Origin of the sequence: Kitasatospora misakiensis (assembly GCF_042656005.1) — a bacterium.
Lineage (GTDB): Bacteria > Actinomycetota > Actinomycetes > Streptomycetales > Streptomycetaceae > Kitasatospora > Kitasatospora misakiensis.
Genome location: NZ_JBHSOF010000052.1, coordinates 1 through 54,197 on the forward strand (window position 1 = coordinate 1; position 54,197 = coordinate 54,197).

General features: G+C 73.7%; 57 protein-coding genes and 1 pseudogene (1 of these 58 running past the window's edge). 32 read left to right on the top strand and 26 right to left on the bottom strand.

Annotated features, from left to right (window positions below):
* Positions 1-115 precede the first annotated feature (115 nt).
* The gene (locus ACFP3U_RS29850; RefSeq protein WP_380228836.1) at positions 116-1,462 is read right to left on the bottom strand and encodes a hypothetical protein; all 1,347 of its coding nucleotides are present in this window, start codon (positions 1,460-1,462) and stop codon (positions 116-118) included.
* A 309-nt stretch (positions 1,463-1,771) separates the two neighbouring features.
* Here ACFP3U_RS29850 and ACFP3U_RS29855 point away from each other — a divergent pair, with 309 nt between their 5' ends.
* The 4 genes from ACFP3U_RS29855 to ACFP3U_RS29870 are packed head-to-tail and all read left to right on the top strand — an operon-like array spanning position 1,772 to position 5,284.
* Complete coding sequence (locus ACFP3U_RS29855) at positions 1,772-2,878, top strand: thioester reductase domain-containing protein (protein ID WP_380228837.1); 1,107 nt, start codon at positions 1,772-1,774, stop codon at positions 2,876-2,878.
* On the top strand, positions 2,875-3,117 hold the full coding sequence (locus ACFP3U_RS29860) for an acyl carrier protein (RefSeq protein WP_380228838.1): 243 nt from the start codon (positions 2,875-2,877) through the stop codon (positions 3,115-3,117). Before ACFP3U_RS29855 ends, ACFP3U_RS29860 begins: the two co-directional genes overlap by 4 nt.
* A complete protein-coding gene (locus ACFP3U_RS29865) occupies positions 3,114-4,343 on the top strand; it encodes a beta-ketoacyl-[acyl-carrier-protein] synthase family protein (RefSeq protein WP_380228839.1) in 1,230 nt (409 codons plus the stop codon). The genes ACFP3U_RS29860 and ACFP3U_RS29865 overlap by 4 nt, the downstream gene beginning before the upstream one ends.
* Positions 4,344-4,402: 59 nt before the next feature.
* Entirely contained in the window at positions 4,403-5,284 is an 882-nt protein-coding gene (locus ACFP3U_RS29870) for an LnmK family bifunctional acyltransferase/decarboxylase (protein ID WP_380228840.1), read from the top strand.
* Between the two features lie 23 nt (positions 5,285-5,307).
* On the opposite strand, the gene ACFP3U_RS29875 is transcribed toward ACFP3U_RS29870, so the two are convergent.
* The 3 genes from ACFP3U_RS29875 to ACFP3U_RS29885 all read right to left on the bottom strand — a co-directional run bounded on the left by ACFP3U_RS29875 (position 5,308) and on the right by ACFP3U_RS29885 (position 7,968).
* A complete protein-coding gene (locus ACFP3U_RS29875) occupies positions 5,308-6,588 on the bottom strand; it encodes a salicylate synthase (RefSeq protein WP_380228841.1) in 1,281 nt (426 codons plus the stop codon).
* Positions 6,585-7,382, bottom strand: coding sequence for a methyltransferase (locus ACFP3U_RS29880; protein WP_380228842.1), 798 nt, complete (start codon positions 7,380-7,382; stop codon positions 6,585-6,587). Before ACFP3U_RS29880 ends, ACFP3U_RS29875 begins: the two co-directional genes overlap by 4 nt.
* A 277-nt stretch (positions 7,383-7,659) precedes the next feature.
* Entirely contained in the window at positions 7,660-7,968 is a 309-nt protein-coding gene (locus tag ACFP3U_RS29885) for a putative quinol monooxygenase (protein ID WP_380228843.1), read from the bottom strand.
* A gap of 95 nt (positions 7,969-8,063) precedes the next feature.
* On the opposite strand from ACFP3U_RS29885, the gene pdxR reads away from it, so the two are divergent.
* On the top strand, positions 8,064-9,692 hold the full coding sequence (gene pdxR / locus ACFP3U_RS29890; RefSeq protein ID WP_380228844.1) for a MocR-like pyridoxine biosynthesis transcription factor PdxR: 1,629 nt from the start codon (positions 8,064-8,066) through the stop codon (positions 9,690-9,692).
* Here pdxR and ACFP3U_RS29895 read toward each other — a convergent pair.
* The gene (locus ACFP3U_RS29895) at positions 9,631-10,509 is read right to left on the bottom strand and encodes an alpha/beta fold hydrolase (protein ID WP_380228845.1); all 879 of its coding nucleotides are present in this window, start codon (positions 10,507-10,509) and stop codon (positions 9,631-9,633) included. The genes pdxR and ACFP3U_RS29895 overlap by 62 nt on opposite strands.
* 485 nt (positions 10,510-10,994) lie before the next feature.
* On the opposite strand from ACFP3U_RS29895, the gene ACFP3U_RS29900 reads away from it, so the two are divergent.
* Both ACFP3U_RS29900 and ACFP3U_RS29905 read left to right on the top strand, forming a co-directional pair.
* The gene (locus ACFP3U_RS29900) at positions 10,995-11,921 is read left to right on the top strand and encodes a DMT family transporter (RefSeq protein WP_380228846.1); all 927 of its coding nucleotides are present in this window, start codon (positions 10,995-10,997) and stop codon (positions 11,919-11,921) included.
* 184 nt (positions 11,922-12,105) lie between these two features.
* Positions 12,106-13,134 carry a homoserine dehydrogenase gene (locus tag ACFP3U_RS29905; RefSeq protein ID WP_380228847.1) on the top strand — a complete coding sequence of 343 codons (1,029 nt, stop codon included), beginning with the start codon at positions 12,106-12,108 and terminating at the stop codon, positions 13,132-13,134.
* A 42-nt stretch (positions 13,135-13,176) separates the two neighbouring features.
* Here ACFP3U_RS29905 and ACFP3U_RS29910 read toward each other — a convergent pair whose 3' ends face one another.
* Positions 13,177-14,094, bottom strand: a complete 918-nt coding sequence (locus ACFP3U_RS29910) for an aminoglycoside phosphotransferase family protein (protein WP_380228848.1) — start codon at positions 14,092-14,094, stop codon at positions 13,177-13,179.
* Positions 14,095-14,269: 175 nt separating this feature from the next.
* Positions 14,270-14,659: pseudogene (locus ACFP3U_RS29915) on the bottom strand (HAD family hydrolase); the annotation flags it as partial.
* A gap of 345 nt (positions 14,660-15,004) precedes the next feature.
* Between ACFP3U_RS29915 and ACFP3U_RS29920 the strand changes: the two are divergent.
* The 4 genes from ACFP3U_RS29920 to ACFP3U_RS29935 all read left to right on the top strand — a co-directional run bounded on the left by ACFP3U_RS29920 (position 15,005) and on the right by ACFP3U_RS29935 (position 18,326).
* On the top strand, positions 15,005-15,739 hold the full coding sequence (locus tag ACFP3U_RS29920) for a dienelactone hydrolase family protein (RefSeq protein ID WP_380228849.1): 735 nt from the start codon (positions 15,005-15,007) through the stop codon (positions 15,737-15,739).
* A 251-nt stretch (positions 15,740-15,990) separates the two neighbouring features.
* Positions 15,991-16,551: a DUF6328 family protein gene (locus ACFP3U_RS29925; protein ID WP_380228850.1), complete on the top strand. Its 561-nt coding sequence runs from the start codon at positions 15,991-15,993 to the stop codon at positions 16,549-16,551.
* A 161-nt stretch (positions 16,552-16,712) separates the two neighbouring features.
* Positions 16,713-17,675: a quinone oxidoreductase family protein gene (locus tag ACFP3U_RS29930; protein ID WP_380228851.1), complete on the top strand. Its 963-nt coding sequence runs from the start codon at positions 16,713-16,715 to the stop codon at positions 17,673-17,675.
* 57 nt (positions 17,676-17,732) lie between these two features.
* Positions 17,733-18,326 (top strand): TetR/AcrR family transcriptional regulator, encoded by a 594-nt coding sequence (locus tag ACFP3U_RS29935; protein WP_380228852.1) that lies wholly within the window; start codon positions 17,733-17,735, stop codon positions 18,324-18,326.
* A gap of 135 nt (positions 18,327-18,461) precedes the next feature.
* On the opposite strand, the gene ACFP3U_RS29940 is transcribed toward ACFP3U_RS29935, so the two are convergent.
* Complete coding sequence (locus tag ACFP3U_RS29940; RefSeq protein WP_380228853.1) at positions 18,462-18,623, bottom strand: hypothetical protein; 162 nt, start codon at positions 18,621-18,623, stop codon at positions 18,462-18,464.
* Positions 18,624-18,968: 345 nt separating this feature from the next.
* On the opposite strand from ACFP3U_RS29940, the gene ACFP3U_RS29945 reads away from it, so the two are divergent.
* Positions 18,969-20,498, top strand: a complete 1,530-nt coding sequence (locus ACFP3U_RS29945) for a glycosyl hydrolase family 18 protein (protein ID WP_380228854.1) — start codon at positions 18,969-18,971, stop codon at positions 20,496-20,498.
* A gap of 74 nt (positions 20,499-20,572) precedes the next feature.
* Here the strand turns inward: ACFP3U_RS29945 and ACFP3U_RS29950 are convergent, their stop codons facing one another.
* Positions 20,573-21,754 (bottom strand): FAD-dependent monooxygenase, encoded by a 1,182-nt coding sequence (locus ACFP3U_RS29950; protein WP_380228855.1) that lies wholly within the window; start codon positions 21,752-21,754, stop codon positions 20,573-20,575.
* Positions 21,755-21,900: 146 nt separating this feature from the next.
* Between ACFP3U_RS29950 and ACFP3U_RS29955 the strand changes: the two genes are divergently transcribed.
* A complete protein-coding gene (locus ACFP3U_RS29955) occupies positions 21,901-22,485 on the top strand; it encodes a TetR/AcrR family transcriptional regulator (RefSeq protein ID WP_380228856.1) in 585 nt (194 codons plus the stop codon).
* Positions 22,486-22,577: 92 nt separating this feature from the next.
* On the opposite strand, the gene ACFP3U_RS29960 is transcribed toward ACFP3U_RS29955, so the two are convergent.
* The 3 genes from ACFP3U_RS29960 to ACFP3U_RS29970 form a co-directional block, all read right to left on the bottom strand.
* Positions 22,578-24,251, bottom strand: coding sequence for an FAD-binding dehydrogenase (locus ACFP3U_RS29960; RefSeq protein WP_380228857.1), 1,674 nt, complete (start codon positions 24,249-24,251; stop codon positions 22,578-22,580).
* Positions 24,241-24,366 (bottom strand): hypothetical protein, encoded by a 126-nt coding sequence (locus tag ACFP3U_RS29965; RefSeq protein WP_380228858.1) that lies wholly within the window; start codon positions 24,364-24,366, stop codon positions 24,241-24,243. Before ACFP3U_RS29965 ends, ACFP3U_RS29960 begins: the two co-directional genes overlap by 11 nt.
* 197 nt (positions 24,367-24,563) lie before the next feature.
* On the bottom strand, positions 24,564-27,386 hold the full coding sequence (locus ACFP3U_RS29970; protein ID WP_380228859.1) for a SpoIIE family protein phosphatase: 2,823 nt from the start codon (positions 27,384-27,386) through the stop codon (positions 24,564-24,566).
* Positions 27,387-27,851: 465 nt separating this feature from the next.
* On the opposite strand from ACFP3U_RS29970, the gene ACFP3U_RS29975 reads away from it, so the two are divergent.
* The 4 genes from ACFP3U_RS29975 (at position 27,852) to ACFP3U_RS29990 (ending at position 30,617) form a co-directional block, all read left to right on the top strand.
* Entirely contained in the window at positions 27,852-28,469 is a 618-nt protein-coding gene (locus tag ACFP3U_RS29975) for an HAD family acid phosphatase (RefSeq protein WP_380228860.1), read from the top strand.
* 223 nt (positions 28,470-28,692) lie between these two features.
* Positions 28,693-29,253 carry a dihydrofolate reductase family protein gene (locus tag ACFP3U_RS29980; RefSeq protein WP_380228861.1) on the top strand — a complete coding sequence of 187 codons (561 nt, stop codon included), beginning with the start codon at positions 28,693-28,695 and terminating at the stop codon, positions 29,251-29,253.
* 228 nt (positions 29,254-29,481) lie between these two features.
* Entirely contained in the window at positions 29,482-29,832 is a 351-nt protein-coding gene (locus ACFP3U_RS29985; protein ID WP_380228862.1) for a 5-carboxymethyl-2-hydroxymuconate Delta-isomerase, read from the top strand.
* Positions 29,833-29,984: 152 nt separating this feature from the next.
* Positions 29,985-30,617, top strand: a complete 633-nt coding sequence (locus ACFP3U_RS29990) for an AAA family ATPase (protein ID WP_380228863.1) — start codon at positions 29,985-29,987, stop codon at positions 30,615-30,617.
* Between the two features lie 58 nt (positions 30,618-30,675).
* On the opposite strand, the gene ACFP3U_RS29995 is transcribed toward ACFP3U_RS29990, so the two are convergent.
* Positions 30,676-31,494: a DUF4344 domain-containing metallopeptidase gene (locus tag ACFP3U_RS29995; RefSeq protein WP_380228864.1), complete on the bottom strand. Its 819-nt coding sequence runs from the start codon at positions 31,492-31,494 to the stop codon at positions 30,676-30,678.
* A 313-nt stretch (positions 31,495-31,807) separates the two neighbouring features.
* Here ACFP3U_RS29995 and ACFP3U_RS30000 point away from each other — a divergent pair, with 313 nt between their 5' ends.
* Complete coding sequence (locus tag ACFP3U_RS30000) at positions 31,808-32,329, top strand: GNAT family N-acetyltransferase (protein ID WP_380228865.1); 522 nt, start codon at positions 31,808-31,810, stop codon at positions 32,327-32,329.
* Here the strand turns inward: ACFP3U_RS30000 and ACFP3U_RS30005 are convergent.
* Positions 32,309-32,764, bottom strand: a complete 456-nt coding sequence (locus ACFP3U_RS30005; protein WP_380228866.1) for a winged helix-turn-helix transcriptional regulator — start codon at positions 32,762-32,764, stop codon at positions 32,309-32,311. The two genes, ACFP3U_RS30000 and ACFP3U_RS30005, sit on opposite strands and share 21 nt — an antisense overlap.
* 136 nt (positions 32,765-32,900) lie before the next feature.
* Here ACFP3U_RS30005 and ACFP3U_RS30010 point away from each other — a divergent pair, with 136 nt between their 5' ends.
* From ACFP3U_RS30010 to ACFP3U_RS30030, 5 genes are all read left to right on the top strand, one after another.
* Positions 32,901-33,773, top strand: coding sequence for an aldo/keto reductase family oxidoreductase (locus tag ACFP3U_RS30010; protein WP_380228867.1), 873 nt, complete (start codon positions 32,901-32,903; stop codon positions 33,771-33,773).
* Positions 33,774-34,196: 423 nt separating this feature from the next.
* Positions 34,197-34,949: a hypothetical protein gene (locus tag ACFP3U_RS30015; RefSeq protein WP_380228868.1), complete on the top strand. Its 753-nt coding sequence runs from the start codon at positions 34,197-34,199 to the stop codon at positions 34,947-34,949.
* Positions 34,950-34,989: 40 nt separating this feature from the next.
* Positions 34,990-35,790 carry a hypothetical protein gene (locus tag ACFP3U_RS30020; protein ID WP_380228869.1) on the top strand — a complete coding sequence of 267 codons (801 nt, stop codon included), beginning with the start codon at positions 34,990-34,992 and terminating at the stop codon, positions 35,788-35,790.
* Positions 35,787-36,656 carry a hypothetical protein gene (locus ACFP3U_RS30025; protein WP_380228870.1) on the top strand — a complete coding sequence of 290 codons (870 nt, stop codon included), beginning with the start codon at positions 35,787-35,789 and terminating at the stop codon, positions 36,654-36,656. The genes ACFP3U_RS30020 and ACFP3U_RS30025 overlap by 4 nt, the downstream gene beginning before the upstream one ends.
* On the top strand, positions 36,653-37,675 hold the full coding sequence (locus ACFP3U_RS30030; protein ID WP_380228871.1) for a hypothetical protein: 1,023 nt from the start codon (positions 36,653-36,655) through the stop codon (positions 37,673-37,675). The genes ACFP3U_RS30025 and ACFP3U_RS30030 overlap by 4 nt, the downstream gene beginning before the upstream one ends.
* Positions 37,676-37,718: 43 nt before the next feature.
* Here the strand turns inward: ACFP3U_RS30030 and ACFP3U_RS30035 are convergent, their stop codons facing one another.
* Entirely contained in the window at positions 37,719-38,669 is a 951-nt protein-coding gene (locus ACFP3U_RS30035; protein ID WP_380228872.1) for an SDR family NAD(P)-dependent oxidoreductase, read from the bottom strand.
* 52 nt (positions 38,670-38,721) lie between these two features.
* Positions 38,722-39,936: a saccharopine dehydrogenase family protein gene (locus ACFP3U_RS30040; RefSeq protein WP_380228873.1), complete on the bottom strand. Its 1,215-nt coding sequence runs from the start codon at positions 39,934-39,936 to the stop codon at positions 38,722-38,724.
* Between the two features lie 173 nt (positions 39,937-40,109).
* Here ACFP3U_RS30040 and ACFP3U_RS30045 point away from each other — a divergent pair, with 173 nt between their 5' ends.
* Entirely contained in the window at positions 40,110-41,306 is a 1,197-nt protein-coding gene (locus tag ACFP3U_RS30045) for a CYTH and CHAD domain-containing protein (RefSeq protein ID WP_380228874.1), read from the top strand.
* Positions 41,296-41,706: a CHAD domain-containing protein gene (locus tag ACFP3U_RS30050; RefSeq protein ID WP_380228899.1), complete on the top strand. Its 411-nt coding sequence runs from the start codon at positions 41,296-41,298 to the stop codon at positions 41,704-41,706. Before ACFP3U_RS30045 ends, ACFP3U_RS30050 begins: the two co-directional genes overlap by 11 nt.
* A 114-nt stretch (positions 41,707-41,820) precedes the next feature.
* Here the strand turns inward: ACFP3U_RS30050 and ACFP3U_RS30055 are convergent, their stop codons facing one another.
* Positions 41,821-42,114 carry a helix-turn-helix transcriptional regulator gene (locus tag ACFP3U_RS30055; RefSeq protein ID WP_380228875.1) on the bottom strand — a complete coding sequence of 98 codons (294 nt, stop codon included), beginning with the start codon at positions 42,112-42,114 and terminating at the stop codon, positions 41,821-41,823.
* A 286-nt stretch (positions 42,115-42,400) separates the two neighbouring features.
* On the opposite strand from ACFP3U_RS30055, the gene ACFP3U_RS30060 reads away from it, so the two are divergent.
* Positions 42,401-42,760, top strand: a complete 360-nt coding sequence (locus ACFP3U_RS30060) for an STAS domain-containing protein (protein WP_380228876.1) — start codon at positions 42,401-42,403, stop codon at positions 42,758-42,760.
* 91 nt (positions 42,761-42,851) lie between these two features.
* Here ACFP3U_RS30060 and ACFP3U_RS30065 read toward each other — a convergent pair whose 3' ends face one another.
* The gene (locus ACFP3U_RS30065) at positions 42,852-43,433 is read right to left on the bottom strand and encodes a TetR/AcrR family transcriptional regulator (RefSeq protein WP_380228877.1); all 582 of its coding nucleotides are present in this window, start codon (positions 43,431-43,433) and stop codon (positions 42,852-42,854) included.
* A gap of 76 nt (positions 43,434-43,509) precedes the next feature.
* Between ACFP3U_RS30065 and ACFP3U_RS30070 the strand changes: the two genes are divergently transcribed.
* Positions 43,510-43,836, top strand: coding sequence for a rhodanese-like domain-containing protein (locus ACFP3U_RS30070; RefSeq protein ID WP_380228878.1), 327 nt, complete (start codon positions 43,510-43,512; stop codon positions 43,834-43,836).
* A 97-nt stretch (positions 43,837-43,933) separates the two neighbouring features.
* Here ACFP3U_RS30070 and ACFP3U_RS30075 read toward each other — a convergent pair whose 3' ends face one another.
* Positions 43,934-44,290: a zinc ribbon domain-containing protein YjdM gene (locus ACFP3U_RS30075; RefSeq protein WP_380228879.1), complete on the bottom strand. Its 357-nt coding sequence runs from the start codon at positions 44,288-44,290 to the stop codon at positions 43,934-43,936.
* A 295-nt stretch (positions 44,291-44,585) separates the two neighbouring features.
* Here ACFP3U_RS30075 and ACFP3U_RS30080 point away from each other — a divergent pair, with 295 nt between their 5' ends.
* Positions 44,586-44,885: a DUF4193 domain-containing protein gene (locus ACFP3U_RS30080; RefSeq protein WP_380228880.1), complete on the top strand. Its 300-nt coding sequence runs from the start codon at positions 44,586-44,588 to the stop codon at positions 44,883-44,885.
* Between the two features lie 241 nt (positions 44,886-45,126).
* Positions 45,127-45,279, top strand: coding sequence for a hypothetical protein (locus tag ACFP3U_RS30085; RefSeq protein WP_380228881.1), 153 nt, complete (start codon positions 45,127-45,129; stop codon positions 45,277-45,279).
* 397 nt (positions 45,280-45,676) lie between these two features.
* Here ACFP3U_RS30085 and ACFP3U_RS30090 read toward each other — a convergent pair whose 3' ends face one another.
* Both ACFP3U_RS30090 and ACFP3U_RS30095 read right to left on the bottom strand, forming a co-directional pair.
* Positions 45,677-45,814: a hypothetical protein gene (locus ACFP3U_RS30090; protein WP_380228882.1), complete on the bottom strand. Its 138-nt coding sequence runs from the start codon at positions 45,812-45,814 to the stop codon at positions 45,677-45,679.
* A gap of 59 nt (positions 45,815-45,873) precedes the next feature.
* Positions 45,874-46,422, bottom strand: coding sequence for a P-loop NTPase family protein (locus ACFP3U_RS30095; protein WP_380228884.1), 549 nt, complete (start codon positions 46,420-46,422; stop codon positions 45,874-45,876).
* Positions 46,423-46,635: 213 nt separating this feature from the next.
* Between ACFP3U_RS30095 and ACFP3U_RS30100 the strand changes: the two genes are divergently transcribed.
* The gene (locus ACFP3U_RS30100) at positions 46,636-48,162 is read left to right on the top strand and encodes a dihydrofolate reductase family protein (RefSeq protein WP_380228885.1); all 1,527 of its coding nucleotides are present in this window, start codon (positions 46,636-46,638) and stop codon (positions 48,160-48,162) included.
* A 29-nt stretch (positions 48,163-48,191) separates the two neighbouring features.
* Here ACFP3U_RS30100 and ACFP3U_RS30105 read toward each other — a convergent pair whose 3' ends face one another.
* The 5 genes from ACFP3U_RS30105 to ACFP3U_RS30125 form a co-directional block, all read right to left on the bottom strand.
* Positions 48,192-50,237, bottom strand: a complete 2,046-nt coding sequence (locus ACFP3U_RS30105) for a helix-turn-helix transcriptional regulator (RefSeq protein ID WP_380228886.1) — start codon at positions 50,235-50,237, stop codon at positions 48,192-48,194.
* Positions 50,234-50,743 carry an AAA family ATPase gene (locus ACFP3U_RS30110; RefSeq protein ID WP_380228887.1) on the bottom strand — a complete coding sequence of 170 codons (510 nt, stop codon included), beginning with the start codon at positions 50,741-50,743 and terminating at the stop codon, positions 50,234-50,236. The genes ACFP3U_RS30105 and ACFP3U_RS30110 overlap by 4 nt, the downstream gene beginning before the upstream one ends.
* A gap of 266 nt (positions 50,744-51,009) precedes the next feature.
* Positions 51,010-51,528, bottom strand: a complete 519-nt coding sequence (locus ACFP3U_RS30115; protein WP_380228888.1) for a dihydrofolate reductase — start codon at positions 51,526-51,528, stop codon at positions 51,010-51,012.
* The gene (locus ACFP3U_RS30120; protein WP_380228889.1) at positions 51,525-52,322 is read right to left on the bottom strand and encodes a thymidylate synthase; all 798 of its coding nucleotides are present in this window, start codon (positions 52,320-52,322) and stop codon (positions 51,525-51,527) included. The genes ACFP3U_RS30115 and ACFP3U_RS30120 overlap by 4 nt, the downstream gene beginning before the upstream one ends.
* An 83-nt stretch (positions 52,323-52,405) precedes the next feature.
* On the bottom strand, positions 52,406-52,663 hold the full coding sequence (locus ACFP3U_RS30125) for a hypothetical protein (RefSeq protein WP_380228890.1): 258 nt from the start codon (positions 52,661-52,663) through the stop codon (positions 52,406-52,408).
* Positions 52,664-52,889: 226 nt separating this feature from the next.
* Here ACFP3U_RS30125 and ACFP3U_RS30130 point away from each other — a divergent pair, with 226 nt between their 5' ends.
* Both ACFP3U_RS30130 and ACFP3U_RS30135 read left to right on the top strand, forming a co-directional pair.
* Positions 52,890-53,534, top strand: a complete 645-nt coding sequence (locus ACFP3U_RS30130; RefSeq protein ID WP_380228891.1) for a SigE family RNA polymerase sigma factor — start codon at positions 52,890-52,892, stop codon at positions 53,532-53,534.
* Positions 53,534-54,197, top strand: partial view of a hypothetical protein gene (locus tag ACFP3U_RS30135; protein ID WP_380228892.1) — the 5' portion only. 38 nt of this gene lie beyond the right edge of the window; the window shows 664 of its 702 coding nt (coding positions 1-664); the start codon lies at positions 53,534-53,536; its stop codon lies beyond the right edge, outside the window. Before ACFP3U_RS30130 ends, ACFP3U_RS30135 begins: the two co-directional genes overlap by 1 nt.

The window sequence follows — 54,197 nt, forward strand, 5'->3', positions numbered from 1 at the left end:
CACAAACCCGCTGGCCACAGACCTGAAACGGTCACCCGCGAAGTACGGGTCTAGAGGAGCCCCCCGGACCGCCCACGGCCTGCCCATGATCGAAGTAGGACGGTCGGTTTCCGACTCAACGGGGCGGGGACGCGGTGCGCTGCAGCAGGGCGTCGACCTGTGGCAGGCGCCGGTAGGGGCGGGTCTGGTTGCGCAGCTCGGTCACGGCTCGGTCGATCCGCCGGGACCGCAGGGTGGTGCGGGCGTCGAGGAAGCGGTGCCAGGTGGCGACGGCCTCGTCGAGGCGCCCGTCCTGGGCCTGGAGCCGGGCGAGGCGGGCCAGGGTGACGGCGAGCGAGCGCCGCTCCTCCGCGGGCCGCAGGTGCACCGAATCGGTGAGGGCGGCGACCGCGCCGCGCCGGTCCCCGAGGAACGCGGACATCTCGGCCTGCTGGTGGCGCAGGGCGGCCAGGTGGTAGGCGCCGACCGGCGCCGAGGCGGGCGATCCGGCCCGTTCCAGGAAGCGCTCCGCCGCGGACAGGGTCTGCGGCGCGCGCCTGCGGTCCTGTTCCACGGCGCGGGAGACGGCGAGCTGTCCGTGCAGGAAGGCCCGGCGGAGCGGATCCACACCCGTGCCCGCCGCCACGGCGCCCTCGGAGAGGTGTACGGCCTGCCGGCGGTGGCCGAGCATGAGGGCCTGCACCGACATGCCGCGCAGGGCGATCGCGTAGTCGGTGCTGCTCCCGCCCTCCGCGGCAAGGCTCAGCGCGAGTCGGTAGTAGTGCTGCGCCGCTCCGTGCAGGAGATCGTCCCAGCACATGAAGGCACAGAGGTAGGCGAGCTGCGAGGCGGCGACCAGCAGCCGCTGGTGCTGAACCGGTCGCAGGACCGATCCGAGCAGGGGTTCCACGCTGTGGGCGAGGTAGGAGGCGAGTGCCCGCCGGGCCAGGCCGCCGCCGGCCCGGGCGTCGACGGCGGAGAACAGCGCCGGCATCTCCTCCACCGCGCGGATGTCGGCGATGCCCGGCCGGTACGGTCCGGTCGGCCGGGCGGGCGGGGTGAAGGGCGGCGGCCAGCCCGGTACGGAGAGCGCGGCGATGCTGTAGACGGAGCCTACGAGCGCACGGCCGTGCGGGGGCTGCGGAGCGAGCTGCCGCAGGAGGGTCAACTCCTCACGGGTGTCGACGGGTTCGGGGACCCAGGTGGCCGGCCCGCGCTGGCGGGGCAGCGGCCGGTCCAGGCCGAGGTCCGCGGTGCTCACGGTCCGGCCGAACCGTCGGGAGAACACCTCGGCGAGCAGATCGGGACCGGGTGGTCGGGGGCGGCGGCCCGCGAGCCAGTGGGAGACGGAGGTGCGGTCGTAGGTCGTGCGGATGCCGCACTCGGCGGCGGCCAGGTTGACCGCTCGGGCCAGTTCGCCGCCCGTCCAGCGGGCCTCCACGAGCAGGAGCCGCAGCAAGTGGTTGGGAAGGGGCTGGGACACGGAATCCTCCCTCGCCCACCAGGCGAGGCATGACGTCAACTCTCGCTGGCAGTACGGCCTTCAGGATAAGCGCCAAGCGGACGATTTCCGCCTCGCGCCTTTACCAATCCTCACCCGTGCGGGTGAGGTCGCCGACGATCCGCCCCGCGGCCGAGTGGATCGGTCGGAATGCGCAACACCACGGCGAACGCAACACACCGGCGCCCCGGACCCCCTTCCGCCCGCCCGGCCCGATGTCCCTCACTGGACACCACAGGGAACATCCGGCACGACGGCCCAAGCCGTCGAGACTGCTCTGCGAGGACTCGCATGCTGCTACTGACGGGAGCCACCGGCTTTCTGGGCTCGCGCCTGTGCGCGGAACTGCTGCGACAGACGGAGCAGGAGCTCGTCTGCGTGGTCCGTGCGTCCAGCGCGTCGGAGGCCGAGGAGCGGGTGCGGCGGCGTCTGGCCCGGCAGGACCCCGAGGTGGCCGGCTCCCGCCGGCTGCGCTTCGTCGCGGGCGACCTCACCCGGGAACGGCTCGGACTGCCCGGCGACGTCTACCGCGGCCTGGCCGAGGCGGTGACGGAAGTCCACCACTGCGGCGCGTCGGTGAACATGGCGGCCCCGTACGCGGCGCTGGCCCCGGTCAACGTGGCGGGGACAGCCCGGGTGCTGGAGTTCTGCCGGGCCGCCGGCGACAGCCCGCTGCACCACGTCTCCACGCTGGGCGTGTTCTTCGACGCCCGCCGGGCCGGCCTCGACGTGGTCGGCGAGCACGACCGCCCCACCCAGGAGACCTGCGGGTCGATCGGCTATCCCCGCTCGAAGTACCAGGCCGAGGCCCTGGTCGACGCGGCGGCCGCCGAAGGGCTGCCGGTGGCCGTCTACCGGCCGGGCCTCGTCCTCGCCGACTCCCGCGACGGGGCCTGCCCGCACGACGACTTCACCGCGAACCTGTACGCGGCCTGCGCGCTGTCCGGGCTCTTCCCGCAGACGCACGGCACGATCCCGGTCGTCGCCGCGGACCACGCCGCGCAGATCATCGCCGCGCTGTCGCAGCAGGACGGCTCCCTCGGCGCGGCCCACCCGGTGATGCACCAGGACCCCTTCCCCGCACACCGCTTCCTCGAACAGGCCAGGGCCTACGGCTACGACCTGGCGCCGGCTCCCGCGGACCAGTGGCTCGCGGGGCTGAAGGCCCTCGGCCGGACACCGCAGGCCATGGCGATCCGGGCGCTCGCCATCTCCCGCCACATCCTGGGCCTGGCCCCGGACACCGTCCTGCCCCGGTTCCGGAACCCCCGGACCGTCAAACGGACCGCCGACGCCGGAGTGCCGTCACCCGCCATGGACACGGCCTACTTCGCCCGCATGTTCGACCACCTGATCGACCAGCAGGTCATCCCGCACCCCGCAAGGAGACAACCGTGACCACCGTGCCGTCCCCCCGCCAGAGCCTGGAGCGCGCCCTCACCGGCGGATTCCAGGTGGACACCGCCCAGCTCTCCGACAGCGCCACCCTGGACGACCTCGGCCTGGACTCGCTCGCCGTGGTGGAGCTGATCGACATCCTCGCCGCCGAACTGGGGCGGACCCTCGCGGACGACGCCCTGAACCGCGCGATGACCCTCGGCGAGATCGTCACCGCGTTGCACGAGAGTGCCCCGTGACCGCCGGCCGACAGCCCGCCGGGGTCGTGGTCACCGGACTCGGGCTGGTCACCGCCGCCGGCCAGGGCGCCGACGCCACCTGGAAGGCTGTCACCGCCGGCCGGCCCACCGCCCGTACCTGCTCCGAACTGGACGGGCTCGGCGTGGACTTCGCCTGCCGGCTGGCCGACTTCGAGCCGGCCGCCCGACTGGGCGCCGCCCTGGTGCGCCGCACCGACCGGTACGCCCAACTCGCGCTCGTGGCCGCGGACGAGGCCCTGCGCACGGCCGGCCTGGAGCCGGCCGGCTGGGACGGAGCCAGGGTCGGCGTGGTGATGGGCACCGCCTTCGGCGGCATCACCACCCTGGAGGAACAGACGTACCGGCTCGCCCGCGAGGAGCGCGTCTCGGCCGTCACCATCCCCATGTTCCTGCCCAACGTGCTGGCCGGACAGATCTCCCTTCGCTGGCAGGCCCGCGGCCCGAGCATGACCGTCGGCACCGCCTGCGCCTCCGGGGCCACCGCCATCGGCGTCGGCGCGGACCTGCTCCGTACGGGCGCCTGCGACATCGTGCTGGCCGGCGGCGCCGAGGCACCCGTCAGCCGGCTGCTGGCCGCGGCCTTCGCACGCATGGGCGCCCTGTCCTCCCGACGGTCCGAGCCCGCCCGGGCGTCGCGGCCCTTCGACGCCGACCGCGACGGCTTCGTCCTCGGGGAGGGCGCCGCCGTGCTGGTGCTCGAACGCGAGGCGGACGCCCGCGCGCGGGGCGCGACCGCGCTCGCCCGGATCGCCGGATACGGTGCCTCGGCCGACGCCCACCACCTCACCTCCCCCCACCCGCAGGGAGCCGGACTGGAGGCCGCCGTACGGGCCGCCCTGCGGCAGGCCGGGGCCTCGCCCGCGGACGTCGACCACGTCAACGCCCATGCCACCAGCACCCCGCAGGGCGACCTCGCCGAGGCCGGCCTGCTCGCCCGGCTCTTCGCAGGCGGGGTCAGCGTCACCTCGGCCAAGGGCGCGCTCGGGCACACCCTGGGCGCGGCCGGCGCGATCGAGGCCGCGCTGACCGTCCTCGCCATCGTCGAGCAGACCGTCCCGCCGACCGCGAACCTGGACCGGCCGGACCCGCGCGTCGACCTGGACCTCGTCACCGGAACCCCGCGGCCCCAGCGCATCCGCCTCGCGCTGTCGGCCTCCAGCGGGTTCGGCGGCCAGAACGCCGTGCTCGCCCTCGCCCCCGCCTGACCTCGTACCGCCCCCGCCTGGCCTCGTACCTGACCTCGTACCGCCTCTCCAGGAGACCGATGCCCGACCACCCGACCACCGCCCCGCACACGACACGAACCCTCACCGTCGAACTGTCGATGTGCGGCCAGAGCGCCTTGTTCGCGGCCCGGATCGGCGACTGGACCTGGGACGTGGTGTCCCGACAGTGCGGACTCGACATCCACCGGGCCCGTACCCCCGACGGCGACCCGACCTACCTCGCCTACACCTACTTCCGCATCCGCGGCAGCCGCGCCCTGCCCGTGCTGGGCCTGCGCCTCGGGGACGAGGTACGCGTCGACTCGCAGGCCTACAGCTGCGGCAGCCAATCGGTCGCCGTACTGCACCGCGTCACACCCACCGCCGGATCCGACTGCCTGTACGTCGAGAACCTCAACCGCTGGATCACCCGCGCCCGCTCCGACGGCGGCTCCGGTCTGGCCGGCGCCGCCCCACTCGGCTTCACCCACGACCACCTGCCCCGACTGCCCGCCGACCGCTCCCTGCGCGCCGTCCCCTCCGCCGCCCGCCGGGCCGGCACCCTCCTGAGCCCCGCCCCGGCAGCCTCCCACCTCGCCGCACCCCCGTTCACCACCACCTACCGCATCGACCCCGCCCGCGACCTGAACGCCGTGGGCATCGTCTACTTCGCCTCCTACTTCGCCATCATCGACTCCGCCGTCCTGGCGTTCTGGCGGCACCTGGGACGCCCCGACCACGCGTTCCTGCGACGACGCGTCCTGGACCAGAAACTCTGCTACCTCGAGAACGCCGCGCCGCACGCGGAACTCGACCTGACCCTCCGCCTGTACACCCTCCCCGACGAGGACGTACTCGACATCACCCTGCGGGACCGCACCAGCGGACGCCTGCTCGCGCTGAGCACCCTCGACATCGCTCACGACGACCCCGACTGGTAGCCGGTAGCCGAACGCGGACCCGGTCAGTCGCCGTCTGCGGCGGGGACGAGGTGCTCGGCGACGCTGCGGAGCTTCTCGCAGGTCTCCTCGTGCTCCCGTTCGGACCGGGACTGGCGGACGATGCCGGCGCCGGCCTGGAGCCAGCAGCGCCCGTCCTGTCGGAAGACGCTGCGCAGGACCAGGGCGGCGTCCAGGGTGCCGTCCGCGTCGCAGGTCAGGACCGCTCCGCCGTACAGGCCGCGGGGCCGTCCCTCCAGCGCGCGGATGACGGGGTAGGCGGGGGCTTTGGGGATGCCGGTGGCGGTGACCGCGGGGAACAGGGCCGCGAAGGCGTCCCAGGGGCCGAGGCCGGGGCGCAGACGGCCGGTCACGACGGAGGCCAGATGCTGGACGCTGCCACGGTCCAGGACGTTCAGGTACTCGCTGACGCCGGTGGTGTGGCAGACCGCGGCCAACTCCTCCAGCGCGAGCTTGACCGAGATCGCGTGCTCGTGGATCTCCTTGGGGTCCCGCAGCAGTTCGGCCCGCAGCCGGGCGTCCTCGGCCTGCGATCCGGTACGCGCCCGGGTACCGGCCAGCGGACGGCTGATCACCAGACCCTCGCGGGTGACCTCGGCCACCGTCTCCGGGCTGAACCCGGCGGCCTGCACCCCGCCGAGGTCCAGCAGGAAGGAGCGGGCGGGCGTGTTGGCCCGGCGTCCGGCCAGGTAGGTGGCGACCAGGTCGACGGGGGCGGGGACGTCCAGGCGCCGGGAGAGGATCACCTTGTCCAGGGGGCCGCCGCCGTGCAGTTCGGCCACGGCGGCGGCCACCGCCGCGCGGAAGTTGCCGGTGTCCTCCAGCGCCAGGGCGATCCGGTCGCCGCGCTCGGTCGGGGCCGCCTGGGGGTCCTGGCCCGCGCTCACCAGGGCGGCCAGCCGGTCCAGGTGCTCGGGGCTGGTGGAGCGGATCAGGACGCTGCCGCCGTCGGCGCGGATCTCGTCCCCGGGGACGATCAGGTGCAGGAGGGGGCCCGTGGGCCGGCCCGCTCCCGCCAGCGCGGCGGCGAGTTCGAATGCGGCCCAGCCGTAGGCACGCCAGTCGCTGACCGGCACCCGGGCGAGCCGCTCGGCCACGGTGCGCAGCGGTGCGGGCTCGGGGCCGGACAGGCGCACCGTGGCCAGGGGCCGGCCGGCCAGCGACCATTCGGCGGGGCCCTCGTAGACCACGTACTGGTCGTAGCCGGTGCCGCGGACCAGCCGGGCCATCAGCCGCAGCGGGTCCTCGGCGACCGGCAGCCGTACCTCCAGGTACCGGGTGGTCACGGCGTCTCCTCGGGTCTCAGGGGGCGGCGTCCGCGCACGCTGACCAGCGGATAGGAGTTGACGACGAACTCCGGGTCGCGCAGCAGCCGGTGGAAGTCGGCCAGTTCGGCCGCGCCGATGCCGGCCACGGCCAGGTCGGCGGCGACCTGTTCGGTGTTGTGGCGGTGCAGGTCGATGCCCCGGCTCCCGCCCGGCCATGCCTCGGCGTACGTGGTCGCGGACAGCTCCCGCAGCCCGGCGCGGGCCATCGCTCCGAGCACCCGCCGCCCCCACAGCGGATCCGCCCCGGCCCCCTCCAGCAGGCCGAGCAGCGCCTGGTGGACCCTTTCGAACAGGGCCGTCGACGCGCTGTCGGGGGCGGCCAGCACCGGTGTCCAGCCGCAGTCGAACTCCTCCAGCAGCAGCCGGCCGCCCGGCCGCAGCGCGGCCACGAGCCGGTCCAGCACCGCCAGCCGCTCCGGCAGGTGCAGCAGCACCAGCCGGGCATGGATCAGGTCGAAGTCCCCGTCCGGCAGCGGGTCCCGGACCACGTCGTGGCGCACCAGCCGCACCTGCGCGGGGCGCTCCCGGGAGGCGGCCCAGCGCGGCTCGATCTCGGTGACGATCACCCGCCCACCGGCTCCGACCCGGGCGCCCATCCAGTGACCGAGCGATCCGCTGCCGCCGCCGACCTCCAGGCAGCTCCAGCCGGCACCGAGCCCTGTTCGGATCAACTGCTGCTGCGAGACGGGGTCGTAACACGCCTCCAGGGCGGCGAACCGACCGGCCGCCTCTCCCCGGGCACTGTCGAACAAATACCGTGACACCACGCCTCCAGGCGTCCGACGGGATCGGGCGCCCCATGGTCACGCCTGTCCGCCACCTCCTGGTAGGGCACGCGGGAGCACGCTCCGGCGCGCAAACGCACCGAGCGCCCTCCCCACGAACGGCCCGGCAAGTACCGAACCGTCCACCACCCGGGCAAGGGACGGCCCCGCCCGGGTGGTTCGGTGTGCCCTGGAGCCCTGGAGCCCTGGAGCCCTGGAGCCCGGGCTGCCGCGTACGGCAGCGGGCCTGTCGGGCCCGCGGACCTCAGGCGATGCGGCGCAGCAGACTGACGCGAAGCTCGCCGTCGAGCAGATCGTCGAGCTGGGCCGCGAAGTCCCGCAGGTGGGAGGTCTGGAGGTTGGCGGCGTGCTCGGCGGGGCTGCGCCAGATCTCGTAGAAGCAGAACGAGGCGGGGTCGTCCACGTCCACGTGCAGGTCGTAGGCGACGCAGCCCGGCTCGCGCGAGGTGGGCGCCACGAGCGCGGTGAGCGCCTGGCGCAGAGCCTGCTCCTTGCCGGGCTTGGCGCGCAACTGGGCGACGACTGTCAAGGCGGGGGATTCGATGTTCGTCATCAGGGGGTTGTTCCTGTTCATGGCGCGGTGGCCTGCTGCCACCAGCTACGGGGACGACGCTAGAGCCAAGTGGTCCGGCTATACAGTCCTCTTCCATGAGAGATGACCGAACCAATCGAGCAACCGGCCTGCTCATCGAAGTGTCCGAGGACGGTGGGTCGTTGTACGAGCGCCTGACGAGTGGGATCAGGGCCGCGATCGCGGAGGGCCGCCTGGCGCCGGGCCACCTGCTACCCCCGAGCCGCGCGCTGGCCGCCGAACTCGGCTGCTCCCGGTGGGTCGTCAACGAGGCGTACACCCAGCTCGCCGCCGAGGGGAGCCTGCAGACCCGGCAGGGCTCCGGCACGCGCGTCACGGCCCAACCCGTCACGGCCCAACCCGTCATGGCCCCACCCGTCACGGCCCCACCCGTCACGGCCCAACCCGTCATGCGCAACCCGGACCGGGCACCGGCGACCCGGCCAGCCCCTTCCACACCGCCGGTGGTGGCCGACCTCCGGCCGGGCGCACCGGACGTGGCCGCCTTCCCCGCACCCGGATGGACCCGGTCCCTGCAGCACGTCCTCGCCACCGCCGACTGGGAACGGTCGGTGTTCCCGCCGGCGGAGGGAGCGTGGCGGTTGCGGGAGGTCGTCGCCGCCTATCTGAGCCGGGTACGCGGACTGACCGTCGAGCCTGACGAGGTACTCATCACCTGCGGTACCTCCCACGGAGTGTCGCTCGTGGCGCGGGTCCTGGCCGCACGCGGGGTGCCGAGCCTGGCGGTCGAGGATCCCGGCTGGTCCCGGCTGCACCGGGTCGCGGCCGCCGCCGGTCTGCTCACCGAGCCGGTCGCCGTGGATGCCGAGGGCCTCGACGTCGAGGCGTTGCGGCGGACGGACGCCCGGGCGGTGCTGTGCGCGCCGGCCCATCAGTTCCCCACCGGCACGGCCCTGTCGCCCACCCGCCGAAGGGCTCTGCTCGCCTGGGCCGCGGAGCGCTCCTCCGTGATCATCGAGGACGACTACGACGCCGAGTTCCGCTACGACCGCAGACCCGTCGGTGCGCTGGCCGGCCTCGACCGCAGCCACGTGGTCTACCTGGGCTCGGTCAGCAAGACCCTGCATCCCGGACTGCGTCTGGGATGGCTGGTCCCACCACCGGAACTGCGCCAACCGCTGAGTGACGCCCTCGACGCCACGGCCGCCGGTCCGAGCACCCTGGACCAGCTCACCTTCGCCAGACTCGCCGACACCGGCGGCTACGACCGGCACCTGCGGCGCGTGCGCAAGGCTTACCGAGCGCGCCGCGACGCTCTCGTGACCGCCTTGGGCAGCCACGCCGTCATCCGTGACTGCGGCCCGGTCGACGGCATCGCCGCAGGCCTGCATCTGCTGGTTCCGTTGCCTCGCGGACTGAAGGACGACGTGATCGCCGAACACCTCGCGGGCCGCGGCATCGCCACCATCGCCCTCTCCGACTACGCCACCCGGCGCCACCCGCCGGCCCTGGTCATCGGCTACGGCCGGCTCGCCCCGAGCCGCGCGCAGTGGGCGGCCGAGCAGATCGCGGAGGTCCTCCTCGACGAACTGAACGCCTCGTCGACGGGGGAGCTCCGCCCCCTGCCCGACCCCGAACGCACCGGACACGGGCGCACCACCCCGCCGAGCCTGGTCCGGCATGTCACCGCTGGCCCCGCCGGTACGGGCGGCAGAACGGCAGGTCGGTCACCCGGCGGCCGTTGAAGTGCGCCATGAGCAACTCGCAGTACTCCGCGTCGCGTTGCACGTGGACGAGATGGTCCGCCTCGGCGACGGCGACGCAGACGCTCGACGGGTAGGTCGACGCGACCCGGCTCGCGTTCTCCAGAGGCGCGAGCGTGTCGTGCTCTCCGGTGAACAGTACGACCGGCACCGGTGGTGACGGATCGGGGTGGATCACCCGAGTGCCCCAGAGCCGCCGGGAGTTGCTGATGAACTTGTCCCGGAACCCCTCCGGCGCACCCAGCAACTGGGACGCCAGAACACGCCGCACGGCCTCGCCCCTGCGGACGGGACGCGCGGGGTCCGAGGGACTCATGCTGTCCACCACGCTGGCCACGAACTGCCGGATCTCGCCCGCCGACAGCAGGGCCGCGGTCCGCTGGAGGCGCGTCACCTCCTCCGGGGTCGGAGTGTCGATGAGGCCCTGGAGGGCGAGGCTCCGCACCAGCGTCGGGTGGCGCTGGGCGAAGCGGTGTGCCACGAGCGCGCCGTACGAGCAGCCGAGCAGGTTCACCCGCGCCGTGCCCAGAGCGCCCAGCGCCCGCGCCGTGGCCTCCGCGAGGAAGTCGATGTCGTAGTCGTGCGGCAGGTGGTCGGCGCCGCCCCAACCCGGTAGGTCGAGCGTGATCACGGTCGTGGACCGGGTGAGGACCGCCTCGTGGCGACGCCAGGCGAACATGTCCTGGAAAGCACCACCGAGGATGAGTACCGGGTCCATCGCCGGACGGTCGGCGGCCATGACGCGGCAGTGGTAGGTGAAGCCCGCGTACCGCAGTGTGTGGATGGATTCCTGGGGCATGCCGTTCCCCACTCATGTGAAGGGCAGAGGTGTCCGGGAAACGACCACCCGCAGGTCGAGGACACGGCTGGTGGCGGTCGCTCGTCCCAACAGCTGCGACACGGGTGCGAATCGGCTGCGGACCGTTCCCGCCACGGGGTGGCGGTGGGGGCGCGGGTCGGTCCGCCGCTCCGCCCGGTCGGCTGACCTGTGTGGCCGGCGGACCTGCGTGGCAGGCCGAACGACCCGGCGGCCGAGCGGTGTGCCGGGAAGGGCCCGGAAAGGAGGCCCTTCCCCGGGGTGCCGTAGGGTGAAGGACATGCCTTCCGCAGCAGTGCTCCCGCCGCCCGCCCTCTGAGGCGGGTCGCCAACGACACCGGCGCGTAGCCCGGCCAACGGCCGCGGCGCGCTGATTGGTTGTGCCCGCAGACGCGAGACCACGACCATCTGCTCCGTCGGGAGATCCCTTCGTGTCGAATACTGCTGCTGTCCTGACCCCTGCCCCCGTGCGGGCGCACCGATCCGTGCGCCGGGGCCTCGCCTGCCTGGCGTTCGCCGGCCTCGCCTGGGGCACGACCGGTGCCGCCGTGGACTTCGTCCAACGGTCCAGCGACCTCGGGCCCATGGCCGTCTCGTTCTGGCGCTTCCTGACCGGCGTGGCCCTGCTGCTCGCCGCCCGGGTCCTCCGGCCCGCCCGCGCGGTGCCCGGGACGCCCCGGCCGATCGGTCGGCGTGTGCTGCTGTTCACGGGCACCGGCATCGGTCTGGCGGTCCTCCAGACCGCCTACTTCGCGGCCGTGCAGGACACCGGTCTGGCGGTGGGCACCATCGTCGCGCTGGGGGCGGCGCCGGTCCTCACGGCCGCCGGCGGGCGCGTGTTCCTCGGCGAACACATCGGCCGCGCGGGGCTGCTCGCGGTCGCCGGGGCGCTGACCGGCCTGGCGATCCTGGTGCTGGGCAACCGGGCCGGAGCCGTCCACCCGGCCGGCGTGGGCCTGGCCCTGCTGTCCGCCGCCGGTTTCGCCGTCACCAACCTCCTGGGCCGGTGGACCGGACGACACGGCGCGGGTGAGGAGCCCTTCACCCTCACCGTCGGGTCGTTCGCCGTCGGCGCGGCCGTCATGCTGCCGTTCGCCCAGGCCGAGGGCCTTCTGCCGCACACCGCCCACCTGGGCCGGATCGTGCTGCTGATGCTCTACGTCGCCGCCGTCACCACGGCACTCGCCTACCCGCTCTACTTCGCCGGAGCGGCCGTCCTCCGCGCGGCCACGGCGTCGGTGGTGATGCTCGTCGAGCCGGTCGGCGCGGCTGTGCTCGCCGTCCTCCTCCTCGGTGAACGGCTCACCTTGGCCACGGTCGTCGGGACGACGCTGATGCTCGCGGCCATCGGCGGCCTGGCGCTCACCGAGTCACGCCCGGCCGCGGAGAGCTGACGGGTCACCGGGGAGTGTGGTGCGCCGGGCTCCTGGCCTGGCGCACCACCGCCCGGAGCGTCCGCGCACGGGGGCGGTACGATCCTCCGTCGACAAACCGTCATCCCGTTCGCTCCACCGCGAGTCGGCCGACGGCGGTTCGCTGGTCGCTGCCGCACACAGCCGAGGAAGGAGACGCCCCGCCATGACACCCGCCGTTGCGCCGCGTTCACCGGAGGACGCCGTCGTGGTGCTCTCGGGCTACGGCCCGGTCGGCCGCGCCTACGCCGACCTGATCCGGACCCGGGGCGACGAACTCGCCCTCCGGTACGGCGTCCGGCTGCGGCTCGGCGCCGTTCGCACCGGCTCCGCGCACTGCCTGCCGCAGCCGGGCGGCCCGGTGCCGCCACGCCCGGCCTGGGGCCCGCCGGTGGCGTTGGAGGAGAGCCTCGACCTGACCGGGGCACGCGTGCTGGTGCAGGCGCTGCCCTCCTCTCCGGCGGTGCGGCGACAGGCCGCCGAGGAGGCCGTCCTGGCCCTGCGCCGCGGGGTCCACGTGGTCACGGCGGCCAAGGGCCACCTGCTCACCCACTGGTCCGAACTCGGCGAGGCCGCGCAGGCCGGCCGCAGCCTGATCAGGATCTCCGGGGCCACCGGCGCCGCGCTGCCGACGGCCGACCTGGCGCGCGCGGGCGTCCGCGGCCTCGGGTGCGGATCGGTCCGGGCGTGCCCCAACGGGACGGCCACCTTCGTCCTCGACCGGCTGGCGGCGGGGGAGTCCCTGGCGGAGGCGGTCGGCGAGGCACAGCGGCGGGGCATCGCCGAGGCCGACCCCTCGGCCGACCTCTCCGGGGAGGACGCGGCCACCAAGGTGCGGCTGCTGGCGGCCCTGCTGTGGGGGTGGGAACCGTCGGCCGTACGGGTGCGGACGGAGCCGGTGGACGGGCACACCGCGCCGGCCGCCGTGGCCGCGGCCGGCCGGGGGAACAGGCTGCGGGCGGTGGCGGTCGCTAGCCTCGACGAGCCCCTGGTGGTCCGCGTCCGGCTGGAGGAGACCGCTCCGGGGGATCCGCTCCACGCGCTGACCGGGCCGGAGAAGGCCGTCGTCTACGGTTGCCCGGACGCCGGGGACATCACCGTGAGCGGCGGCCGTTCGAGCCCGGTCGGTGCGGCTCTCGCGATGCTCAAGGACACCCTCGACGTGACGACGGCCGGCCGTTTCGGCTTCGGCTGAGGGCCTCCCGGCGGATGCGGCCGACGGGAGGCCCTCACCGATTCACCGATGGTCCGCCGCGACGAGGCGTCGCAGCGCGGCGTGGCCGGGTGGGCCCCAGGTGGCCTTGCCGCCGGGGCGCCCATGGACGCCGGCCTCGCCGATGAGGATGCAGACGAGGGCTTTCAGCACCGCCCAGCCGCGGGCGCGGCGCAGGGTCGCGGCGTCCGGGGCGGGCCGGTAGGCCTCGTGGAAGCGGTCGACGGCGCCGTCCGGCAGCAGGATCCAAGCGGCGGCGAGGTCGACGGCCGGATCGCCGGCGAAGAGGTCACCGAAGTCGATCACGCCGCAGAAGGTGCCGTCCGCGGTGAGCACGTTGGCCGGATGCAGGTCGCCGTGGAGCCACAGGGCCGGGCCCGCCCAGTCGGGGGCGGCCACGGCGTCCTCCCAGACCGCGCGGACGGCGTCCGGCTCGGGGACCAGCCCCATCGCGGTGGCCTCTTCGAGCTGCCGGGCGAAGCCTTCGGCATAATCGGCCAGCGGCCCCCCGCGGCCACGGCCCGCCGGAGCCCCGGTGGGCGCGGGTCGGTGAAGGGCCGTCAGGAAGGCGGCCAGGCTGTCGGCGGCCTCCACGGCGCGCGTGGCGGGGGCGCGGTCGGCGGGCTCGCCCGGCACCCAGGTGGTGACGATCCAGGGCCTCGGAAACCGCTCGGAGGGCTCACCGAGGCGCTGCGGCACGGGAACCGGCAACGGAAGGCGCGGCGCCAGCGAGGGCAGCCAGGCGTGCTCCTTGCGCAGCAGCGCGTCGGCGGACTGCGTCGCCCAGGGCAACCGGACGGCGAGGTCGTCGCCGAGCCGCCACAGCTGGTTGTCCCAACCACGCGCGCCGAGCCGCACCGGGCGATCGGCCAGGTCAGGATGCTGGTCGCGCAGCAGATCCCGGATCAGGTCGGCGGTGATTCCGATCTCGGTGTGAGTCATGCGGACCAACCCTAGCCGGGCGGTTGGCCGGCTCGTCAACGGCTGACCGGCGACGCCCGGCCGCCCCCACGCCGGCCCGCCGGGCCCTCGAACCACCCGCAGCTGACCAGCGGCTCGCCAGCGACACAATCGCCCCCGCTGCGGGCAGACCGCCGGCGCACCACGCCCGCCCGTGTCAGAAGAGGTCCAGCAATTCCGCCAGGGAGGCGATGGAAGGCACCTCCGTGGTGACCGGTCCCCGGCAGACCGCGCGCCCCGCGTACCCGAGCCGGATCGCGGCGGCGACCAGGGCCGGATCGTCGTCGACGAACAGGCACTGCGCCGGCGCGAGCTCCAGCGCGGTGCTGGCATGGTGGTACATGCGCGGGTCCGGCTTGTTGCAGCCGAGCACCGCGGAGATCGCGTGCGCCTCGAAGAGCCGCCGGATCCCCAGTCCCGCGTGAAGGTCGGGCAGATTGGGCCAGGCATCCGACACCACCGCCATCCGCACGCCCCGTCGGCTGAGCTCTTCGAGGGTTCCCACGACCTCCGGGTAGGTCTCCAGGAGCGCGGCCGGCGGGACCTCGCGGCGCCAGTCTGGCCAACGGAGGCCCGCTCGTAGACCCTTGACGCCATCGCCGGCGGCGCGCGGGTGCCGTCCAGCCGGATCATGGGCCGGAGCGGGGGCGACGAAACCGGAAGGCGGCGGGTCGCACTCGAACGAGTGAGTGGGCTCCGGGTCGGTGCCAAGCTCGCGAAAACCTGTTGGCGGACCGCGGCGGCCACTGCTACCTTGCCGGAGGCCGTGCGAGAGAACGAGGAGGTGGTACCCGTGAACGCGATATCGACATGGGTGCTCCCCTCCGGGGTCACGGTCGGGCGATAGGTCGTCCGGGAGCGCCGTTCACGTGCACTCCCGAAAGGCACGACCATGCGTTTCACTTCCGAGCAGCGCCTCGACGACGGCGTCCTCGAACGCGAATTCACCCTCGGCCAGGGCCTCGGCGAGATCCCCGGCACCCTCTGGACGCCCGGATCCGCACCGGCTCCGCTGATCCTGATGGCCCACAACAACGGCTTGCCCAAGTCGGACCCCCGGCTGGTGGCCCGGGCCCGGTACACCGCGGCGCGCGGCTACGCGGTGGCCACCATCGACGCCGCCGGGTGCGGTGACCGGCCCCGCTCCGCCGCCGAGGAGCAGGCCCGCGCCGAGCTCCGCCGGGCGATGCAGGCCGGCGAGCCGGTCGACGAGATCTTCGAGTCCTTCATCGGCCCGATGGTCGAGAAGGCCGTCCCGGACTGGCAGGCGACGCTGGACGCCGTCCTGTCGCTGCCCGGGATCGGTGGCCCGGTCGGGTACTCGGGGGGCTGGACCGCCCTCGGCATCCGACTGGCGGTGGTCGAGCCGCGCATCGTGGCCGCCGGCTTCTTCGCCGGGGGCTTCGTGCCCCGCGCCCAGCGCGAGGAGGCCCGGCAGGTCACCATCCCGCTGCTGTTCCTGCTGCAGTGGGACGACGAGGGCAACCCCCGGCAGCGGGCCCTGGACCTGTTCGACGCCTTCGGCAGCAAGGAGAAGACACTGCACGCCAACCTGGGCGGGCACACCGGCACGCCGTGGTTCGAGCTGGAGGACGGGTGCCGGTTCCTGGACCGACACCTGAAGTGAGTCCGGGCCGTCAGGCCGGCGCCGGACGGTAGGCAGCGCCGGCCGGGCCACCGCTTGTCGGGGAGGGCCAGGGCCTGTCCTCGATGAGCGGTGTCCGGCCGCCGCCGGCGGCACCGGACGGCAGTCCCGCGGTGGCACACGCCTGCCCACCGGGCCACGCTGGAAGCCGGTACCCGACGACCAGCCCCGACCATCCGACGTGCTCCCGACGTCCTCGACCGCAGATCCTCGACCACGGCAGGAGCCGGTGCATGCCCCCGCAGCAGGACCGCCCGGCCGCCGGGCGTGACGAAACCCCCGAGGAACGCGCCGACCGGCTGTGGAGCGAGATGCTCCAGGAGGTTCGGGTCTGCCAGACCGGCGCCCAGATCCTCTTCGGATTCCTGCTCAGCGTCGTCTTCACGCCCCGCTACGCCGACCTGCCCGCGTTCGACCAGCACCTCTACGTCTCCGCCGTCTTCGTCGGGGCCCTCGCCACCGGCACCCTCATCGCCCCCGTCGCCTTCCACCGCTTCCTGGCCGGCCACGGCATGAAGCCCGAGCTCATCCGCGTCGCCGGCCGGCTCATCTCCGTCGGCCTGGTCCTGCTGGCCGTCACCATCACCGCCGCCCTGCTCCTCCTGCTCCGCACGGCCACCGACCGTTCGCCCGTCGCCTGGATCCTGACGGGGGCGGCCCTCCTCTGGTTCTGCGCCGGTTGGCTGGCGCTGCCCCGGTACGTGGTGCGACACGGCTCCCCGGGGCGAACGGGGCGAACGGGGCGAACGGGGCGCGGCGCGAACGGACGGCGCACCGGCGGCGAAGGCGGGTGACCCGGCGCGGGCCGCGTGTCCCGGCGTTTGGAGCGTTCCGCCGGGCCGAGGGCCCAACTCGGCCGCCGGGAGCCGATTGTGGACTTGCCGGTCCATTTTCGGATACCTAACGTACTCCACGTCCCCTCACCAACGACCCGCTCAGAGAGAGGCGTTGCCCCATGCGCGCGATCCGTATCGAGGAGCACGGCGGTCCCGAGGTCATGCGCTGGACCGAGCTGCCCGACCCCGTGCCCGGCCCCGGCGAGGCGCTGGTGCGCCTGGGCGTGGCGGGCGTGAACTACATGGACGTCGGCGCCCGCGCCCTGGGCGGAGCCGGCTGGGCGGCCCCGGTGATCCTCGGCGCCGAGGGCATGGGCCGCGTCACCGCCCTCGGCGAAGGCGTCACCGACCTGGCCGTCGGCGACCGGGTGGCCTGGTTCTACCACCCCGGCAGCTACGCCGAGCTGCTCGCCGTCCGGGCGGACTCCCTGGTCAAGGTGCCCGACGAGGTACCGGACGAGATCGCGGGCGGCGTGTTGATGCAGGGCCTCACCGCCAACCACCTGACCACCGAGACCTACCCCGTCGGCCCGGGTGACACGGCCCTCGTCCATGCCGCGGCCGGCGGAGTGGGCCAGCTGCTCACCCAGCTGGTCAAGGCCCGGGGCGGCCGCGTGATCGGCCTGCTCTCCCGGGAGGAGAAGGCCCCCGTCGCGCAGGAGGCCGGAGCTGACCATGTGCTGGTCCACTCCGGCGGCGGCTTCGAGGAGCGGGTCAGGGAACTGACAGGCGGACGGGGCGCCGATGTCGCCTACGACGGCGGCGGTACGGACACCTTCCTCTCGTCCCAGGCGTCGCTGCGCCCGCACGGGGTGCACGCCTATTACGGCCCCTTCATGGGCGTCCCCACGCTGCGCCCCACCGACCTGCCCAACAGCATCCTGCTCACCTACCCGGTCGTGCACCACCACGTCGCCACCCGCGAGGCGCTCCTCCGGCGCGCCGGCGAGGTGTTCGACCTCGTGCGCCACGGCAGGCTCACCCTGCGGATCACCGGCCGCTACCCCCTCGCCGAGGCGGCCCGCGCCCACGCCGACATCGAATCCCGCCGCACCACCGGCAAGCTCGTCCTCCTCCCCTGACCGTGAACCTCCGTCCGCCGGCCCGGAGGCCCGACCCGGCCCGCCCAGGGAGAAGCCATGCCGTTGACCCGCAAAGGCGCCGCGACCAGGCAGCGCATCGTCGAGGGCGCCGCCGAACAGATCCGCGAACAGGGCGTCTTCGCCGTCCGCCTCGAGGACGTCATGGCCCGCACCGGGACCAGCAAGAGCCAGGTCTTCCACTACTTCCCCGACGGGAAGGACGAACTGCTGCTGGCCGTCGCCCGCCGCGAGGCGGACCGGGTGATCGAGGACCAGCAGCCGGAACTCGGCTCGCTCACCACCTGGGCCGCCTGGGAGCGGTGGCGCGACAAGGTCCTCGCCCGCTACCGGGCCCAGGGCAGCGACTGCCCCCTCCACACCGCCCTCGCCCAGATCGGCGGGGCCACCGACGCCACCCGGGCGGTGGCGGCCGAACTGCTCGACCGCTGGCAGCGGCAACTCGCCGACGGCATCCGCCAACTGCAGGCCACCGGCGGGATCGGCCCCGCCCTGGACGCCGACCGGGAGGCCGCGGCCCTGCTCGCCGGCATCCAGGGCGGTGTGCTGATCCTCCTGACCACCGGCTCCGCCGCCCACCTGGAAGCCGCGCTGGACGTGGGCATCGCCCGGCTGCGCGCCTCCGCCCGGTAGGGGCCGCCGGCGCCCCGGTGATCCGTACGGCGGAGTGGACCTCCCTCGCCGGCCACGGTCCCCGCCCGCCACTCACGCCCTGTCCGGAGTCGGTTGCCGTCCGTTGGGCCGTGGACCGCCCCGCCGGGGAGCCGGTCAGCGAACGGGCGGGCCCTTGCGCAGGCGTACGACACCGAGTGCGAGGGCGACGAGGAAGACGGCGATACCGATGACGAGAAGGTAGAGCAGGCCGTGCGCGACCGCGCCGATGATCCCGAGGACGATCGCCACCAGGATCAGGAAGAGTATCCAGGCCATGGCGGGCCTCCTTCGCGTTCGTTCGCCGGTGGGCCGTCGGCGCAGTGCATCCGTATCGAAGCCGAAACGAGTGGACCATCTGGTCCGGGCGTACCCAAAACATCCGGAAAATCACCTGTTCGAGTGAAGATCGAGACTGCCCCTGCCGAACGGCCCGAGCGTCACCGACGATGCATCAGGAACAGGTCGCTCGACGCTCCGACGGTTCGGCGCGGGCAGGGGTCGGCTGGAACCGGCGTCCGGGCGAACCGCTCAGGTCCCGGACGCGCCCCTCCGCCCGCGCCGCTGTCCGCCCGGGCGACCGGCCAGTTATATGTATCGTGCACAGCTGAGGGGATTCACGTCATGAGTGAGCTGGTCAACGCCTCCGACCCGGGCGTCGAGGTCAACGGCAAGGCCTGGGGCAAGGGCGCCGCCGAGAAGACCTACCAGGCCAACGGCTTCGACCCGGCGACGGAGGACACCAAGCTGTCCTACACCCCGCGCCGCGCGGCGAAGACGGTCTTCAACACCTACCAGGGCGGCAACGGCCTGACCCTGTCCGGCTACGTCGCGGCCGACGCCGCCCACGACTCCCGCTACGGCACCTCCGCCGGCGACACCGGCGTCGACCACCACCGGGGCGGGCCGGGCGCGGACATCGCGCGCATCCCCGCCGACGCCTTCGACGAGATCGTCATCGGCGGCGTCGGCATCATCGGCGACGCGGGTGAGCGGAAGGACGCCATCGACCGCGCCGCCCGCGACTTCAAGATAGCCGGCCAGCGCGGCCGGGCCGTGTTCACCGACAGCGTGGGCGACGTCCTCGCCTTCATCGGCTACGGCTTCGACGGCGCTCCCAGCGGCGACGCCGCCGCCAACTTCACCCAGGACAAGGCCCGCGGCCTGCTCGGCGCCGTCGCCGCCCTGGCGAAGAAGAACCCGAAGCTCAAGGTCGGACTCGACGTCGGCGGCTGGGAGATGAGCGAGGCCTTCCACCACATCGCCAAGGAGGCCAAGTCCAGGGAGGCGTTCGTCGACTCCCTCGCCCGGATCTTCCAGGCCTTCCCCATGTTCACCGCCCTCCACCTCGACTGGCAGTTCCCGAACGCCGCGGGCGACCCCGCCAACGCCTACGGCCCCGAGGACCCCGAGAACTTCGCCCAGCTCATCCGCGCGGTCAAGCAGAAGCTCCCGAAGGCCACCGTCGCCATCAGCGCCCCCGCGGACACTCGCAAGATCCAGGACATGAACATCCCGCTGCTCCTCGCCGCCGGCGCGCAGCGCGTCAACCTCCTCGCCTTCGACCTCTTCGGCTCCCCGTGGGCCGAAGGCCTCGGGCACCACGCTCCGCTGCGCCACGACTTCAACGCCTACGAGCCGCGCAGCGCGGACGCCGCGGTGACGTACCTGGTCGACGAGCTGAAGGTCGCGCCGGGTGTCATCCACCTCGCCTACGCCACCCACACCCGCAACGCCCAGCGGGCGAGCGTCAGCGGGATGTCGCCGCTGAGGGGCAGCTACACCCCGCACGACGAGAGCACCACGGTCGGCTCGTTCGAGTCGGGCAGGAGCGAGCAGGCGGACATCCTGCGCAACTACCTCGACCTGGAGAGCGGCAAGGGCCGCAACGGCTTCACCCTGTACACCGACGCCCTCGCCAACGCCGACTTCCTCTACAACCAGGACAGCAGGGTCTTCATCTCCCTCGACACCCCGCGCAGCGTGAAGGCCAAGGCCGAGTACGCCCGCGCGAAGAAGCTCGGAGGCCTGTACGCCTACCGGGCCGACGGCGACACCGGCCTGCTCGCCAACGCCGCCCGCGAGGGCCTCGGCCACACCGTGACCACCACGGTCGTCGACATGAAGCCGCTCTACGGCGCCAGCACGAGCTGACCTGCGCACCGCGCGCCGAGGAACGAGGGCCCGGCCGCAACCAGCGGTTGGGCCCTCGTCCCGTCTCGTGGGTCTCAGGCCGTCGCGTCGAGGGCCGGGGGCTGCCAGTTGTAGGTGGCGGCGGAGCGCCCGAGGAGCGTCCGGGCGGGGAGGAGGCCGGCGAGGGTGAGGGCGGTGGTGCGCAGGAAGGTGGTGGCGGGGGTGTGGAGGGCGACGAGGTCGCCGACGCGGCGGGAGCCGGTGACGATGGCGGTGGTGCGGGGCAGCCGGGCGGCGGTGTAGGCGGGGAGGGTGGCGGCCGGGTCCGTGTCCGGGGTCAGCGGGGAGGCGAGGACGACGGCGTCCTCGATGGCCTGGCAGGCGCCCTGGCCCTGGAAGGGGCACATCGCGTGGGCGGCGTCGCCGAGGAGGGCGACCCGGCCGCGGTGGTAGGCGGGCAGCGGGTCGGCGAGGTCCCAGACGTCGTGGCGCAGGACGCGCTCGGGTTCGGCGAGCGCGAGGAGCTGGGGCACCGGCGCGCACCAGGTGCCGTACCGGCGCAGGAGTTCGGCCTTCTCGTCGCCGTCGGCGGCCCGCTCGCGGGCCGGGGTGAGGGCGGCGCCGTAGACGTAGACCCGGCCGTCGGCGAGCAGGAAGGCGCCGACGAGCCGTCCGCGCCCCCAGATCTCGCCGACGGCCTCCGGCCGGCGGGCGGGGGTCACGATGGTGCGCCAGGTGGTGAAGCCGCTGTAGCGGGGGCCGGGGTGCCGGGGGAAGAGCAGGCCGCGGGTGGCGGACCGGATGCCGTCGGCGGCGACCACCAGGGTGGCGGAGCGCTCACCGTCGGGGGTGCGGACGACGGCCGGTTCGGTGGTGGATCCGGGGGTGACCAGGGCGGCGGGCGAGTCGGTGCGGACGGCGCCGGCGGGGAGGGCGTCGACCAGGGCGGCGATGACCTCGGCGCGGGCGACGGCGGCGATGGTGTCACCGAAGAAGGCCTCGAAGCTCGCCGTGTCGGTGCGGGCGAGCCAGCGGCCGGAGGGGTGGCGCAGGCCGATGGCGGGGTGCGGGGTGGCGAGGCCGCGCAGGCGTTCGCCGACGCCGAGCCGGTCGAGGGAGCGCAGGGCGTTGGGGGCGAGGGCGAGTCCGGCCCCGACGGGTTCGAGCGAGGAGGCGCGCTCGTGGACGGTCACGGGGATGCCCTGCCGGTGGAGCGCGAGCGCGGCAGCCAGCCCGCCGATGCCGCCGCCGATGACGATCGCCTCGTGCGCGTCCATGCGTGAGCTCCTCCCCTGACACTACGGGTGTAGTGGCCGATACCCGGTACCGTACTACACATGTAGTCGATGCGGACTACTGTTGTAGTGAGGGATTCGGACTCGCCCCGAGTCGGGACCCGAAGAGGAAGGCCGTTTCCGGATCCATGACATCGCCGCGCCCGTCCCTGATCGCCGACGCCGCCATCGCCCTGATCGCCGAACGCGGCCTGCGCGGGCTGACCCACCGCGCCGTCGACCAGGAAGCCGGACTGCCCGCCGGCTCGACCTCCAACCTCGCCCGGACCAGGGCCGCGCTGCTCGACCTCGCCCTCAACCGCATCGTCGAACGGGAGACCCGGGACCACCCCGTCCTCACCGGCGCGCCCCCGGCCGACGCCTCACCGCGGGACCTGCTCGTCCAGGCCGGTGCCGGCCTGCTCCACCAGGCGCTCACCACCGGGCGCACGCTCACCCTGGCCCGACTCGAACTCGCCCTGGAGGCCACCCGCCGACCCGAACTGCGCACCGGCTACGACCGGTTGGGCGCCCGCTTCACCGACATCGCCGCAGCCCTGCTGGCGCAGTGCGGCTCCACGGACGCGGTGGCCGACGCCCGGCGGCTGATCCGCTGGTGCGACGGGGTGCTGTTCAACTCGACGGCAGGCAGCGGGCACACCCACTTGCCGACGCTGGAGGAGCTGTACGAGGAAACGGCGCGCTACCTGGCCGCACTCCTCGACCGGGCCTGAGTGGCGGTGGGGCCTGAGCGGATGCGGTCGGTTGCGGCCTCGACTCAGGCCTCGACTCAGGCCTCGGCGTCGACTCAGGCCTCGGCGTCGAGTCAGGCCGTGGCCTCGGCCGCCGCGCGCCCGGCCGCGCGGCCGGAGAAGAGGCAGCCGCCGAGGAAGGTCCCCTCCAGCGCGTTGTAGCCGTGCACGCCGCCGCCGCCGAATCCGGCGACCTCGCCGGCGGCGTAGAGCCCGGGGACCGGAGCGGCGTCGTGGCCGAGGGCCCGCGAGGCGAGGTCGGTCTGGATGCCGCCCAGCGTCTTGCGGGTCAGCACATGGAGCTTCACACCGATCAGCGGGCCCGCGGCCGGGTCGAGCAGGCGGTGCGGGGTGGCGGTGCGCCCGAGGCGGTCGCCCAGGTAGCGGCGGGAGTTGCGGATGCCCTGGATCTGCGCGTCCTTGCTGTACGGATTGGCCAGCTGTCCGTCCCGGGCCTCGATCTGGCGGCGCATCAGGGCCGGGTCGAGCAGCGGCTTGCCGGTCAGCCCGTTCATCTTCGCGACCAGTTCCTCCAGCGTGGCGGCGACCACGAAGTCCTCACCGTGACGCTTGAAGGCCTCGACGGGCGCGGGCGCGCCCTTGCCGAGCAGGCGGTCGCGGAGGAAGGCGCGGCGGTCCTTGGCGGTGATGTCGGGGTTCTGCTCGGAGCCGGAGAGCGCGAACTCCTTCTCGATGATCTTCTGGGTGAGGACGAACCAGGAGTGGTCGTGCTCGGCCAGGTCGGGGGTGGTGCGCAGGTGGCGGAGGGTGCCGAGGGTGTCGTAGCCGGGCAGGTACGGCTGGGGCAGGCGGCGGCCCAGGGCGTCGAACCACATCGAGGAGGGGCCGGGCAGGATCCGGATGCCGTGGCCGGGCCAGACCGGGGCCCAGTTGTGCAGGCCCTCGGTGTAGTGCCACATGCGGTCGCCGTTGACGAGGCGGGCGCCGGCCTCGGCGCTGATGGCGAGCATCCGGCCGTCGACGTACGCGGGCACGCCGGTGACCATGTGCCGGGGCGCGGTGCCGAGCCGGGCGGGCCAGTGCGCGCGGACCAGGTCGTGGTTGGCGCCGAGGCCGCCGGAGGCCACCACCACGGCCTGGGCGGCCAGTTCGAAGTCGCGGACCTCCTCGCGGGTGGAGGCGGCGCCGCGCGGCGCGTCGTCCTCGGCGAGCACCCGGCCGCGTACGCCGGTGACGGTGCCGTCGGTGAGGACGAGCCCGTCGACCCGGTGGCGGTGGTGGAAGGTGAGCAGCCCGCGCGCGGCGGCCCGGTGGGCGGACCGGGCGAACGGTTCGACGACGCCGGTGCCGGTGCCCCAGGTGACGTGGAAGCGGGGGACGGAGTTGCCGTGCCCGTCGGCGCGCAGGTCACCGCGTTCGGCCCAGCCGACGGTGGGCAGGAAGGAGAGGCCGTGGCCGGTGAGCCAGGAGCGCTTCTCGCCGGCGGCGAACTCGACGTAGGCGCGGGCCCAGCGCACCGCCCAGGAGTCCTGGTCGTCCACGCGGTCGAACCGGGCGCTGCCCTGCCAGTCGCTCCAGGCCAGCTCGAAGGAGTCCTTGACGCCCAGCCGGCGCTGCTCCGGGGAGTCGACCAGGAAGAGACCGCCGAACGACCACCAGGCCTGCCCGCCGAGGTTGGCGGCGCTCTCCTGGTCGATCAGCGCCACCTTCCGTCCGCGGGAGGTGAGTTCGTGCGCGGCGGTGAGTCCGGCCAGGCCGGCACCGACGACGATGACGTCAGCGTCCATGGGGGTCCTCGGTGGTGAGCAGGGTGGTGAGCGGCCGGTGGAGCGCGGTGCGGGCGCCGGCGGTGTCGCCGTCGAGGAGCGGTTGGGCGGTGACACCGTCGTGGACGGCGACCACGGCCTGGGCGGCGGTGTCGGGATCGGCCGGCAGCGGCGGCAGTTGCCGGCGCCTGGCCGGTTCGCGGAGCCGCGTCCTCGGTTCGGTACAGCGATTTGATGCAGCGGTTCGATGCAGCGGTTCGAATACAGCGGTGTATCCGATGCGCGAATGTATCAACGCGCGGTGATCCGGTCCAGAGACCAGGCGCGGGTCGGCTACAGCAGCATGGCCTCGAACTGGTGCGCCGGTGCGATCAGCGGCTGTTCGGACCAGATGACCTTGCCTCGGGCCGTGTACCTGGTTCCCCAGCGCTCGGCCATCTGGGCCACCAGGAACAGGCCCCGCCCGCCCTCGTCCGTGGTGGCGGCGTAGCGCAGGTGCGGGGAGGTGCTGCTGCCGTCGGAGACCTCGCAGACCAGGCTGGTGTCGCACAGCAGGCGGACGCGGATCGGCTGGGTGCCGTAGCGGAGGGCGTTGGTGATCAGTTCGCTGAGGATCAGCTCGCTGGTGAAGGTCAGTTCGTCCAGGCCCCACGCGGTCAGTTGGTCGGCGCACTCGGAGCGGATCCGGGAGACGGCGGCGAAGTCGTCGGGCACGTCCCAGACGGCGACCTTGTCGGGCTCGAACAGGCGGGTGCTGGCGACGAGGAGCGCGATGTCGTCGCTCGGGCGCGGCGGGACCAGCGCGTCGAACACCGCTCGGCAGGTCTCCTCGGGGGAGCCGCCGGCTCGGGTGCCGGTCAGGGCGGCGTGCAGTGCGGCGAGCCCGGTGTCCAGGTCGCGGTCGCGGGTCCCGATCAGCCCGTTGGTGTAGAGGACCAGTGAGGTGCCGGGTGCCAGCTGGAGTTCGACGGTTTCGAAGGGCAGGCCGCCCACGCCGAGGGGCGGGCCGGCGGGCAGGTCGACGAGTTCCACGGAGCCGTCGGTGTGGACCAGGGCGGGCGGTGGGTGGCCGGCCCGTGCCATGGTGCAGCGTCCGGAGACCGGGTCGTAGATCGCGTACAGGCAGGTGGCGCCCGTGACAGCCGCCCGCTCGTCCTCGTGGTCGCCTTCTCCGACGGCCGTTCCTCCTCCCGCCGTTCCTCCGGCGGCCCCTCCTCCCACGGCCGCTCCTCCGGTGGCCGCCCCGCTCTGGTCGAGGTGGGCGACCAGGTCGTCGAGGCGGGCGATCAGTTCGTCCGGAGGCAGGTCGAGGGCGGCGAAGTTGAGCACGGCCGTGCGCAGTCGGCCCATGGTGGCGGCGGCGTGCAGGCCGTGGCCGACGACGTCGCCGACGACGAGCGCCACGCGGAAGCCGGGCAGCGGGACGACGTCGAACCAGTCCCCGCCGACTCCGCGCCGCGCCGGAAGGTAGCGGTAGGCGACGTCGAGGGCGCTCTGCCGGGGCAGGCCGCGGGGCAGCAGGCTGCGCTGCAGTGTCTCGGCCATCCGGTGCTCGCGGGTGTAACGGCGGGCGTTGTCGACGGTGATCGCCGCGCGGGCGACCAACTCCTCGGCGAAGGAGACGTCGTCCTCCCCGAACGGCGCGGACGCTCCCGCGCGCCAGAAGTTGACCGCGCCCAGGATCAGGCCGCGCGCCCGCAACGGCGCGGAGATCAGCGAGTGGATCCCGTAGGCGAGCACCTGGTCGGTGCTCGCCGGGTCGCGCGCCCGCCAGGCGTGCGCCTGGTGCAGGTCGGCGGCGAGCGCGGCGTGCCCGCTCTCCAGCGCGGCGCCCTCCGCGGTGGCGGGGATGAAGCTGATCAGCGAGCCGACGGGGTAGAGCGGCCAGTCGTCCCTGATGCCGCTGACGGCGGTCCGGCGGATCTCCGGGCCGCCGGCCGTGCCCGTGCCCGGCGGCGGCTCGTCACCGCGCAGCACCGGGTCGGCCAGCTCGACCGTGGCGAAGTCCGCGAACCGGGGAACCGCCACGTCGGCCAGCTCCTGCGCGGTTCGCACGATGTCCAGGGTGGTGCCGACCCGCAGTCCGGCGTCGTAGAGCAACTGCAGCCGGGCCCGCGCGGCCTCGGCCTGCCCGGCCAGCGCCCGCAGCTCGGTGGTGTCCCGGATGGTCGCGACGCTGCCGGGCTCTCCGCCGAAGGGTGAGGTGGGGCGGTTGTTGACGGCGAGCAGCCGGTCCTTGGCCAGGTGCACCTCGTCGGTCGCGGCCCGCCCGGATGCCAGCAGCTCGGCCAGGCGGGGGCTCAGCCCGAGCTCGGCGACGGGCCGCCCCTCCGCCTCGGGCGGCAGCTCCAGCAACCGCCGGGCCTCGTCGTTCGCCAGCAGCACCCGGGCGTCCGCGCCCATGATCAGTACGCCCTCGCGGACGGCGTGCAGCACCGCGTCGTGGTGCTCGTACATCCGCGTCATCTCGGACGGGCCCAGGCCGTGCGTCTGGCGGCGCAACCGCCGCCGCCCCAGCACCGCACCGGCCGTGCCCGCGGCGAGCGCGGCCGCCGCGCCGGCGAGCAGGACCGGCAGCTGCCGGCCCACCTCGCCGCCCGTGTGCGCGACGGTGTAGCCCACCGACACCAGCCCGGCGACCGAACCGTCCGGCCTGGTGGCCGGCGCGGTGGTGTCCACGACCCGTCCGACGGGGGTGCCGAAGATGCTGGTGAACGGCCCCTTGAACGCCTCCTCGTACGCGCCCGCGACGTGCGACCCGATCTCCTCCGGGTCGGGCGCCGTGTGGGCGATGCCCTCGCGGCTGAAGATCACGACGTAGTCGAAGCCGCCGCTCTTCCGGACGTCCTCGGCCAGCGGCTGCAGCATCGCCGGCGGGTCGGCGCCGTCGAGCGCGGTCACCACCATCGGGACCTGCGCCAGGGTGACCGCCGCGGCACGCGTACGCTGCTCGGCCCCGTTCGTGCTGTTGGTGCGGGCCTGGAGGATGAGCGCCGTCAGCGCGGCGCCGATCAGCAGCACCACGACGATCAGCATCCACAGGAACACCTGCCCGGCGAGGCTGCGCACCCGCAGCCGGGAGGGCAGCCGCCGCCATGGCGACCGCCGCTTCGCCGCTTCGGCCGTGTCCTCGTCGCCAAGGGCCCGGCCGGCCATTCGCTGCACTGACTGGCCTCTCGCCGCGTCCGGGCTGTCCCCGCACATCCGAGACTCACTCCCACGCTGCCACTCGGCCCGCCGACGCGCACGTCCGAGCAGATGCGTGTCGCCGTTGTGCGGGGCCCGGAGGTCGTTCCTCGTCGACCAGGGCGAGAGCGGCCCGCATGATTCCGTCTCGGGTCGGCAGCGGCCGTGACGGCCTGCCCATCTGTTGGTCCTCTCGTCGCCTGGTTGTTACCCCCGGGTAGCGGTCCTTGTCGTGGACTCGTGTACGTTCGCGTCCGGGCGGGCCAGGGCCGCGAAGGGCAACTCGCCTTCGTACGTGTCTGCGGTGGACCTTGCTGCGCCGCGCCATGGCATGCCCTTGACATCTTGTCGCGATCCGACGAGCCCGATCCCGAGTGCCACGCCGACCGCCAGACCGACCATCCGTCCATCACCGTGAAAGCCGAGTTCCCAGACATGAGCATCAAGGCAAAGCTCGCCGCCACCGCGACCCTGACGGCCGCGATCACCGCCGGTCTCGCCACCCCCGCCGTCGCCGCTCCCGCTCCCGCCGCCCCGGCTCCCGTGGCCGCCGCGGCCGGCAGTACGGTGACCGAGCAGCAGTGGCTGGCCGACGTCACCGCCGCGATCGCGCCCGCCCGCGTCTACGTCGAGCAGCGCACGGCCGAGTCGACGGACGAGCGGCCCGCGATCGTCTTCGACATCGACAACACCACCCTCGCGACGCACTTCCACCCGTTCACGATGCCGGGCATCCCGCCGGTGGTGGAGCTGGCGCAGTACGCCCACGCGCGCGGGGTCGCGGTCATCTTCGTCACCGCGCGCGTGGACTTCATCGAGCCGGTCACCCGGTACAGCCTGGAGAAGGCGGGCTACACCGTGGACGAGCTGCACGGGCGCGGCCTGGGCGATCTCTTCAAGTCGGTGCAGCAGTACAAGACGGCCGAGCGGGCGGAGGTCGAGAGCGAGGGCTACACGATCATCGCCAGCGTCGGCAACAACTGGACGGACCTGAACGGCGGCCACGCCGAGCGCACCTTCAAGCTGCCGGACTACAACGGCCTGCTCTCCTGACCCACCCCCGCCGGGACGCACTCGCGCCGCCCGGGGACCGGCCGACCGGCCGGTCCCCGGGCGGTTTTGCCGTCCATGACGGGCCCGTCGGTTCCGTTCCCGAGCGAGGACGCGGAAGCTCCGGGAGATTTCTTCGCCGGGAGCGATGAGTCCGTGCCCCGTTCCCGGTCTGACTACGTGAAAGCAACCACCACCCCGAACCCCCGAATGAAGGAGTTGCCCCATGCGCAAGCTCACCGCAGGACTGTTCATCGCCGCCGACGGCGTCGTGGAGAGCCCGGAGCAGTGGCATTTCCCGTATTTCGACGAGGAGATGGGCGCGGCGGTCGGCGCCCGGTTCGCCGAGGCGGACACGGTGCTGCTGGGCCGGGTCACCTACGACAGCTTCGCCGATGCGTGGCCGGGTCGTGAGGGCGCGCGCGGCGAGGAGGGCGAGATGGCGAAGGCGCTCGGCGAGGCCCGCAAGATCGTCGTCTCCCGGTCGGAGCTGGAGTTCACCTGGCGCAACTCCGAGCAGCTGAAGGGCGACCTGATCGAGGCCGTCACCGCACTGAAGCAAGAGAACGGCGGCCCGATCGGGATGTCGGGATCGATCTCGGTGGTGCGCGCGCTGTTGGCCGCCGGCCTGATCGACGAGCTGTACCTGCTCGTCCACCCGATCGCGGTCGGCCGCGGCGCCCGGCTGTTCGAGGAGGGCGTCGACCCGATCCCGCTGAAGCTCCTGAGCAGCGAGGCCTTCGCCAGCGGTGTCCTGCACACCGTCTACGGCCCGGCCGGCGCGTAACGAGCCGCTCGGCCGTCGGTCCCGCCGACGCGGCGGGACCGACGGCCGCCTCCTGCGCCGCTTCGTCGACGAGGGGCCCTTCACCCCCGACCAGGACTGACACCGGTGCGCCCGGGGCCATGTCGGATCCGCTGGTCGGGGGCGCCCGTGGGCCCGCCGGGCGGGCGCGGTAGCGTCGCGGGAGCCGCCTGCCGGGTTTCGGCGGGCCCTGTCCCCGGGGAGGTTCCCGTGCCGCAGATCCTGATCGACCACTCGGCCGATCTCGACTTCGACCGCGTCGGCTTCGTCGACGACGTGCAGCGGGTGATCACCGAGGTGATCGACACCGCCGTGGAGGACTGCAAGACCGTGTTCCGCCCGGCCGTGCACGCCGCGGTGGGCTACGGGACCACCGGGCAGGCGGTGATGCTGGTGGAGATCAAGATCCTGGCCGGCCGCAGCGTCGAGCAGCGCGCCGAACTGAGCGCCCGGGTCCTCGCCCTGCTGGAGTCGCACCTCACCGTGCCCACCGCGATCGGCGTCGAGATCACCGAACTGGAGCGGGCCACCTACCGCTTCGTCCACCACCCCGGCAAGTAGGGCACACCCCGGCGGGACCGTCCGACATCCGGGTCATGAAGGAGGCACTGGAGCGGCAGACCGCGCGCTGACGCCGGCCCGGCGCCGGGCTACCAGGGCAGGGGCTTCCCGTCGCGGAAGAAGCCGCCGGTGGGCCGGAGTAGGGTCGGTGCATGCTCCTGTGGATCAACGGGCCGTTCGGCGGTGGCAAGACCCAGACCGCGCACGAGATCCGGCGGCGCCTTCCCGGCAGCGTCGTCTGCGATCCCGAACATGTCGGGTTCGGGCTGCACCGCATGATGCCGCCCCCGCTGCGAGGGGACTTCCAGGACCTTCCGGCCTGGCGGCAGGGCGTCTACGAGGTGCTGGACCGTGCTCTCACCGAGTACGAGGGCACGGTGATCGTGCCGATGACGGTCGTGGAACCGCCGTACTTCCATGAGACCGTCGGCCGGCTGCGCGAACGCGGCCACGACGTCCGGCACTTCGCGCTGCTGGCCGCCCGGGACACGGTGCTGCGGCGGCTGCGTGAACGCGGCTTCGGGCACGCCGCGCGGTTCCTCGCCGGAAAGGACGCGCCGCTGCGCCGGGAGAGTTTCGCGCTGTCGAAGCTCGACCTCTGCCTGGAGCGCCTGAGCGGGGCGGAGTTCGCCCAGCACCTGTGGACCGACGAGCTGACGGTCCCGCAGGTGGCCGACCGCATCGCCGGCTCCTGCGGACTGACCCTCACCCCGAACACCGACAGTGCGTTGCGCGGGGGCCTCCGTCGGGCCTGGACGGGCGCGACGCACATCCGGTTCGACTGAGCCGGAACGCCAAAGGCCTGAGGACTGAGGCCGGGCCGGGGACCGGGAGCGGTCCCGTTCACGACCTGACGTACGGTTCGAGGTACGGGCCCCAGGCCTTCTCGATCTGCTGGTACTCGCCCGGGCAGCGGTTGGCCCGATCGGGCGGCAGGATGCCGTTCGGGTTCCCCTCGGCCAGTTGGAGGGTCGCGTAGCGGGCGGTGTCCGAGCCGTAGAGCCAGCAGGCCCAGTTGTAGTAGCGCTGGGCGTGGAGGGAGTGCTCGTCCGCGTAGGCCTCGATCGGCCGCTGACCCTGCTCCTCCGCGTCGGCGAGGACGCCGTAGGAGTAGATGGTGCTGACCGAGTAGGCGACGTGCTGCTCGTCACCGGAGTTGAGGAGCAGGGCCGCGAACTGGTCCGCGGCGTCCTCCTCCTGTCCGATGACCGGGATGTCGTACAGGCTCACCAACGCGTGACCGAGCTCGTGGAGGATGAAGGAGTTGGTCACCCCGATGAGGTCCTTGTCGAGCTCCTCGGAACGCTCCTGCTCGGTGTCCCCGGGCTCGTGCTCGGCCAGCAGCGGCTTGATCGCGGTGAAGAGCTCGTAGCAGAACGTGATGTCCTGGGACGCGGGCAGCCAGAACGCGTTGGGCTCCCCGCAGCTGGTGGCGTGCAGCGGCACGTCCTGGGGCAGCTTGACGCGCTCGGCGGCGTAGTCGGCGATGCCCTCCAGGACGTGGTTCTGCGACAGGAAGGCCTTGACCTGCTGGTCCTCGGGCGTCCGGGCGGCCTCGTAGGTGGGCACCAGCACACCGTCCGCGGGCGACGGCTCGTCGGCCGCACCGGTGGCCGCGACCGGTCCGGCGGCCGCGAGCAGGCCCAGTAACGCGGCCGACACCGCCGACGCCCACCGCAGGCGGGCTCTGCATCTCCAGCTCACGACGATCACCTCGTCGGCTCGGCGCCACGCTCTCCTTCCAGCATGCGCCCACCGGCTCCCTCCTCGCGCGGCAGCGGGGACGCGGAGTGCGGGTAGACGGGCGTCGGGTCGGTCACCGGGATGCGGCGCAGGCCGCGGCGGCCCTTGAGGGCTGGCGGGATCTTGGCGGGCCGGGGCGCTCACGCCACTCGTGGGGCGGGCCCGGGGGATCGGAGGATGGGCTCACCCGACCCCGTCCCGTCCCGTCAAGCAGAAACACGAGGTACCCACCATGCCCGCCACCACGCCCGCCACCACGCCCGCCACCCACTCCGCCGGCCCGAAGGACACCGTCCGGCCGGGCGCCGCGATCCGTCCGGCCACCGCGGCCGACCTGCCGGCGCTGGCCGAACTGTGCGCCGCCCACGCCGACTTCGAGCGCGCCGGGCCCGTACCCGCCGATCTCGCCGCGCGCCTGGAGCCGGTCCTGTTCTCGGCCCGTCCGAGGGCGTGGTGCCTCGTGGTCGACCGGGGAGGCGAACTGATCGGCTACGCCACCTTCTCGCGGGAGTTCTCCACCTGGCAGGCGGCCGACTACCTCCACCTGGACTGCCTGTTCGTCACCGAAGCTCACCGGGGAGCGGGCTGGGGGCGCGTCCTGCTCGACGCCGTGCAGGACGCGGCGGCAGCCCTCGGCGTCGCGGAACTGCAGTGGCAGACGCCCGACTGGAACACCGACGCCATCCGCTTCTACCAGCGCGCGGGTGCCCGGGCCCGGCCCAAGGTCCGGTTCTCACTCCCCGCCGCCCGATGAGTGGACGGTGTCATAGGTCTCGCGGTTGGCGAGCACGTCGTCCATGTGCGTCTCGGCCCAGGTCTTGAGGCCGCGCATCATCTCGTGCAGGGACAGGCCGAGGTCGGTCAGCTCGTAGGTGACCGAGACGGGGACGGTCGGCGTCACGGTGCGGGTGACCAAACCGTCGCGCTCCAGGGAGCGCAGCGTCTGGGTGAGCATCTTCTGGCTGACGCCGGCCAGCAGGCGCAGCAGTTCCGAGTAGCGCATCGCCCGGGGCTCGCCGGCGCAGTCGGTGCCCGGCCGGTGCGGGCTGTCGCTGCCGAGCGCGGCGAGGATCAGGGTGACCCATTTGTCGGAGAGCCGGTCGAGCAGCTTGCGGCTGGGACAGACCGCGAGGAAGGCGTCGTACGCCAGTTTGGCCTGTGCCCGCTGCTGGGCCGTCGTCGTTGCCATGGACCGCTCCTCTCACCCACGGGTGCCTTACGCACTCCGAAGTGCCTTCTTCCTGCCAGGAAGTTACCCACCAAAGATGGTGCAAGGCGCCGTTGGGCACCACCTCCTGACTCAAGCTCAACCCGAAAGGCACACCATGAGTACCCCTGCCGCCACGCCTCCCGGCGGTACCTGGACCCTGGGCGACCTGACCGTCACCCGCTTCGGCTACGGCGCCATGCAGCTCGCCGGCCCCTGGGTCATGGGCCCGCCGGCCGATCGCGACGGCGCACTCGCCGTCCTCCGCGAGGTCGTCGCCCTCGGGATCACCCACATCGACACCGCCGACGCCTACGGGCCGCACCTCACCAACCAGCTGATCCGCGAGGCGTTGCACCCGTACGGCGACTCGCTGCACATCGTGACCAAGGTCGGCGCGACCCGGGACGAGGCGGGCGGCTGGCCCCCGGCGCGCAGGCCGGAAGAGCTGCGTCGCGCCGTCCGGGAGAACCTGGAGAACCTCGGCCTCGACACGCTGGACGTGGTCAACCTCCGGCTCGGCGACGCCCAGGGCCCCGTGCCCGGTTCGCTCGCGGAGGCGTTCGAGGCGCTGGTCGAACTCCAGCGGCAGGGCCTGATCCGGCACCTCGGTCTGAGCAACGCGACGGCGGAACAGGTCGCCGAGGCGCGGGCGATCGCGCCCATCGTCTGTGTGCAGAACATGTACAACCTCGCCCACCGCCACGACGACGAGCTGCTCGACGAGCTCGCCGAGCAGGGCATCGCCTATGTGCCCTTCTTCCCCCTCGGCGGCTTCAGCCCACTGCAGTCCGAGGCGCTCACGGCCGTGGCCGCTCGGCTGGAGGCGACGCCGATGTCGGTCGCGCTGGCCTGGTTGCTGCAGCGGTCGCCGAACGTCCTGCTGATTCCCGGCACCTCGTCCGTGGCGCACCTGCGCGAGAACGTCGCGGGCGCGGGACTCTCGCTCTCCGAGGAGGATCTCGCCGAGCTCGACAAGATCGGCCGCTGAGCCTCCGCCACCACGGCGAGGGGAGGGCGCCGGGGCGTCAGGGGTGGCCGACCGATTTCGGTTCGATCACGGCGTGTCCCTTTGGTCGGCCATTGGGCGGGACTGTGGTGATTGATCTTGTTGGCACCGGAGGTCGGTCGCTCACATAATTCCTGCCAGACGCGCGACGAGCGGCCGCACGAGCCGCCGAAGGCGCCCCGTGAACGGGCCCGTGCGCGAAATTCCTGAACCTCCCCGGGGAGTCCCTTGTCCGCGCCCGACCACGTGCCGTCCGCTGCCGAACCGCGGCAGGAGGCGGCACACGACCGCTCCGCCGCACCTCCGGCGGTGGCCGAACGAGCCGTGCCAGTCGTACCGGCTGAGCCAGCCGTACCAGCCGAGCCGGCCACGGAGGGCGGGCGGAAGCTGCCGCGTACCCTCGGTGTGGCCCTGGCCACCGTGGGTCTGCTGGCGGTGACCGCGACCAGCGCCGTCGTCACGGTGGCCGTCGGGAAGCCGGACGGCGGACCGGTCGTCACCACCGCCGGAGCGGCCGGAGGGACGGCGGGTGCGCACCCCGCCGCGAGCGGCACCCCGAGTCCGGCCGCGTCGGCCTCGACCCCCGCCCCGCCCGCCGCCTCCGCCCCGGCGGCCGGCGCGTCACCCGCGCCCGCCCCGACGAGCACCGTCAAGGGCACCGTCAGCGGCGGCCGGCACGACGGTGACCTGCGGTACTTCCTGCTCCCGATCCCGGCGGGCGGCGAGTCCTACGGACCGGTCGACGGTATGCCGATGACGAACGAGGACTTGGCCGACCTGTACATCGAGGGGGCGGAGATCATGAGCGTCCTCCGCTCGTACGCCTACAAGGACGCCGCCACCCGCACCTACCGCACGGCCGACGGCAAGGCCGAGGTCACCGTCACCCTGCTGCGCTTCGGTTCGGCCGGGCAGGCGAGCGAGTTCGCCAAGGGCCACACGATGACCCTCGACCCGATCGAGATCACCGGCGACCCGGCCGCCCACGGCTACGTCCGCAAGCCCAAGCAGCAGGCGTACACCGGCTCGATGAGCGGCATCTCCAGCCAGGGGGACGTGCAGTACACGGTCGACGTCGAGGTGAAGGGCAACCCGGACAAGGCGCTGCTGAGCGAGTTGATGAAGCGCCAGCGCGACTGGCTGGCCTCCGGGCGCTGAGTCCCCGCCGTCCCCACCTCTTCCTCTCTGGAGCCACCGCGTGACCACCGAACCCGTGGCGCCGTCGCCCACCGACGCGCTCACCGAGGCGCCTGCCGAGGCGCCCGCCCCCGCCGAACCTCCCGCCCCTCTCGAACCTCCCGTCACTCCGGCCCCCGCCCGCAGGCCGCGCCGCCCACGGCCGGTCCTGCTGCTGGTCTCCGGGCTGCTGCTGGGAACGGCGGCCGGCGTCGGCGTCGGCTATGCCATCCAGGCGGGCCGGCCCCCGACGCCGCTGCCGCCGGTGCAGGTGGCGCTGCCCGCCTACCCGGCCGAGGTGCTGGACCCGAAGGCCGCCGCCGCGGCCGCCCCGTCGCCGCTGGCCATCGACGGGGACCTGCGGAAGCTGCTGATCACCGCGCCGAGCGGCAGCACCGGGTGGGGCGACTACCCGGAAGTACCGAGCTGGATCACGGCGGGTGAGCGCGCCGAGCACAGCGCCAACGTCGCCAGCACCTTCCAGGACCTCAGCGAGCGCGGTTTCCGGCGGGCGGTGGAGGTCAACTGGATGCAGCACGGCCTGAAGGTCCGGGTCTCGCTGATCCAGTACACGAGCGACTTCGCGGCCCTCGCGGGTTCGGGCCAGACCAATGTGAAGCCGTTCGCCGCGGAGGCCAACGGGGGCTACCGGATCGATAGCCGGCCCTTCTACTGGGCCGAGACCACCGAGAAGTTCTACCTGGGGAGTGCCGTCGCGCAGCGCGGCACCGTCCGGATGGAAGTCGAGGTCTTCGGAACGGAGCCGGTGGACGCCGAAGTCGTGAAGGGCCTCGCCAAGCAGCAGTGGGAGCGACTGGCATGACCGACAGCACCGTGACCGAGCAGGCGGTTCCCGAGCAGGCGGTTCCCGAGCCGCGCGCCGAGGAAGTCGCCGCCGCACCGACGCCGACACCTGCGGCCGCAGCCTCCTCGGCCGCCCCGTCCGAGGCTGCCCGCCGGCTCGCCCTGCGCGCCGGGGGAGCGATCGTGGCGGCCGCGCTGGTCGGCGTGGCCATCGGCGTCGGGATCATCCAGGTGCGGTACGACGACCCCGCACCCGCTGTCGCCGCCGCCGCTCCGTCGGCCGCGCCCGCCCCGACGCCGACCGCGACCCCGTTCGGCGCGAAGTCGAACGGCAGCCACTTCGGCTCGCTGCGCGACCTGTTGCTGCCCGCCACCGGGGGGTACGGGCTCGGGCCGGACGACGGCGGCTACGGCAACGACACCGAGCTGACGGGTGAACAGCTCACCGCCGAGCTCGACGACGACCTCCTGCCGGTCCCCAAGGCGCAGCAGGACAAGCTCCGCCAGTACTGGCAGGGCCTGCACGTCAGGGCCACCGGTGTGCGCACCTACAAGCACCGGCTGAACAACCTCGTCATCGGGGTCCGACTGCACCAGTTCAACCAGCAGGAGGTGCAGAGGATGAACGAGTACACCGCCGTGTTCACGGGCGATTCCGGACTCTTCCGCGTCGGCCCGGCCGTTCCGGGGCACCCCGAGGCGCACTGCTACCTGATGCCCGCGCGGCCGTCCGCACCGATCGACCGCATGGAGTGCTCGGCCGCCGCGGGCGACCTCCTCGTGGTACTGAGCGCCGAGGGCCCGGCACCGCTGCCCAAGGACACGATCGTCACCTTCCTCACCCAGCAGCTCGACCGTCTCGCCAGCCCGGGAGCCTCCGTATGACCGACAGCGACACCCCTGCCGGGCCCCAGACGCCGCCGACCGACGCGCCGCCGACCGACGCGTCGGTGCCGGACACGCCTGCGGCGCCCGCGGCCGAGGCGTCCGCCACCGAAGTGCCCACCGCCGAGGCGTCCACCACGGAGGCACCCCCGGCCGAGGCGCCGAACGACGAGGAACGCGCCGCCCGCCGCACCCGGCGCCGCAAGGCCGCGGTGCGGTGGAGCGCCGCCGCCGTGGTGTGCGCGCTGGCCGGTACGGGGAGCGCGCTCGCCGTCACCGCGCCCGAGCGCACCGACATCCCGGGCCTGGCCACCAAGAGCGACGGGCGCTACGTGTTCCCCGCCCTGGTCCTGCCGCCGCTGCCGTCGGGCACGGCGGTGCCGAGGGAGAACAAGAGCCGGCACGCCGCCGACCTGCGGCGCCTGCTCCTGCCCGCCCCTCGGGAGGCGGGCGGCTCGCTCGCCCCGGCAGGTCTGCCGACGTCGGCCCCGACCGGCAGCGCGACTGGCAGTCCGACCGCGAGCGCGAGCCCGACGACCTCGGCCACCTCGACGACCCCGGCCCCCGGAGCCACCGCCGACTGGGCCGACTGCAAGACGCTCACCGCCGATCAGAAGGACCCGGCCAAGCTGCGCACCCTCCTGGTGCAGTACGCCTGCCGGGCCGCCACCGTCCGGGAGTGGACCGCCTCCGACGGCACCCGTACACAGATCCGCCTGCTCGCCTTCGGCTCCTCCAATGAGGCGTGGCCCGTGTTCCTGGGATTCCGTGACAACGGCGACCCGAAGGACATCGACGGCCTCAGGAACGTCACGCCCTCGAACTGGGACATGCTCTACGGCGTCGACTTCGTGGTCCGCCAGACCCCGGCCACCGGCCCCGGTACCGAGCCGGCCGCCCGGGTGGCCTACCTCTCCGCGGGCGACATCGTGGGTGTGATCACCATGACCAACCCGAAGGGCGTCCCCGCCGCCGCGTTCCAACAGGTGGTCACCCTGCAGTCCGACCTGCTGACCTGAGCCCCGGCCGCCCCGCCCCCGTCCGGCGGTCGCGGCAGCGCGCCTACCGGAAGGCGAAGTGCGGCTCGGCGCCGACCAGTTCACCGCTGGCGGCCCAGAGGCGGGCGGCGACGGCCGGGTCGGTCATGTGCGAGGGGACGGGTTCACGCCGCGGCGTGCCGCGCAGACCGAAGACCCGCGGCCCCCACAACTCACCTCCCCGCACCTCCGGGTCGAGGACGGCACGGACGATCGGCCACGCCCCGGCGTCCTTGCCCTGCACCAGGAGCCCGGCGGGCAGGCCGCGCAGCCGCTCGCCGGGCGAGGTCGTGTGCACCGGCGGTCGGGACGGGGTGAGGGAGTCCAGGGCGCCGCCGGGATGGGCGACCACGCTGAGCACCGTGCTGCCAGCGGCGCGCAGGCGGCGATCGAGTTCGAAGCCGAAGGACATCTGCGCCAGCTTCGACCGGCCGTAGGTGCGCTTGGGCCGGAAGTCCCGGGTCGACTGCAGGTCGTCCAGGTCCAGCCGTTCTGACCGCGCCGCGAAGCTTCCCACCGTCACGACGCGGCCCGCCGGCGCCGCGGACAGCAGGGGGGCCAGCCACCGGGTGAGCGCGAAGTGGCCGAGGTGGTTGGTGCCGAACATCAGCTCATGGCCGTCCTCGGTCTCCCGACGCGGCGGGTCGTCGAGCGCGATCCCCGCGTTGTGGACCACGGCGTCGAGACGGTCGACGTCCAGCCGCTCCACGGCGGCCTTCAGGGACGCCAGGTCGGCGATGTCCAACTGGAGGTGCCGTACGTGCGCGCCGGCGACGTGCGAGCGGATCGAGGCCATGGCGGCGTCGGCCTTCGCGGCGTCCCGGCTGCCGAGGACGACGACGGCGCCGCTGGCGGCGAGTTGCTCCGCGACGAAGTAGCCGATCCCGGCATTGCCCCCGGTGACCAGGAAGGTCCTGCCCTCGGCGGGCGGCACCCGGTGGACGTCCCAGGGCCGGTTCGGGGATGCGGAAGACACGATGACAGGCTCCTTGCGCTCGGGGGCAGGTGAGCGGGCCGGATGCACTCCGCTACCGGCCGGGAGCGGCCGTCGGCGGGGTGTCCAGTACCCGGAAGGCGATGCCGGCCGCCGTCAGCCGCTCGATCAGCGGCCGGCCCATCGCCACCGCCGGGGTCAACTGTCCCGCCCGGGGCGGCAGGTCGTCGTACGCGAGGCAGAGCGCCGACTCGGCGAGCATGGTCGCGGTCTCCTGGTAGCCGGGATCGCCGCCCGACACCTCGGTGAAGACCGTCCGCCCGTTCGCCGTCCGCGCCACGAAGCGGACGGCGAACCAGGAGTGCGCCCGTTGCTGCGCACCGGGCCCGTCGCCGGGCTTGCGCAGTCGCTCCAGGGCCCGGCGCAGCGGCCGCAGTTGGGCGGCGAGGGCGATGGCCGCGACCGCGCTGACACCGCCGAGGGCGACCGGTAGTCGTCGCACCGCCGCGTAGTGCGTGTAGCCGAACTCCCGGCCGTAGTCGTCCAGTTCGGCGGCGGAGCGGGCCACGATCTGCGGGTCGATGGTGGGCAGCGGCACCGCCCAGGCCCGCGCCGCCCGTGACCGGTGCGGGCGGCCGAGCGGCGTGTGGACCAGCCGTCCCTTGGGCCGGGGCTCGACCGCACGGCGGGCCCGGGCCGCCTGGGCCATCGCCCGTACCCGGGAGAAGGCGGTCATCGCGGAGGCGAAGGTGCCGCCGGAGACGGTGGCGGCGACGCGGACGAAGCCCTCCACCGAGACCCGCTCGGCCGGCCCGCCGGTGCGCAGCAACTCCTCGACCGTGAACAGCACGCCGAGGTCGTGCGGTACCGAGTCGAAGCCGCAGGCGTGCACCAGCCGCGCGCCGGTGGCCACCGCCCGCTCGTGGTGGCGTACGTACATCCGGTCGACGAACTCCGGTTCGCCGCAGAGGTCGACGTAGTCGGTCCCGCTCTGGGCGCAGGCCGCCACCAGCGGCTCGCCGTGCTGCAGGTAGGGGCCGACGGTGGAGGCCACCACCCGGGTGGCGGCGGCCACCTTGCCCAGCGCCTCGCGGTCCGCGGCGTCCACGACCAGCAGCGGGAGCTCGGCGCAGCGCGGGTCGAGCTTCGCCAGCTCCGTCCGGACGGCGGCGAGCCGGCGCTCGCTCCGGCCGGCGAGCGCCCAGCGGCAGCCTTCGGGCGCGGCCCGGGCCAGGTACTCGGCGGTGAGGCGGCCGGTGAACCCGGTGGCACCGAACAGGACGAGGTCGTACGGGCGCGGCGCGGACATCAACGGTCCCTACTCGTGGGTAATCGACGGCGTCACGGTAGGAGCCCCGGCGCGGCACTGTCAACGGCGCGGATCGGCGCGGAACGGCGCGGGACGGCTGCGCGGTGTGCGGTCCCGCCGACCGGTGCCCGAAGCCCGCACATGGCCGCGCCCATCGCGGGCACGCGCGGGGTATGGCCACAGAACACACGGAAACGGAGCGCAAGTACGACGGATCCGCGCTGCCGACGCGGCTCGACCGCCTGCCGGGCGTCGCCACCGCGCTCAGCGGCGATCCCGAGGACCTCGACGCCGTCTACTACGACACACCTGACCTGCGTCTGCTGCGTCGGCACATCACCCTGCGCCGGCGCACCGGGGGGAGCGACGCGGGCTGGCACCTCAAGCTGCCGCGCACCGGCGACGCACGCCGGGAGTACCGGCTGCCGACGACGGCCGGCGGCCGCGGTGCCGTCCCGGCCGAGTTGTCCCAGCTCGTCGCGGCCTTCGCCCGCGGCGGCGCGCTCGCGCCGGTGGCGCGGCTGCGCACCCACCGTTCGGAACTGCTGCTGCGCGACGACCGGGGGAACGTCCTCGCGAGGATCACCGAGGACGCGGTCGCGGCCGACGTCCTCGACGCGGACCGCCTCGCCCCGTCCTCCTCGGACGCCCGCCCACCGGACGGGAGCAGGACCGGGACCCGCGGGTGGACGGAGTTCGAAGCCGAGCTGGAGCACGGCAGGCCCGGACTCCTCGACCGCATCGACACCGAGTTCACCGACGCGGGACTGGTCCGCTCGGCCTGGCCCTCCAAGCTCTCCCGGGCCCTCGGCGAAGCCCGCCCCGCCCCGCCCGGAGCCGCCCCGGCGCCGGGCTCGGCCGGCGCCCTCGTCATGGCCGGCTTCCGCACGCAGCTGGACACGCTCCTGACCCTCGACGCCGCCGTACGCCGCGGCGAGGAGGACTCCGTGCACCGCATGCGGGTCGCCGCCCGCAGGCTGCGGAGCCTGCTCAAGGCCCACCGGCGGCTCTTCAAGGGCGACCGCGCGCGGACGCTCGCCGACGAGTTGCGCTGGCTGGGGCGCCTGCTCGGCCGGGCCCGGGACCGGGAGGTCCTCGGCGAGGTCCTGGTGGACGGGTTGGACGCGGTGCCGGCGGAGCTGCGCCGGGACGCGCTGCGCGGCCGGCTCGCCGAGCGCTACGCCGCGGAGTACCGCGCCGCGTGGCGGCGGGCCGTCGCCGAACTCGACGGCGACCGCTACTTCGCGCTGCTGGAGCGGCTCGACGCCTTCGCCGCCGATCCGCCCCTGCGCCGCCGCCGATCCGCCCCTGCGCCGCCGCCGGGCCGCCCGCGGCGCGCGCGGCTACGTCCGCGGCGTCCTGCGGCGTGAGCAGGGCCGGACCGTCGAGCGCCTCGACCGGGCGCTGCGCTGCGAGCCCGGGCCCCACCGCGACGAGGCGCTGCACCGCGCCCGCAAGGCCGCCAAGCGGGCCCGCTGCACGGCGGACCACGCGCGGCCCCACCTCCCGAGGCGCGCGGCCGGGCGGGTGGAGAGGTTCGGTACCCGGATGAAGAAGCTGCACAAGGTCCTCGGCACCCACCAGGACAGCCTGGTGGCCCGGCACGAGCTGCTCGCCCTCGAACACCGGGACACCGGCGGCGACGAACGGGACGGCTTCGCCCACGGCGTGCTCCACGAACGCCAGCGGCACATCGCCGACGCCGCACAGCGACGACTGCCGAAGCTGCGCCGCCGCGCCGCCCGCCGCAAGCTCACCCGGCTCTCCTGAACCACCCGCCGCGGGGCCCGCCGGGCCCGACGCCTTCGCCGCGGCCGCCCGCACGGCCTGCCCAAGCCCCTGGACCCCGCGAATGGCGCGTGACCCGTGCCGTTGGTCAGCTGGTCAGCGCAGGAGGACGGTGAGCAGTTCGGCGAGGGTGGGGCCGGCGTCGGCGGGGTGGCGCAGCTGCTTGCCGTCGATCACCGTGTAGTGGTTGGTGCGGCCGTTGCGCTGGTGGCTGAGGTAACCCGCTGCTTCGAGGTCGGCGATGATCCGCTGGACGGCGCGTTCGGTGAGCAGGCAGCGGGCGGCGACGTCACGGACCCGGATGCCGGGGTCGCGGGCGATCTGGACGAGGACGCGGGCGTGGTTGGTCAGGAAGGTCCACTGCCGCGCGAGTGGCGTGTCGTCGTCCATGGACCAAGGATACGACCGGCAATTCGTGATGATTAAAACACGACAGAGTTTTCGTGCAACGGTTGACAGGTGTCATCGCGGGGGCGAACAGTGGAGACACGTCCGCCCGTACCGTCCGCGCCGTGGTCCGTCGCGCGGGGTGCTCTCCGGGAGATGGTTCCGTGTCCCAGATGACCCAGCCGGCCAAGCCGACCCACACGCCCCAGCCGACCCCCATGTACCGGCCGACCCGCGTCTCCGAGCCGACCCTCATCACCGAGTCGACCCGGTGGGAAGGAGGGCGACCGTGAACTCGTGGCTGACCTGCGAGACCTTCCGGGTGGGGGAGGCCCTGGTGTGTCGCTTCGTCGGGGACATGAGCATGGACAGCGAAGCCGACGCCGCCGAGGCCCTCAACGCCGCGCTCGACCAGCGCCCGGCGGTCCTTGCCGCCGACCTCGCCGGCGTCGACCTGTTCACCTCCAGCGGCCTCAACCTCCTCCTCACCGCCCGCCGCCGGGCCCTGGACGCGGGCGTCCCGCTGGTCCTGATCAACCCCTGCGCGATGGCCGTCCGGGTCCTGGACATCACCGAAGCCGCACCGCTCTTCCCCGTCTGCGCCACCGTCGAAGAGGCCGCCCTCCGCCACGCTGGCCTGCCCGGCTGAGCCCCTGCCGCCGGTCCGCTGCCGCGTCGTCAGAACGCGCGCAGGCAGTCGGACCGTAGGGCGGGGCGCGTCCTCGTCGTCGGCAGGACCGTCACATCGCGCGCTCGGCGAGGTGGAGCAGGCCGGCGCGCATGCGCTGTTCGCCGAGTTCCGGCAGGAGCGCCGCGACGTGGTCGGCTGCCAGGGCGGCGAGCAGGGTGTGGGCCGCGGTGTCGGGGTCGGTGTCGGGTGCGGTGGCGAGCAGGATCGCCACATGGCGGTGCCAGAACCGGTAGGCCCCGATCCGGTACCTGGCGCCGGGCGTGGCGGTCTCGGACATGCGGACCAGTGCCAGATGCTCCAGCAGGTAGTCGAAGTAGGCGTTGACGAACGCGGCCAGGCGCTCGTCGGCCGGCGCCCCGGGCCCGAGCGGGGGCGGCCCGTGCAGAACCGCCTCCTGCAACACGCGCTCGCGGGTGTCCAGCAGCGCGACGGCCAGCCCCGACTTGTCGCCGAACCGGCGGAACAGGGTGCCCTTGCCGACGCCCGCGGCGGCGGCGACCTGATCCATCGACACCGCCTCGACACCGTGCTCGGCGAACAGCCTGGCGGCCGCCTCCAGCACCGCGACCCGGTTGCGGGCCGCGTCCGCGCGCTCCTTGGGCGGCGGCGTCCGCAGCAGTTCCAGGGGCATTGCCAAATCGGACTGCAGTCCGTTAATGTCGTGAGCCATAACAGGACTGTAGTCCGAATCTCCTGGAGGTGGCGGCATGACCGCACTCATCACCCGCGACGAACTGGCAGCAGCGATCGAGGCCGGCGCCGTGACCGTCGTCGACGCGCTCGGCGGCGACTACTACGACCAGCAGCACCTTCCCGGTGCCGTGGCCCTGGTCCGGGCCGAGGTCGACACCCAGGCGCAGGCCGTGCTCCCCGACCGCGACGCCGTGATCGTCACCTACTGCTCCAACACGGCGTGCCCGAACAGCGGGCAGGTGGCCGACCGGCTCACCGCCCTCGGCTACACCAACGTCCGCAAGTACCGCGAGGGCATCCAGGACTGGGTCGAGGCCGGCCTTCCCGTCGAATCCGCCTGACGCCAAGCTGAAGGGCGAAGACCTCGTACGGAGTCTTCGCCCTTTGCGTCCCGGCCACGACGACACGGGGGTGCGTCGTGGCCGGGGGAGTCTCGGGTCAGGCCTTCTTGACCACGCTCGACTTGAGCTGCATGGCGCCGAAGCCGTCGATCTTGCAGTCGATGTCGTGGCCGTCGACGCCGTCGACGAGACGGATGTTGCGGACCTTGGTGCCCGCCTTGATGCCGGCGGGGCTGCCCTTGACCTTGAGCGCCTTGACGACGGTCACGGTATCGCCGTCGCTGAGCACGTTGCCGACGGCGTCCTTGATCACGCGCTCACCGGGTGCGCCGCTGTCCTCGGTGTTCGTGGCGGGGGTCCACTCGTGGCCGCACTCGGGGCAGACCATCAGTGCGTCCATCTCATAGGTGTACTCGCCGGAGCACTTGGGGCACGCGGGCAGGTTGTCGCTCATGGGGCCAGGGTATCCGAAGGCGGGGTTCGGCCCGTTGCCGCCGTTGGTGAGTATCCGCAGGTGGGAGCGGTTCGGCCGGTGGGACGGGCGTGGATCCCCGGACGCCGCCGGTGTCGCCGCGTCCGGTGCTGCCGTGTCGGGTGTGGGTCTTGGTGTGCCGTTCGACCCGGGAGGTGGGAGGGTGGTGCGCCACGGGCGGGATCGGCCGCGTCCGTACGTCCGGCCGGCACCTCGCCGGCCGGCGGGCGGCCCGATCCGATGCCCGAAGCGACACCCGAGGAGAAAAGACACCGCCATGGCAACCGACTACGACGCCCCGCGCGACACCGGCGACGAGAGCAGTGACGAGAGCATCGAGGCACTGAAGAGCAAACGCGACGACAAGCAGAGCTCCGCCGTCGACGTGGAGCCCGAGGCCGTCGAAGGGCTGGAGCTCCCGGGCGCCGACCTCTCCGGTGAGGAGCTCACCGTGCGGGTCGTCCCGCTCCAGGCGGACGAGTTCACCTGCATGACGTGCTTCCTGGTCCACCACCGCGCCCAGCTCGCGGGCGAGGACAAGAACGGCCGACCGATCTGCCGCGACTGCGCCTCCTGACCTGTGCCCGCCCCTCCGTTCGGCCACCGGGCAGACCAGCGCCGGACGGCGGGCGGCCACACTCGGCACACCCAATGCTCACCAACCGACGGGCCTTCAAACAGTAGGACAACAGCCCGAAGTGGCTATGAAATGGCGATCGAAGTCGGAATTCTGGTGTAGAATCATAGGCGCAAGGGGGGCCTTGGGGCCGATGCTGAAGCCATCGGCAGGCCACCCACCGGCAGGGGGAACGACCGCCATGAACTACCACCTCGACACCGCGCGCGCCATCATCAACGAGCGGATGCGGGAGGCCGAGCAGCACCGCCTCGCCCACGCGCTGTACCTGAAGAACCGCGCCGAGGCCAAGACCCGCCGGGCGCGCCTGCTCCTCGCCCGCCTCGGCGGATGAGCACCACCCCGTCCGGCCGGCACCCACACCGTGCCGGCCGGACCACCGGCCGTCCGTCCGGTCGCTGACCTGGGAACATCGCGACGAACGCCTCCCCGTGGACGGGCGGGGACGTTCGGGCAACGATCAGCCCACAGAGCGCCGCCGCGTCCGCATGCCGAACTCGGGGCGGACCGGCCGTCCCACCCGCAGCGGAAGCGGGTTGCGCAGCCTGGCCCACGTACCGCCGGTACGCCCGCGCCTCGGCCGAGGCGCCCTCGACGACGTCCTGACGGTCAGGGAACGCCACACTTCCCGCAGTCAGCACGCGGGTGTTCGTCCCGAACCGGTTGCCCTGCAGGCGACCGGTCACCAGCCGCCCCCGGGCCGAGGGAATCGGCTTGCCCCGGCCGGCCGCTCAGCGCTTCGAGGGCGGTTGGGCGGCGAGGGACCAGGGTGCGGCCCACAGCGGGACGACCCGGACGGTGTCGGTGGGTCGGGCGGCAGCGGTGGTGGCCGGTCGCGGACGGGCGGCCGCGGTGTTCACGGAAGTCATGCCAGGAACGTACCGGCCGGCACTGACAATGCGGGCCGCCGTGGTTCAGAGCCAGTGCGTCAGGTCGTTGTCCGCCCGTCCGCTACCTGGGTCCGGAGCCAGCGCCGGACTTGCCCGGCCGATCGCAGTCGCACCAACTGGAGCTGGCGGCAGGAGGGATGGTCCATCGCCTCCGGGACCGCGTCCCGGAACCGAGCGGGATCACGCCATGCCGAACCGAGCAGGCCGTCCCGCCAGACCGCGCGCAGTGACTGGTAGCACCCCGGAAGGACCTCCTCGGCACCCACCAGCTGACGCACCGTTCTGCGCACCACTCGGCTGAACGACACACGGCGCGGGAGATCCAGCCACACCACGAGTTCCGCTCGCGGCCACAGCACATCGGCGACCTGCGGAAGGTAGCTACCCGCCACCACCCAGTATTCGTCGGCGGCCAGACGGCGGACATCGGCCCGGAAATCCTCCGCCGGACGCCGGCTCCACCCAGGCCCCCAGAAGAGCAGATCGAGGTCCGTCAACCGCCCGCCGGTTCGGCCGGTCAGCTCCCTGGCCAGGGTGGTCTTTCCGGTACCGGCGGCCCCTACGACCACGGTTCGCCGCATCATCATGAGGTCAGGCTGCCAAGCCGATTCCCGGTGGGCAATCGCGTTTCCGCCACGCGGACGGCAGAGCCGAGAGAGTCCCGCCCGGGTCGGTTCCGGGCAGGAGACCCAGGCTGGTGACCGGCCACATTACGTCGGCATGACTGAAGCCGGTCAGTCGGCGACCGGCCTAGTGTCAGTGACGTCACCCCCCCAGTCCCGAGAACGAAAGCAGGCCGCGTGCGCCAGCTCACCTATTACGTCGGCACCACCCTCGACGGCTTCGTCGCGGGCCCCGACGGCCAGTCCGACTTCCTCCCCTTCGAGGGCGATCTCGCCGCCGCGCTGCTGGCCGAGTACCCCGAGACGATCCCGGCCCACGGCCGCGGACCGCTGGGCCTCGACGGCGTCACCAACATGCGCTTCGACACCGTCCTGATGGACGGCGCCGGCTACGAGGCCGGCCTCACGAAAAGCACCACCAGCCCCTACCCGCATCTCACCCAGTACGTCTTCTCCCACACCCCCGACCGGCTCGACCCCGCCGTGGAGACCGTCTCCGGGGACCCGGTCGCCTTCGTCCGCGCGCTCAAGCGCCAGGACGGCGCGGGCATCTGGCTGTGCGGCGGGGCGGACCTCGCCGGGCAGCTGATCGAGGAGATCGACGAACTGGTCGTCGCGCGCCACCCGCTCGTGGCCGGCTCGGGCATCCCGCTGTTCCGCGCCCCGTTCCGGCCCACCGCCTTCACCCCGACCGACTCCCGGGTCTTCAACACCGGCGCCACCCTCACCACCTACGCGAAGGAGACCCGGATGCTGCTGCGTCCCACCACCGAGGCCGATCTCGACCGGGTGACCGCCGTGACGGTCGACGAGCCGGTCGGCTGGATCGAGGCCGACCGCTACCTGGACGAGCTGAAGGAGGGCATGTACCGGCCGGAGTGGACCTGGATCGCGGAGCAGGACGGCCGGGTGCTGGCCCGCGCCCTGTGGTGGGGCCATGCCACCGGGGAGCACCCGATCGCCCTGGACTGTCTGTCCGTCGACCCCTCGGTCGAGGACCGCGCCGCGCTCGGCGCCGAGCTGATCCGGGCCGGCCTGCGGGCCTTCACCGAGCAGGGCGCACCCAAGCTCCCGCTCTACAACCTGACGCTGCCGCAGGGCTGGCGCGAGGACCCGGCCGTGGTGGCGGCCACCGACTGGCGGCGGGACGCCGCGCTGGCCGCCGGGCTCACCGACGTGGTGGAGCGGCTCCGCCTGGAGTGGACGCCGGACGCCGGGCTGCCCGCCTCCAGCGGGCGGCTGACCTTCACCGAGGGCACGGACGAGGAGTTCCTCGACGTCTTCCGGCGGATCGCGGTGGGCAGCCTGGACGGCGAGACCCGCCGCAACCTCGCGCTGATGGGGGCCGAGGCCACCGCCCAGGAGGAGGTGGACTTCTACCTCAGCTGCCCGGGGGAGCGCTCCTGGTGGCGGCTGGCCCGCACCCCCGACGGCGAGGTGGCCGGGCTGGCGCTGCCGTCGGCCACGCCGTACAACCGCAACGTCGGCTACCTCGGAGTCGTCCCCGAACTGCGCGGCCGGGGGTACGTCGACGAGGTGCTGGCCGAGATCACCCGGGTGCAGGTGGCGGCGGGGGCCGAGCTGATCACGGCCACCACGGACACCGACAACGCCCCGATGGCCGCCGCGTTCGCCCGGGCCGGCTACCGGGTCGCCCAGACCCGGCTGATCTGGTCGGCCCCGGAAACGGCCCCGGCCTCCTGAGCCGCCCGGGCCCCCCGGGCCGCACCCCCTCAGGCAGCGGCCAGCAGGGCGGCGAGTTCGGTCCGCGAGCCGACACCCAGCTTGGGGAAGGCCCGGTACAGGTGGTGCCCCACCGTCCGCGGGCTGAGGAACAGCTGCGCCGCGATCTCCCGGTTGCTCGCCCCGGTGGCGGCCAGCCGGACCACCTCCCGCTCCTGCGGGCTGAGCAGGCTGATCGGCCCGTCCTGCCGGGTGGTCAGCGCGGTCTCCCCGCCCGCCGCGCCCAGCTCCGACCGGGCCCGCTCGGCCCAGGGCCGCGCGCCGAGCCCCTCGAAGCCGTCCAGCGCGGCGCGCAGCTGGTCCCGGGCGTCGATCTGGCGGCGCAGCCGGCGCAACCATTCCCCGTACAGCAGCGCGGTCCGGGCCCGGTCGAACGCGTTCCCGCTCTCGTCGTGCAGGGCCAGCGCGGCCGTGAAGTGCTCCTCGGCCGCGCCCTCGGGTCCGGTCAGCGCCCGGCACCGGGCGGCCAGGGCCCCGAGTGCGGGCTGCCCCAGGGCGAGGGCCCACTCGTCGAGCAGTCCGGCCGCCGGCGCCGCCCGCTCCGGGCGGCCCGCCCGGACCGCCGCCTCCACCACGTCCGGCAGCAGGGCCAGGCAGAGCAGCGGATGGCCGACCTCCTGCCGGGCCGCCGACAGCTGGTCGAGGGCCGCCTGCGCCCGGCCCAGGCCGAGTTCGAGCAGTCCCCGTGCCCACAGGGCGTCCGCCGTGGCCCGGCCCACGCCGCGCGGGCGCGCGTACCCGAGGGCCTCCTCGGTCAGGGTCCGGACCTGCTCCTCCTCGCCCCGGACGGCGGCCGGCAGCGCCAGGGCGGCGCGCAGGTGGGAGGCCCGGTGGGCGAGGTCGTAGTACTCGGCGAGCCGGAGCGCCTCGGTGCCCCGGGCGGTCGCCTCGTCGTGGTGGCCGAGCGCCAGCTCGGTGCGGACCAGCAGGTCGAGCGTGGTGGGCAGCCAGCCGCTGATCCCCTGGTCCCGGCAGTGGGCGACGGCGCCGAGGGCCACCCGGCGGGCGGTGGGGTGGTCGCCCACCAGCCGGCAGTAGATACCGGTCATCAGCCGGTCCATCACGCCGCTGTCCGCCGCGCCGGCCGCCGCGTCCCGTCCGACCGCCGCCGCCAGTGGGCGCAGCGCGGCGAGCGCGCCGGGCACGTCCCCGCCGAACAGCCGGGCGGGCACGGCGAGTACGGGCAGCTCGGGGGCGCGGGAGGCGATCTCCTGGATCAGCGCGGCGTCGCCGCCCGAGTAGGCCGCGTGGACGGCGTCGGTGAGCAGCGAGGCCGTCGCCTCCGGGTGTGCGGCACCGGTCTGGTCCGCGCTGTCGAGCAGGATCCGGGCGGCCGTCGCCGGGCTGCGGTAACCGAGTTCGACCACCGCCCTGGCACGGGCGAAGTTCGCCGCCACCTCCTGGTCCGCCAGCGGCAGCGGCACCTGGTCGGCGAGGGCGCCGCACCGCTCGTCCTGGCCCGCGTCGGCGGCCTTCTGCGCGGCCTGGACCAGGCGGCGGGCCCGTACGTCCGGATCCGCGGTGAGCTGGGCGGCGCGCTCGTACGCGGCCGACGCGGACGCCATCGCCTGCCGGTTCCCGGCCCACTCGGCGACCCGCTCCAGCTCCTCGGCGACCCGCTCGTCCGGGCCGGTCGCGGCAGCGGCCAGGTGCCAGGCCCGCCGGTGCGGCTGACCGGCGGCGCCCAAGGCCCCGGCCAGCGCCCGGTGGGCGGCGATCCGGCGGGCGAGCGGGGCGCTCCGGTAGGCGGCGTACCGCACCAGCGGGTGCCGGAAGCGCACCAGCTCCCCGGAGAGGACCACCAACCCGGCCCGCTCGGCGGGTTCGAGGTCCTCGACGCCCGCGCCGAGCTCCCGGGCGCCCGGCAGCACCGTGCCGAGGCTTCCGGTGTCGTCGGCGGCGGCCACGAGTACGGCCAGCCGAGCGGCCTCGGGCAGCCGCCGGACCTGCTCCAGAAAGCCGTCCTGGATCCGCCCGCGCAGTCCGGCGGCCGTACGGTCCAGACCCTCGACGAGCAGCCCCGGCAGGCCCTTCACAGTGGCGCCCGGGGCCCGTCACGGACCGCGAAGAGCATCACGACGCCCTCGGCGCGCAGCCGGCGCGCGGCGAACGTCAGCATGTCCACCGACGGCTGGTCGACCCACTGCGCGTCGTCGACCAGACAGAGCAGCGGCCCGTCGGCAGCGGCCTCCGACAGCATCGTGAGGACGGCGAGCCCGACGATGAAACCGTCGCGCACCCCGTCGGCCGTCAGCCCGAACACCGCCCGCAGGGCGGGGGCCTGCGCCGGCGGCAGGCCGTCCACGAGCTCCAGCACGGGCAGGAACAGCTGGTGCAGGCCGCCGTAGGCGAGCTCCATCTCCGACTCGATGCCCTCCACCCGCAGCACCCGCGCACCCTGGGCCTGCCCGGCGGCCCAGTCGAGCAGGGCGCTCTTGCCGATCCCCGCCTCGCCGTGGACGAGCAGCGCACCGCTGTTCCCCCGCCGGCCGTCCGCCAGCAGCCTGCCGATCCGCTCCCGCTCCGTACTGCGCCCCCGCACGATGTGCCCTGCTCCCCGCGTTCCGTATCGCCCGCGCGAGCCCCCGCAGGGCCGGACGGCGGCGACCGGCGGCCACCCCCGTGATCCTCTCATCAGCACAAACGGGCGATCACGGCACCCGTCCGCGCGGTGGCGGAGTCCGCGCGCGAGTGACCGGAGCCTCCGATCAGGCTGCTTCGAGCGGGGTGCCTTCGTAGGTTCACCGATAGGGCTTGGCGGTCTCGTTGTGCTCGAGCCGTGCCCATGCGCGGCGCGTGTTCGGCGGGTCAGCCCTGCGGGCCGCGGCGCGTGTACGTGCGGATGCGGTAGCGCAGGCCGGACGTCGAGGTCTGCGGGCCGCGGTCCTCGGTGAGGGTCCAGGCGGGGTCGATGGCCGGGGCGTAGGTGTCGCCCTCGACCGACAGGTCGATCTCGGTCACCGACAGGGTCGTGGCGAGGGCGATGGCCGAGCGGTAGAGCTGCCCGCCGCCGATCACCCAGGCCTCGGCGGTCGTGCCCGCGCCGGGTGCGGCGGCCGCCAGGCGCAGGGCCTCGTCGAGGGAGCCGGCGCGGTCCGCGCCGTCCGCCGCCCACCGCGGGTCGCGGGTGACCACGATGTTGCGCCGGCCGGGGAGCGGGCGGAAGCGCGGCGGGATCGACTCCCAGGTGCGCCGGCCCATCACCACGGGGTGTCCGAGGGTGGTCGCCTTGAAGTGTTCGAGGTCCTCGGGCAGGTGCCACGGCATCGTGTTGTCCGCGCCGATCACGCCGTCCGGGGTCTGGGCCCAGATCAGTCCGATCCTCATACCGCGACCGGTGCCTTGATGGCCGGGTGGTGCCGGTAGTCGACCATCTCCACGTCGGAGTAGGCGTAGTCGAAGAGCGAGTCGGCCTGCCGAAGGCGCAGCGCGGGGAAGTCGAACGGCGTGCGCGTGAGCTGTTCGGTCACCTGCTCCACGTGGTTGTCGTAGATGTGGCAGTCACCGCCGGTCCAGATGAACTCCCCGGGCTCCAGGCCCACCTGCTGCGCGACCATGTGGGTGAGCAGGGCGTAGCTCGCGATGTTGAACGGCACCCCGAGGAACAGGTCGGCACTGCGCTGGTAGAGCTGGCAGGAGAGCCGGCCGCCGGCCACGTAGAACTGGAACAGGGCGTGGCACGGGGCGAGCGCCATCGCGTCCAGTTCGGCGACGTTCCAGGCGGAGACGATCATCCGGCGGGAGTCCGGGTCGCTGCGCAGGGTGTCGAGGACCTGGCTGATCTGGTCGATGTGCCGGCCGTCGGGGCTCGGCCAGCTGCGCCACTGCACGCCGTAGACGGGGCCGAGGTCGCCGTCGCGGTCGGCCCACTCGTCCCAGATGGTGACGCCGTGCTCGCGCAGCCAGCCGACGTTGGAGTCGCCGCGCAGGAACCACAGAAGCTCGTACACCACGGACTTCAGGTGCACCTTCTTGGTGGTGACCAGCGGGAACCCCTGCGCGAGGTCGTAGCGCAACTGGTGCCCGAAGACGCTCCGGGTACCGGTGCCCGTCCGGTCGGCCTTGGCCGTCCCGGAGGTGAGCGTGTGCTTCAACAGGTCTTCGTACTGGGTGTCCACCACGAGCGGTAAGTGTACGTGCCCCGTGACGTGGGCAGATCCGGCGGGCACGCAGACGCGCAGGCACGCGAGGACGTTCCCGCCGCCTACCGGCCGGGTGCGGCGTCTTCGATGGCGGCGAGCAGCCGGGCGTGGACGGTGGCGGCGGCCGCGCGGGTGGCCGGGTCGGGATCCGCCAGGTGCGGCGCGATCAGCTCGGCGGCTGCGGCGAGGACCGGCACGGGAACGGTCGCCTCGCGCAGGTGCCGGAGCTGGGAGGCGGCCCGCTCGCCCGGCGTGGCCTGGGCGGGGGCGTCGGGGATCAACGAGGCGAGGCCCCGGGGCAGGGGCTGGGTGCTGGTCACCCGACCCATTCTCCCGTCCCCCGGGCACCGCTGTTCACCCTGGCCGACCGGCGCTGGACCGGCGGCGGACCGGCGGCGGACCGGGGCAGGGGCCTTCCGCGAGCCCCGTGTCGTGATCGGCGCCGGGGTGATCCGGTGCGGCGTGCAACCTTTCCGGCGGCGCGGGGGTGAGTAGGGCAGAGCGACGGTCCGGTGGGGTCGTCGCGCTTACGCGAAGAGGAATCGGATGACCCCGAGTGCATTGACCATCCCGGTGGGGGACCGGTCCCGGCCGGTGACGGCACCGGCCGCCGGACCACCTTCCGGAGAGGCCTCCGAGGGCGGCCCCGGCGCGCGGGAGCTCGGCTTCGAGGGGTTCGCCGCCACGCGCTGGCGGCGGCTGGTGCGCACCGCCTACCTGTTGACGGGCGACTACCACGAGGCCGAGGACGTGGTGCAGGCGACCCTCGCGAAGGTCTTCAGGAGCTGGTCGCGGATCAGCCGTCTGGAGGAGCCGGACGCCTACGTTCACCGGGCCCTGGTGAACAACAACCTGAGCCGTCACCGGCGGCGCAGGGTACGGCAGTTGCTCGTGCCCGTCCTCCCCGACCGGGCGCACACCGCAGGCGGTGGCCACCGCGACGTGGAGGAGCGCTCGGCGCTGCTCCAGGCGTTGGCGGAACTGCCGCAGCGCCAGCGGGCCGTTGTCGTCCTGCGCTACTGGGAGGACATGAGCGAGCCGCAGGTGGCCGAGGTGCTCGGCTGCTCGCCCGGCACTGTGAAGAGCCAGGCCAGCCGGGGCCTGGCGAAACTGCGCGGACACCCGGCGCTGGCCCCGTACGCGGCGGGTACCGGTTCGACGACCGACGGCACGAACGGAGACAACAGCTGATGGACACCGAGGACATGGTGCGGGGCGCTCTGCGGGACGAGGTGGACCGGGTCGAGGTGGCGGACTGGTCCGCCGGGCCCGTGCAGGTTCACGTGCGCCGGCAGCGACGGGGACGGCGTACGGCGATGGGCGTGTCGGCGGCGGTGGCCGCACTCGCGGTGGTGGCCGGGACCGGTGCGGTCCTGTCCGCGCAGCGCGGGGTCACGGCCGTCGGACCGGCCTCGCAACCCTTGTCGGCACCGGACGGGCCGGCTCCCGAGGCCGTGGTGGTGGAGCCCGGTCAGCAACTGCCGTTGGGCCGCCCGAACTGGTGGATGCAGCTGAAGGACCAGGAGATCTGCATCCATGACGCGCCCGCGTACGGAACCGGCCCGGGGTGCGGCGGGCACTCCTGGACGACGGGTACGACCGAGATCACCATGCAGTACTACGGTTCGCCCCCGCAGGGTCGGGAGGGCCTGTACAACCTCGTGTACCAGGGCCCCGGACAGGTGGCCCGGATGGCCATCGAGCTGGACGGCCGGGCGCACTGGGCCACCGTCGCCTCGCTCCCCGGCAACCCGGGCTACGCCAGCGGCTTCTTCTGGGGGCCCGGCCTCAAGGATTCCGGTGAGGCGAAGGCGGACCCGTTCGAGGGCATCCGGCTCGCCGCGTACGACGCCG

Excerpts from the sequence above, each read along its gene's own strand:
- ACFP3U_RS29855 (WP_380228837.1), top strand. The coding sequence starts at position 1,772 with ATGCTGCTACTGACGGGAGCCACCGGCTTTCTGGGCTCGCGCCTGTGC.
- ACFP3U_RS29870 (WP_380228840.1), top strand. The coding sequence starts at position 4,403 with ATGCCCGACCACCCGACCACCGCCCCGCACACGACACGAACCCTCACC.
- ACFP3U_RS29885 (WP_380228843.1), bottom strand. The coding sequence starts at position 7,968 with ATGACGAACATCGAATCCCCCGCCTTGACAGTCGTCGCCCAGTTGCGC.
- pdxR (WP_380228844.1), top strand. The coding sequence starts at position 8,064 with ATGAGAGATGACCGAACCAATCGAGCAACCGGCCTGCTCATCGAAGTG.
- ACFP3U_RS29895 (WP_380228845.1), bottom strand. The coding sequence starts at position 10,509 with ATGCCCCAGGAATCCATCCACACACTGCGGTACGCGGGCTTCACCTAC.
- ACFP3U_RS29905 (WP_380228847.1), top strand. The coding sequence starts at position 12,106 with ATGACACCCGCCGTTGCGCCGCGTTCACCGGAGGACGCCGTCGTGGTG.
- ACFP3U_RS29910 (WP_380228848.1), bottom strand. The coding sequence starts at position 14,094 with ATGACTCACACCGAGATCGGAATCACCGCCGACCTGATCCGGGATCTG.
- ACFP3U_RS29920 (WP_380228849.1), top strand. The coding sequence starts at position 15,005 with ATGCGTTTCACTTCCGAGCAGCGCCTCGACGACGGCGTCCTCGAACGC.
- ACFP3U_RS29925 (WP_380228850.1), top strand. The coding sequence starts at position 15,991 with ATGCCCCCGCAGCAGGACCGCCCGGCCGCCGGGCGTGACGAAACCCCC.
- ACFP3U_RS29930 (WP_380228851.1), top strand. The coding sequence starts at position 16,713 with ATGCGCGCGATCCGTATCGAGGAGCACGGCGGTCCCGAGGTCATGCGC.
- ACFP3U_RS29935 (WP_380228852.1), top strand. The coding sequence starts at position 17,733 with ATGCCGTTGACCCGCAAAGGCGCCGCGACCAGGCAGCGCATCGTCGAG.
- ACFP3U_RS29940 (WP_380228853.1), bottom strand. The coding sequence starts at position 18,623 with ATGGCCTGGATACTCTTCCTGATCCTGGTGGCGATCGTCCTCGGGATC.
- ACFP3U_RS29945 (WP_380228854.1), top strand. The coding sequence starts at position 18,969 with ATGAGTGAGCTGGTCAACGCCTCCGACCCGGGCGTCGAGGTCAACGGC.
- ACFP3U_RS29950 (WP_380228855.1), bottom strand. The coding sequence starts at position 21,754 with ATGGACGCGCACGAGGCGATCGTCATCGGCGGCGGCATCGGCGGGCTG.
- ACFP3U_RS29955 (WP_380228856.1), top strand. The coding sequence starts at position 21,901 with ATGACATCGCCGCGCCCGTCCCTGATCGCCGACGCCGCCATCGCCCTG.
- ACFP3U_RS29960 (WP_380228857.1), bottom strand. The coding sequence starts at position 24,251 with ATGGACGCTGACGTCATCGTCGTCGGTGCCGGCCTGGCCGGACTCACC.
- ACFP3U_RS29970 (WP_380228859.1), bottom strand. The coding sequence starts at position 27,386 with ATGGCCGGCCGGGCCCTTGGCGACGAGGACACGGCCGAAGCGGCGAAG.
- ACFP3U_RS29975 (WP_380228860.1), top strand. The coding sequence starts at position 27,852 with ATGAGCATCAAGGCAAAGCTCGCCGCCACCGCGACCCTGACGGCCGCG.
- ACFP3U_RS29980 (WP_380228861.1), top strand. The coding sequence starts at position 28,693 with ATGCGCAAGCTCACCGCAGGACTGTTCATCGCCGCCGACGGCGTCGTG.
- ACFP3U_RS29990 (WP_380228863.1), top strand. The coding sequence starts at position 29,985 with ATGCTCCTGTGGATCAACGGGCCGTTCGGCGGTGGCAAGACCCAGACC.
- ACFP3U_RS30000 (WP_380228865.1), top strand. The coding sequence starts at position 31,808 with ATGCCCGCCACCACGCCCGCCACCACGCCCGCCACCCACTCCGCCGGC.
- ACFP3U_RS30005 (WP_380228866.1), bottom strand. The coding sequence starts at position 32,764 with ATGGCAACGACGACGGCCCAGCAGCGGGCACAGGCCAAACTGGCGTAC.
- ACFP3U_RS30010 (WP_380228867.1), top strand. The coding sequence starts at position 32,901 with ATGAGTACCCCTGCCGCCACGCCTCCCGGCGGTACCTGGACCCTGGGC.
- ACFP3U_RS30025 (WP_380228870.1), top strand. The coding sequence starts at position 35,787 with ATGACCGACAGCACCGTGACCGAGCAGGCGGTTCCCGAGCAGGCGGTT.
- ACFP3U_RS30030 (WP_380228871.1), top strand. The coding sequence starts at position 36,653 with ATGACCGACAGCGACACCCCTGCCGGGCCCCAGACGCCGCCGACCGAC.
- ACFP3U_RS30040 (WP_380228873.1), bottom strand. The coding sequence starts at position 39,936 with ATGTCCGCGCCGCGCCCGTACGACCTCGTCCTGTTCGGTGCCACCGGG.
- ACFP3U_RS30045 (WP_380228874.1), top strand. The coding sequence starts at position 40,110 with ATGGCCACAGAACACACGGAAACGGAGCGCAAGTACGACGGATCCGCG.
- ACFP3U_RS30055 (WP_380228875.1), bottom strand. The coding sequence starts at position 42,114 with ATGGACGACGACACGCCACTCGCGCGGCAGTGGACCTTCCTGACCAAC.
- ACFP3U_RS30065 (WP_380228877.1), bottom strand. The coding sequence starts at position 43,433 with ATGCCCCTGGAACTGCTGCGGACGCCGCCGCCCAAGGAGCGCGCGGAC.
- ACFP3U_RS30070 (WP_380228878.1), top strand. The coding sequence starts at position 43,510 with ATGACCGCACTCATCACCCGCGACGAACTGGCAGCAGCGATCGAGGCC.
- ACFP3U_RS30075 (WP_380228879.1), bottom strand. The coding sequence starts at position 44,290 with ATGAGCGACAACCTGCCCGCGTGCCCCAAGTGCTCCGGCGAGTACACC.
- ACFP3U_RS30080 (WP_380228880.1), top strand. The coding sequence starts at position 44,586 with ATGGCAACCGACTACGACGCCCCGCGCGACACCGGCGACGAGAGCAGT.
- ACFP3U_RS30085 (WP_380228881.1), top strand. The coding sequence starts at position 45,127 with ATGAACTACCACCTCGACACCGCGCGCGCCATCATCAACGAGCGGATG.
- ACFP3U_RS30090 (WP_380228882.1), bottom strand. The coding sequence starts at position 45,814 with ATGACTTCCGTGAACACCGCGGCCGCCCGTCCGCGACCGGCCACCACC.
- ACFP3U_RS30095 (WP_380228884.1), bottom strand. The coding sequence starts at position 46,422 with ATGATGATGCGGCGAACCGTGGTCGTAGGGGCCGCCGGTACCGGAAAG.
- ACFP3U_RS30115 (WP_380228888.1), bottom strand. The coding sequence starts at position 51,528 with ATGAGGATCGGACTGATCTGGGCCCAGACCCCGGACGGCGTGATCGGC.
- ACFP3U_RS30130 (WP_380228891.1), top strand. The coding sequence starts at position 52,890 with ATGACCCCGAGTGCATTGACCATCCCGGTGGGGGACCGGTCCCGGCCG.